The organism is Streptomyces hesseae (assembly GCF_031845785.1).
Taxonomy (GTDB): Bacteria; Actinomycetota; Actinomycetes; order Streptomycetales; family Streptomycetaceae; genus Streptomyces; species Streptomyces hesseae.
Window position 1 is genome coordinate 1 of sequence record NZ_JAVRFI010000029.1, and the last position, 55,535, is coordinate 55,535.

A 55,535-nucleotide genomic window follows, 5' to 3' on the forward strand; every position below is an offset into this window, starting at 1 on the left:
CGTCGAATACAACACGCTCAACGGTGGCGTCGCGCGACAATACGAGCCCATCCAGGAGTCGGTGCTGCACGGCCCCACCACGGCACGGCCCCGCCCCCCACCCGCCGGAATTGGAGCCATGGCCGAACTTCTCGCCGTCGCCCTCATCACCGTCCTGGCCGTCATCAGCCCTGGCGCCGACTTCGCGATGACCGTTCGTAACAGCTATTTGTACGGGCGTACTCCGGGAATTCTCTCCGCCGTGGGCATCTCGCTCGGCGTACTGGTGCACGTGACCTACACGATTCTGGGCGTGGGCCTGCTCATCGCCCATTCGCCCTCGGTGTTCACGGTCATCAAGCTGGTCGGCGCGGGATATCTCGTCTATGTCGGCTGCAAGACCTTCGTCCAGCGCTCACAGCTGGACATCGACCTCACCGACGGGCCCGCCATTTCCGCCGGCCAGGCCCTGCGCACCGGATTCCTGACGAATGCGCTGAACCCGAAGACCACGCTGTTCGTACTCAGCACCTTCACCCAGGTCATCCACCAGGACACGCCCGTCTGGCGTCAGATCGGCTACGGCCTGTTCATGTCCCTGGCCCACCTGGCGTGGTTCGCCCTGGCGGCGCTGTTCTTCTCGAACGACCGGCTGCGGGCGAAGATGCTGCGCAGCCAGGTGGTGCTGAACAGGGTGATCGGCTCGGTCCTCGTCGGCCTCGGCGTGGCGCTGGCGCTCACGCCGACGACGACGTAACTCCTCCGGAGGGGACCCGAGGGGGACCGGAGGGGGGGACTGGAAGGGGGGACTGGAAGGGGAGGGGCTCAGGCGACAGCGATGCTCTCGACCCGAGGCTCCGCGACCTTGAGGTAATCGCTGCTGGAGAGGGCGAGCGAGCGGTCGAGACGGGCGGCGTTGAAGAAGAACTCGGGGTGCTCGAGCAGCGCCGGGTCGACGATCAGCTCCAGCTCAGGGTCGAAGGAGAACGGCAGGATCGTCCCGCTCACGCACTGCGAGAGCCGCTCGGCGACGTCCTGCGAGGCGAACCCGGCGTAACTCCCGCCGAGCAGCCCCTTGATCGCCGCGAGGTCGACGCGCTTGTCGCCGGACACGACGGCGAGCACGTACCGCTTCTCCTTCTTGCCCAGCTTCACCATGACGACGATGCACTTGGCGGCCTCCGCCGGCGAGTGCCCCCGCAACCGGCTCACGGCCTCGGTCCCGCCCTCGGCCTCGTGCTCGATCACCCGGTAGCCGGCGCCGTGCTCGTCGAGCAGGGCGATCAGCTTCTCGTAGGTCTCGTGCTCACTCATGTCCCCACCCGTGTACTCAAGTAGCTTCAGGATGCATGAGTATGCCAGAGGGCGGGGGTGGCTGGACGGGTGTCCGCGCTGGTCGCGTTGGGTGTACGGCGTTGGCCTGTGGGCGACTTCGGGCCGGACGATGCGTCACCGAGCGTTCTGCGGTCGGATGGGACCGGTCTTCAGGCCATGGACGAACGTTGACCATGCGCTGGTCTCGAAGAGCAGGGTGGGTCCGTGGGGGTTCTTGCTGTCACGGACGGGGGTGAGGGCGGGTAACCCATCGGCTATCTCAATGCAGTCGCTCTGGACGCCGCTGTAGCTGCTCTTGCGCCAGCCGGTGTGTTCGAACACCTGGTTGTAGGGCGTGGGATCGGTCATCTGCTGTGTGCCAGCCGCTCAATGGGGACGCTCCGGGACCACAACTCCTCGGCGTGCTCCACGAAGCGGTGGAACATGCCCTGCTCCCCGCGTCGTCGCAGGTGGAGCAGCGGCGAGTCGTGGCCGACCTGTGTGGCCAGGTGCGGTGTCACGAGCGCTTCGTCGTCGAAGCGGAAGACGGACAGCGAGATGTGGTTCGTGGCGTCCGCAGGAGCGGAGAACCGCGCTTCCAGGCCTTCCGTCGGGCCCATTCTGGACAACTGCTCCAAGGTCGTCCTGATGCGTGTGGACACAGCCATGGCGACGTCCTCGATCTCCTCCCGCTGCGTGGTCACGCTTCCTTCGGGGTCGCCGATCAGGAACCGGACGCGGCAGCCCTTCGCGGCCTTCCGCCGCAGGACGTCGGGGAGGGCGGGTACATGGCTCCACAGGAAGTAGGAGGTGTATCCGCCGAAGAACAGGTCGTCGGTCGCGTCGGAGATGAGCTCGCCCCACACGGTGGACGGGCACGCGGACCGGTACGGGTAGCTACGGACGATTTCCTGGTCGCTCCCGGTCTTCAAACGGTCCCTGACCGCCTTGGGCCACAACATCGCTGCTTCCACTCCCAACGCCGCTGAGGCGTCTTCTCGGTTTCTGGCATGCGGGATCAACTCTTCGTCCGCGACCCACCGTTCCACGGTCTTGCCGGAGACACCGACGCGGAGGGCGAGCTGTCGGGGCGACAGCCCGGCCGATGCCATAGCTGATCGTAGAGCTGAGTTCAAGGAACCCCCTGCGGACGTTTGGGCGTTCTCCGACAGTAGCGCTGGAACGGCCCAACTGTCCGTGCATGGCAGTAAATACGCCTTCTGCGTCCCGGCAGGATCTGCGCATGGAAGCCCTACGGCCGCCGACGGTCGCGGGGCGTGGTCAGCGTGGTCAACGCAAAGGATGCGGGGTCGACAGACAGTGGCAACCTTGATGATTCGATGCCTTGAATGGGTGAGAGCGCTGTGTGCTCCCACATGCTCCGGCCGTACTCGCCACCGCTGCGGCGCTGCTGCCGCCCCCGTGGTGGTGACGGCGCACGGTATCGACTTCGTCCCCCGCTGTCCGGAGGGCGGGCGGTGACCGCCCCGGAGGTCGGGGCGATCGTCCTCGACGCGGGGCGGGACCGTGTGGGTGAGGTCATGGCCGTCGTCGGCGGGCGGGTGTTGCTCAGGGCGCCCGGGGGCGGCCGGGAGTGGGAAGCGCTGCCGGGCGATCTCCGCCCGGCCGACACGGGCGACGCGCTCCGCGCGCGCGTCGCGGACGTCAACGAGCGGAGCCGCCGCGAGGCCGCGCTCGGGACGGGCCCGGGGCCCGTGAGCCCGCCCGCGCGGTGCCGGGTCTGCTGGGAGATCAAGCAGGGCCGTTACCGGGCCGTCGACGTCGGCGACCGTGACGAGGCCGCCCGGCTGGCGACCGCCATGGGGCGGCACCAGCGGGCGGCGCACCCGGACTGATCGAGGGGCTCAGCCGCCGAGGGCGCTGAGGTGCTGATGGAGCGCCTCGTGCCCCTCGGCGCCGGGGTGGAGGCCGTCGACGAGCAGATGGGTCCGCTCGCGCAGCGGCTCCCACATGTCGAGGAAGTCGACGTGGTTCTCGTCGCACCAGGCCCGCAGGGACTCGCGCAGTTCCAGCGCCCGGGCCCGGGTGAAGCACAGGCCCTCGTAGACAGGCGCGCGTTCCTCGTCGAGCCACGTCGGACCCGCGACGACGAGCCGCGCGTTGTGGCTCAAGGCCGTGGCGGCGAGCGAGCCGAGACTGTCCGCGAGGTGCGTCAGCCCGTTCGGCAGCGCGGAGTCGTTGATGCCGGCGGCGACGAGGAGGGTGTCGGGCAGGCGAGGGGCCAGCAGTGCGGGTGTCTGCTCGCTGACGTCGACCAGCGTGCTGCCGGGGATGGCCAGGTTGAAGACCCGGTGCGCGAGCTCGTTCGCCGCGATGTGGGCGGTCGCAAGCCGGGCCGCCCATCCGCCCTGCGGATCGCAGCGCCCGTAGGCGATGCTGTCGCCCACGATCACGATGCGCTGTGCCGGGCGGAGCGGGTTCGCGTCCAGGTAGGCCCAGGCGGTCTCCCCGGAGGAGAGACGTACGCGCCGACGGGCGTAGTCGTCGACCTCGTACTCGTCGGCGGCGGCGAGGTCCGCGTCGGTGAGGTGCAGGACGGCCCCCTCGACCTCGGCGCCGATCCTGCGCTCCAGGGTCAGGTGGACGTCGAGGCCGCTGGTGGCGATCACGGACTCGTCGGTGATCTGGATCGGTCGGGTCGTATATCCGGCCAGCGACGCCGGAGAAGTGGGCACGGACCGGCCGAAAAGCTCTTTCTGGACCCGTTCGTCCAGCAACGTGCCGAAGGAAAACAGGGTGTGGGGGCGTGACTCGATCACAGTGGGCTGCTCGGCCTTTCTGCAAGAACTGATCGAGCCACCCTAACCATCGGCCCGAACGGCCTTGAGGTGGGCGGACAGCCGATGGAGCACCGTCCACGCCTGGGCGTCGGTGCCGTCGCCGAGGGGGTAGTGGACGACGGCGGGCCCCAGCCGCAGGGGGGTGAGGTCGAGCGGCGGGCGGAGCGCGTGGTCGAGGCCGGTCCGGCGGACGTCGGCGGCGCCCAGCGTGAAGGAGACGGGGATCGGCGGGGCCTCGAAGCGCGGCGGCACGGCGAGGTCGCGGCGGCCCCGGCGCAGGGAGACGAGGAGCGATACGAGACCGTGCTCGTCGGCGAGCGTACGGGCGAGGGGCTCGACGGCGTCGAGGGGCGGGGTCTCGTCCCGGCCGTAGCCGAGGGTGAGGGTGACGTCCTCGGCCACGCCGCCCTCGGTGCGGCTGACGCGGAGGGTCGCGAGGGCCGGGCGGTCGGGGTGGCCGACGGCGAGGAGGTGGGTGGGCTCGGGGGAGCGCTCGCGGGCGAGGGCGGTCAACTGCCCATTCGACCAGGGGAGATTGACGGGCTCGGCGGTGCCCCAGCCCGCGGGGCCCGCGCCGGTGAGCGCGGTCCAGGCGGCGCGGAGGGCGCTGCCGAGGACGAGGTCGTCGGTGACGTGCTCGTGCAGGACGCGGAAGGAGGCGATCAGCTGCCGGTCGGTGGTGGGCGTGGTGTCCGAGAACGGCTTGGCCACGGGGGTCTCGCCAGCTTCCGTTCGGGCGGGGGTGAAGGTGCCGTTCTCCCAGCGGAGTTCCGCACCGGAGAGCCCGTCGTAGTAGTGGTTTCCGCTGTCTTGGACGACCCAGCGATTGGGCGCACCGGCGAGGGCGGTACGCAGGGGGAGGCTGAGGCGTACGTGGGACGGTGTGACGATCTGGAGGGCGAGCCCGGCGGCGCCGACGGTTCGCAGGACCTCGGACATCCAGGCGTTGAGGGGGACGACGGGCCGGTCGGCGAGGACGACGGCGGTGGAGCCGGTGAGCACGTCGACGGCGAGCCCGGCCTCGTCGGTGGTGGCGGTGACCTCACCGGCACCATTACCCACGGGAACGACGTCGAGCGACGCGGCCTCGGCGGGCCACACCGCCCCGCCGAGCAGCATGCTCAACCGCCCCGCCACGGACCCGGCGAGCGGCGCGGCCTCGGGCAACGCGGTCGAGGCCCGCACCTCGGTCCACCAATAGGGCACCGGAGGCGCCCCGACCCCATCCCCGAGCAGCCGCTCCGCCTCACCGGGCACATGCACGAGCAACGGCGCCTCGACGGACACGAGCGGCTGCCCATCCACCGCCCGCAGCTGAACGACGGCCCCGTCGTTGACCCCGCTGGCCTCGGCATCGGGCCCACCCGCGTAGAGCCCGGCCACGACGGCCCAGGAGTCGGGCATCTTGGGGGTGAGGGCTATGACGTCTTTCATGTGCCTTCCTGGTGGATCAGGGGCGACAGGCCCGGGTTCGTCTCCATGGCGCGGCTTTTAGGCTGGCGCGCATGAGTGATCTGTACGAGCTCCAGCTCGCCTGGGAGCTGGGTGACACCCTGCCGGGCGAGGTCCTTGACGACCTTCGATGGCACATGGGCCTCCAGGGGGAGGATCCCTTGGACGGCGATCTCGAGTGCGAGCCCCTGCTTGCGGCCCGTGGCTCCGCGTCGCGTATCGGCGGAGCCTTGTTCGGCGAGCTGGTGCGGGGACGACGGGGCTGGTCCGTGACGGTCAGACAGGAGATGCATGTCGAAGAACTCCCTGAACTGCACGATTTGTTGAGGCGCCTGGCTGCCCATTCGCCCTCTATCGATCCCGTGGGTCAGCTCCGGCATTACGAGGACCATGTTCCTGAATTGCTGGTGATCCAAGCCGGCGTGGTGGCCCGGCAGCCCCTTGAAGTTGCCGAGTCGGAACCCGTCGCGTTTCCTTACGACCTTTTCTGACGATGGCGCCAGTCATGCAAAGTGAACTTGCCGGGCAAGTCATGTAACAAGGTCGGTTCTTGCGTTTCTGTCCTTGAGGGCATCGAAGGGGTGGTTCACTTCGACGCCCTCAAGGCTCTTCTTTGGGTCGTTACGCTCCGGTCAGTCGTTCAGGAGACGCGTGACGTGGAGCGCCACTTCCGCATTTGCGATCATTCGAGTGATCTCGATCGGAGGGTGCCGGAACTCTTCCATCACCACTGCGTAAGGCTCCACTTGATGATGTTCCCCATCGAGGCCGGTGGCTTCGATCACGTAACGGAAGCCCTGCGGAGCGGTGGAGTCGTGAGTGACACGCCAGGCTCCCCCGCATCGATGGATCAGGACATCTGCCAGGTAGGAGGTCAGATCTGTGTGGAGTGTGATCCAGTCGGACTGCTCGAACTCGCTCAGGGGGAGGCGGTCGACGTAGTTCTGGAGTGCAACCAGTAGGATCAGCGGATCCGTCGAATAGGCGTCAGGTGTAGTCCCGAGCATCTCTGCCAATGCGACTGCGTTCTGGCGAGCTCCCTCGCTCCAGCGGATGGGATCCGCCTGGTGGGCCCTGGGTGTGTCGTTCTCCACTGAATTCCCCTATCGCTTCTTCGGGGTTATTGTCTCATACTCCAAGAAAATTATCTTCGCCTTTTGTAGGTACTCGCGCAGCTCTGTTGACGGGGGTGCGTGAGTAAACGACCAGCGAGGGTCAAATTTCGGGTCGAGTTTGCGGAGCGCCACGTCCTTGTTGATTTGTTCCTTGAGTCCCTTGCTCAGTGGAACTTCGACGCGCTCGGCCCTGCTGGTGCCGTCCGCGAACTTGATCGTACGGAACTCCTGATAAGTCTTGACCTCGACGGCGAGGGTGCGGCCGTCCGGCAGGTCCACCGGGACGTCGACCTTTCTTCCGCCCTTGGCGGTGACGGGGAATTCAGGATCCGTGTTCGTGGCGACCGGATAATGGCGTTCGGCGCCGCCGCCATACATGCTGCGGTGGAATTCTTCTCCCGCCGACCAGCGGGTCTTCTTGTCCCGCATTTTTCGGACTTCTTCGAGCGTGAGCCCGCCCCTGCCCGGGGGAAGCGCCGGGCGTGACAGATCGGGCTCATGCCCAGGGCTGTCGACATGTGGTTGATGGGTCGCGTCTTGAGGGTGTGCTTCTGCTGCGTGCTCAGCCGGCTCATGTGAGGCTGCGTCAAGAGGGTGATCGCCATGATGATCCGAGTGCCCCGGTGTGGCGTTGTGCGAGTTACCGCCCTCGTGGGCATTGCTCGGGCGGGCGTCACCTCCGCCGCTATGTCCGCTTGTGCCGGAAGAAGGGGCGCCGTGACCGGACTGGGAGGGCGTGCCGTGGCCCGAGCCGGGTACCTCGTGGCTGCCTCCGCCAGGAGGGTGTGTCGACGCGTGGCCGCCACCGCTTCTACCAGTCGCGCCCGGAACCTCGTGGCTCGCGGACGGCCCCCGGCCGAGGTCGTGGGCAGCGCCCCCCGGCACGTGGCCGCCGGCGCTGCCGTCCGGTACGTGCTGCGCGGACCCGCCCGGCGTGTGGCCGGCCGGTCCTCCGGGGACGTGCCCTCCGGCGCCGCCACCCGGTAGGTGCCCGCCAGGCTCGCCCGGTACGTGCCCCGCCGAGCCGCCGCCCGGACCGTGACCGCCCGGCGGCACGTGCTCCCCGCCGCGCGTCGCCGACGACGTCGCCTCGCCGCCCGCGTGGACGCCCGCCGCGACCGGGACCTTTTCGTGCTCCGAAACCGTGGAGTGCGGCTGCGGTTGCGCCTCGCGCGACTTCGCGGCTGCGGCGGCGCGTTCGTCGGCCGAGAGTTCCTTCGTCGCGGCCTGGAGCTCCTTGCCCTGTGCGTCGAAGAAGCGGCTGCTTCCCTTGTCGAGGTAGACGACCTTGTCGCCGTCGGCGAGGAACGGGACCGCGCTCTCCGGCAGGTTCGGCGGGCGCTTGGGAAGGGCCGCACCCTCCGCCGGGAGCTTGAACGTTTCTTCGGCGATATGGACCGTCGAGCCCACCCGGAGGTTCTTCAGGCCCGACATCAGGTCGCCCACCTTCACAAAGGTGAACTTGCCCGCCTTGCCCACGTACGTCATCGGGTCGACGACCTTGGCGACCTTGCTCAGCGCGCCGACCGTCTTCGCGACAGCGCCACCCTTTGCCGCCGCGCCCGATCCGCCCGTGAAAACCGTGGTGAGAACGTTGAAGGTGACCCCGCCGGCCGCGCGGGCCGGGTTCTTGCCCCATTGGTCGTAGGCGACGAGGGCCTTGCCCGTCTCCTTCATCGCCGTGCGCGAGTCGCGCAGCCAGCTGGGGAGTTTGTCGTCGGGGGTCATCCAGTAGGCGGCGCCGAGGGGTGAGGCGGTGATGGCCAGGCCCGTGGCGAGTTTGGCCAGGCCCGTCCAGGCCTGGCCGGCCTTGTCCCAGCCGTCGGTGCCGACGAGGGTGCCCAGGCCCTTGATCGTGCCCCAGACGCCGTCGACGATGAAGCCGTCCCAGACGAAGCTCTTGATCTGGTGGCCCAGCCAGGCGATGCCCGTGTACTCGCGCTCCGCCATCGAGCCCCACGGCGTCGACTCGGCGTGATCGAGGTCGCTCGCCTTGTAGCCGTACATGTTCGGCTTGTGGGAGCCGTCGTCGACGGTGAGCTTCTCCCCGCCGACCAGGGCGACGATCGTGTCGTGACAGGCGCGCTCGGCGTCGGTGAAGGCGGCGACGGTGGCGTTGACGCTGCGCCACAGGTTGTTGTTGTGGTCGACCTTCTTCTTGTCCCGGCGCCAGTGGTCGTCGCCCTCGACGCTCTTGACGAAGGCCGTGGCCTCGTCCTTGAGGTCGCCGAGTTTCTTGGCCAGCGGGCGTATCTCGGTCGCGTACGTGCTCAGCGCGCCGGAGACCTTCTCGAGGTCGCTCGCGAACGCGCCGGCCTTCGTCGCCACCGGTGCTGTCGTCGCGAAGAGCTTCTCCGCCTCCGGTGCCTTGTAGCAGGCCTGGAGGCCCTGGAACGTGGAGTGGACGGACGCGCCCGAGTCGCGGAAGCCCTTGGCGTCCGAGGCCAGTGTCTTCGCGTCGGACACCAGCGTGTCGACGTTACCGGTGAACTGGGGTATGCCCGAGGGGACGATGAGTTCCTCGTCGCTCACTTCTTGCCACCGTCCTGCCCGGGCATGTCTATCTTGGGCTCCTTCAGGGCATCGCTCTGGGCGGTCGCGGCCATCTCCACATCACCCTCGACGTAATGGCGCGTGGCCTCGGACGCGCCGTTCAGCGAGGCGGCCGTGCGCTTGGCGATGTAGGTCAGGTCGCTCGACCACTTGTTGGCGAACTCCGCCAATGCCCCCGCGACAGGGCCGCTCGGCACCGGGCCGCAGACCATGCCGCTGATCGTGCCCGCCGCCGTCGCCGCGCTCGGCAGGGTCTTCTGCACGCTCTCGCCCGCCTTCGACAGGCCCTCGGCCGCCGTCGCCGTCCTGCTCAGTACTCCGCCCACCTCAGCCGGACGGATGTCCCACGCCGTCATGGAGCCCCCCTGTCCCCGATCCCCGCCACACCGTCGATGTCTGTAGCCGATGGCTGTACGTGACACCCTGCCATAACCGACTGACAATCCTGTTTCCCGGCGCCCGGGCGCGTCAGTCGGCGTCGAATGTCCCCTCAGCCCCGCCCGTCCTCCGCGTCCGTCGAGTACGCCACGCCCCGCTGCGCCTCCAGGTCGGCCAGCCGCTGCGTCAGCGCCGTCCGCCCCATCTCGTACGCGTCGCTGCCGAGGACGAGACGGCTCGGTGCCGGGTCCTGGTCCGCGCTGTCGATGACGGCGCGGGCCAGTCTCGCCGGGTCGCCGATGGGGTCGATCGCGGTGCCGGCCAGCATGCTGCGGCGGAACTCGCCCAGGTCGGTGGCCTCGTACGCCTCCAGGGGAGCCGCCTGGTCGAGGCCCCGGTCGATGAACGCGGTACGGATCGCGCCCGGTTCGACGATCGTGGTCTGGATGCCGAAGGGGGCGACCTCCTGGCGCAGCGACTCGAAGAACCCTTCGATGCCCCATTTGGTGGCGTGGTACAGGCTCAGCAACGGGAAGGCGATCTGGCCGCCGATGCTGGAGATCTGGACGATCCGGCCCCCGCCCTGCTCCCGCAGGTGGGGCAGCGCCGCCCGGGCCACCTGGATCGAGCCGGTGAGATTGGTGGCGAGTTGCCGGGCGATCTGCTCGTCCGTCAGCTCCTCGGCCGCGCCGAAGAGCCCGTAGCCCGCGTTGTTCACCACGACATCGATACGGCCGAACGCCGCGAACGCCTCGTCGACGACCCGCCGGACGGCCGGCGTGTCGGTGACGTCCAGGGAGAGGACCCGCAGCCGGTCACCGTGCTCCGCCGCGAGGTCGTCCAGGGTCTCGGTCCGCCGCGCCGTGGCGGCGACGCGGCAGCCCCGGACGAGCAGCAGCTCGGTCAGCTGGCGGCCGATGCCCGAGGAGGTGCCGGTGATGAACCAGGTCTTGTGGGGGTGCGGCGGGTGGGGGGGTTGGGGGGGGTGGGGGGGGGCGGTGGTGGCGGGCATCCCGGGACCTCTCGTGCGCTCTCGTGTGCTCTCGTGCGGTGGAGCCCCCCTGCCGTGCCTCCTATCCCTGCCCCCACCCGGCGGCCATCGTCACTCCCGCATATGGGCGGTTTCTATGACAAACCCCTTGGGAAGAGTCACAACCTGACATCGCATGAGGTGTTATTTGGGGGTGTTCGACCCCATTCGGACCCCGCCCACCCAAGGAGGCACCCATGCGGCCACGCGGTCGAGGCACACGCGCCAGGGCCGCCGCCGGGCTCGCCTGCTGCGCGGCCGTCGCCCTGCTGGCGGGCGCGACGAGTGGCTGCGGCGGGGGCGGGGGCGGCACCGCCGTGGGGGCCGTACGGGCCTCGTGGGGGGATCCGCAGGGGCCGCTGGAGCCCGCCAACACCAATGAGGTGCAGGGCGGCAAGGTCCTCAACATGATCTTCCGCGGGCTGAAGGCCTACGACCCCCGCACCGGCGCCGCCGTCAACATGGTCGCCGAGAAGATCGCGAGCCCCGACCAGCGGCACTTCACCATCACCGTCAAGGACGGCTGGACCTTCAGCGACGGCGAGAAGGTCACCGCGAGATCCTTCGTCGACGCCTGGAACTACGCCGCCCTCGTCGACAACAAACAGAAGAACGCCTCCTTCTTCCAGGACATCGAGGGCTACGACAAGGTCCACCCCGCCGCCGGGTCCCCCACCGCCAGGACCCTCTCCGGCCTCGCCGTCAAGGACGAGCGGACCTTCACCGTCGCCCTGCGCACCACGTTCTCCACCTGGCCCGACACCCTCGGCTACTCCGCCTACGCGCCGCTGCCCAGGGCCTTCTACGACCAGCACGAGAAATGGCTGAAGAAGCCCATCGGCAACGGGCCGTACCTCATCGACTCGTACACCAAGGGTTCCCAGATGAGGCTCACCCGCTGGGACCGCTACGCGGGGCCCGACAAGGCCCGCAACAGCGGAGTGGAGCTACGGGTCTACACCGACAACAACACCGCCTACACCGACCTCCAGGCCGGCAACATCGACCTCGTCGACGACATCCCCAGCGCCCAGCTGAAGAACGTCGCGAAGGACCTCGGCGACCGCTACATCAACCAGCCCGCCGGCATCATCCAGACCCTCGTCTTCCCGATGTACGACCCCGCCTGGAACAAGCCCGGCATGGAGAAGGTCCGCCAGGGCCTGTCCATGGCCATCGACCGCAAGCAGATCACCGAGCAGATCTACCGGCGGACCCGCACCCCCGCCACCGACTGGACCTCACCCGTCCTCGGCGCCAAGGGCGGCTACAAGGAAGGGCTGTGCGGGGAGGCCTGCGGCTACGACCCCACCCGGGCCAGGAAGCTGATCGAGGACGGCGGTGGGCTCCCCGGCGGCCGGGTCACCATCACCTCGAACGTCGACACCGGCTCCCACCGGCTGTGGATGGACGCCGTCTGCAACAGCATCAACAACGCCCTGGGCAAGGACCAGGCCTGCACCGTCGACCCCGTCGGCACCTTCGCCGACTTCCGCAACCAGATCACCGACCACCGGATGACCGGCATGTTCCGCTCCGGCTGGCAGATGGACTACCCGCTCGTCCAGAACTTCCTCCAGCCGCTCTACTACACCGACGCCTCCTCCAACTACGGGAAGTTCAGCGACAAGGGCTTCGACAAGCTCGTCGACGAGGCCAACGCCGAATCCGACACGGCCAAGGCCGTCGCGAAGTTCCAGCAGGCGGAGAAGATCCTCGCCGCCCAGATGCCCGCCATCCCGCTCTGGTACCAGAACGGCAGCGCCGGCTACTCCACCGACATCACCGACGTCGAGCTCAACCCCTTCAGTGTGCCCGTCTACGAGCGGATCACCGTCAAGTAGCCCCTCGGCCGAACGAATCCGGAGTCCTGATGGGACGGTATGTGATCCGGCGGCTGCTCCAGATGATCCCCGTGTTCATCGGCAGCACGTTCCTGATCTTCCTCATGGTGTACGCCCTCGGCGACCCCATCGCCGCGCTCTTCGGCGACAAGGCGCCCGACCCCGCGACCGCCGCGCGCATCCGCCAGGAGCTCTACCTCGACAAGCCCCTGTGGCTCCAATACGCCCACTACATGGGGCAGATCCTCACCGGCGACTTCGGCACCGCCTTCAACGGTCAGGAGGTCCTGGAGCTGATGGCCGACGCTTTCCCCGTGACCGTACGCCTCACGATCGTCGCCATCCTCTTCGAGATCGTCATCGGCGTCACCCTCGGCCTCCTCAGCGGACTGCGCCGCGGCCGCTCCCTGGACACCTCCGTGCTGCTGCTCACCCTGATCGTGGTCTCCGTGCCGACCTTCGTCAGCGGCTATGTGCTCCAGTACCTCATCGGCGTCAAATGGGCGGTGGTCTCACCGTCCGTATCGCCCGAGGCGCCCTTCGACGAACTCCTCCTGCCGGGCGTCGTGCTCGCCCTCACTTCGCTCGCCTACGTCACCCGCCTCACCCGCACCTCCATCGCCGAGAACTCCCGTGCCGACTACCTCCGCACCGCCATCGCCAAGGGCCTGCCCCGGCACCGCGTCATCACCCGGCACCTGCTGCGCAACTCCCTCATCCCCGTCGTCACCTTCATCGGCACCGACATCGGCGCCCTGATGGGCGGCGCCATCGTCACCGAGCGGATCTTCAACATCCACGGCGTCGGCTTCCAGCTCTACCAGGGCATCCTCCGGCAGAACTCGCCCACCGTCGTCGGCTTCGTGACCATCCTCGTCATCGTCTTCCTCATGGCGAACCTGCTCGTCGACCTCCTCTACGCCGTGCTCGACCCGAGGATCCGCTATGCCTGACACGCCGCCCCCACTTTCCCCAGGACCGCCCCAAGGCCCGCCGGTGCCCCCTTACGCCGACCCCTCCGACCCGAACGCCACCATCACACCCGGCGACGGCGGCGCCATGACCCTGGCCACCAGCGACGCGGCGACCCTCGAGAACGGCCCCGTCCCCGGCGGCGCCGGCAGCGGCAAGGCCCGCAGCCTCTGGTCCGACGCCTGGCACGACCTGCGCCGCAACCCCGTCTTCATCGTCTCCGCGCTCGTCATCGCCTTCCTCGCCCTCATCGCCATCTGGCCGGGCGCCGTCGCCGGCGGCAACCCGCTCAGCTGCGACCTCGCCAAGGCCCAGGACGGCCCCGCGCCCGGCCACCCCTTCGGCTTCGACACCCAGGGCTGCGACGTCTACACCCGTACGATCTACGGCGCGCGGGCCTCCATCACCGTCGGCGTCTGCGCCACCGCCGGGGCCGCGCTGCTCGGCAGCGTGCTCGGCGGGCTCGCCGGGTTCTACGGCGGCTGGTGGGACGCGCTGCTCTCCCGGCTCGCCGACATCTTCTTCGGCATCCCGATCATCCTCGGCGGACTCGTCTTCCTCTCCGTCGTCCCCAGCGGCTCCGTCTGGCCGGTCGTCGGCTTCATCGTGCTGCTGGGCTGGCCGCAGATCTCCCGGATCGCCCGCGGCTCGGTCGTCGGCGCCAGACAGCACGACTACGTCCAGGCCGCGCGCGCCCTCGGCGCCGGCAACGCGCGCCTGCTGCTCCGCCACATCGCGCCCAACGCCGTCGCGCCCGTCATCGTCGTCGCGACCATCGCGCTGGGCACCTACATCGCGCTGGAGGCGACCCTGTCCTTCGTCGGCGTCGGCCTCCGGCCGCCCACCGTCTCCTGGGGGATCGACATCTCCAACGCCTCCATCCAGATCCGCAACGCCCCCCACATGCTGCTGTGGCCGGCGGGGGCGCTGAGCATCACGGTGCTCGCGTTCATCATGCTCGGCGACGCGGTGCGCGACGCCCTCGACCCCAAGCTGCGCTGAGGGAATGCGACATGACGACTGCACTGCTCGACGTACGCGACCTGCGCGTGGAGTTCCGCACCCGGGACGGGGTGGCCCAGGCCGTCAACGGCGTCAGCTACTCCGTCGCCGCCGGCGAGACCCTGGCGGTGCTCGGCGAGTCCGGCTCCGGCAAGTCCGTGACCGCCCAGGCCGTCATGGGCATCCTCGACTCGCCGCCCGGCTGGGTCACCGGCGGCGAGGTCCTCTTCCGCGGCCGTGACCTCCTCACCATGGGCGAGGAGCACCGCCGCCGGATCCGCGGCGCCAAGCTGGCCATGATCTTCCAGGACGCGCTCTCCGCGCTGAACCCCGTGATGACCGTCGGCGCCCAGCTCGGCGAGATGTACGAGGTCCACGAGGGCATGACCCGCAAGGACGCCCGCGCCCGGGCCGTCCGGCTGATGGACCGGGTCCGCATCCCGGCGGCGAAGGAGCGCGCCGGGGACTACCCCCACCAGTTCTCCGGTGGAATGCGTCAGCGCATCATGATCGCGATGGCGCTGGCCCTGGAGCCGGACCTGATCATCGCCGACGAGCCGACGACCGCGCTGGACGTCACCGTCCAGGCGCAGGTGATGGACCTGCTGGCGGAGTTGCAGAGCGAGTACGACATGGGGCTCATCCTCATCACCCACGACCTGGGCGTCGTAGCCGACGTCGCCGACCGGATCGCGGTGATGTACGCGGGCCGCATCGTCGAGACCGCCCCCGTGCGCGAGCTCTACGCCGCGCCCGCCCACCCGTACACCAAGGGCCTGCTGGACTCCATCCCCCGCCTGGACCACAAGGGCCGGGAGCTCTACGCGATCAAGGGCATGCCGCCCAGCCTCACGGCCATCCCGCCCGGCTGCCCCTTCAACCCGCGCTGCCCCCTGGCCCAGGACATCTGCCGCACCGACCGGCCACCGCTGTTCGACGTGGCCCCGGGGCGCGGCAGCGCCTGCCACTTCTGGAAGGAGACCCTCGGTGAGTCCGGTGAGAGCTGACGGCGGTGAGTCGATCCTTGAGGTAAGAGACCTGGTCAAGCACTACCCGCTGCACCGGGGCATCCTCTTCAAGAAGCAGGTCGGCGCCGTCCACGCCGTGGACGACCTCTCCTTCGAACTGCGGCGCGGCGAGACGCTCGGCATCGTGGGGGAGTCCGGCTGCGGCAAGTCCACCGTCGCCAAGCTGCTCGTCCACCTGGAGCGGCCGACCGCCGGGCGGATCCTCTACAAGGGCGAGGACATCACCCGGCTGTCCGGGCGTGCGCTGAAGGCCGTCCGCCGCAACATCCAGATGGTCTTCCAGGACCCGTACACCTCGCTCAACCCCCGGATGACGGTCGGCGACATCGTCGGGGAACCCTTCGAGATCCACCCCGAGGCCGCGCCCAAGGGCAGCCGGCGGCAGCGGGTGCGGGAGCTCCTGGACGTGGTCGGGCTCAGCCCGGAGCACATCAACCGCTATCCGCACCAGTTCAGCGGGGGCCAGCGGCAGCGGATCGGCATCGCGCGGGGACTGGCGCTGCGGCCCGAGGTGATCGTGGCCGACGAACCGGTCTCGGCGCTGGACGTCTCGGTGCAGGCACAGGTGGTCAACCTGCTGGCGCGGCTCCAGGAGGAGTTCGAGCTGTCGTACGTCTTCATCGCGCACGACCTGTCGGTGGTGCGGCACATCTCCGACCGGGTCGCGGTGATGTACCTCGGGCGCTTCGCGGAGGTGGGAACGGACCGGGAGATCTACGACCACCCCACGCATCCGTACACGCAGGCGCTGCTTTCCGCTGTGCCGGTACCGGATCCGCTGGCGCGGGAGCGGCGCGAACGGATCTTGCTGAGTGGTGACATCCCGTCCCCGGCGGACCCGCCTTCGGGGTGCCGCTTCCGTACGCGGTGCTGGAAGGCGCGGGAGAAGTGCGCGGAGGTTGTGCCGGGGCTGGAGGTGCCGGAGTGGTTTCGGGGCGGGGGAGCGGTGGCGCACGCGTCGGCTTGTCACTACGCGGAGGAGAGGAGCGTCGTTCCGCGGGAGTGAGGCCCCCGGCTACCACTCCCTCGGGACGACCTCCACCCCCATCGGCTGGAGCGCCAGCGCCGGCCGTGGGTGGATCCGCTCCGGGCGGATGAGCTCCAGGCGGTAGCGGCGCCAGATGTCCGCGACGATGTGCACCGTCTCCGTCGTCGCGACCGCCGCGCCGATGCAGACGCGCGGCCCGAGGCCGAAGGGGAAGTACGAACCGCGGGGCACCGACGGGCCCTTGCCCGTCCAGCGCTCGGGGCGGAACTCCTCGGGGTCCTCCCAGTGGCGGGGGTCGCGGTGGGCGACCCACTGGCTGACGGTCACCGTCGTCCCGGCGGGGATCAGGTGGCCGCTGAACTCCATGTCCTCCATGGCGTCCCGGCTGGTCAGCCAGACCGGCGAGTAGAGCCGCAGGGACTCGCGGACCACCGCGTTGGTGTACGGCAGAGCCTCCATGCGGGCGAGCCCGGCCGGGGTGGCGGCGAAGGCGGCCTCGGCCTCCGCCCGTACCCGTTCGGCGATCTCGGGGTGCTGGGCGAGGAGGACGCTCGTCCAGACGACGGCGTCGTTCGTCGTCTCGAACCCGGCCATGATCAGGGTGGCGAGCTCGTCGCGGAGCTCGTCCGGGGTCGGGGGCGGGTCGCCGTGGACGAGCGCGTGGAGGACGGGCGCCCGGTCGGGGTCGGCGGCCGCGGGGGAGGCGGCGAGGGCGCGCAGGGTGCGGTCGACGCGGGCCATCGAGCGCCGGATGCGCAGCTTGCGCGGGGTGGGCACCCATTCGGGCAGCAGCACGGGGGAGGTGGACAGGTCCATGATGGGGGAGACCAGCCGGGCGATCTCCGCGGTGTCCTCCTCGCCGAACTCGTCGCCGAACATCAGCGACGTCACCAGCCGCAGTGTCAGCACGGAGACGTCGGCCTGGAGGTCACGTGAGGCGCCGGAGTGCCAGCCGGCGAGCATGCGCTCGCCCTGGTCGGCGACGATCTCGGCCGCCTTGGTGGAGAGTCTGCGGCCGAAGGCGGGCTGCATCCGGTGCCGTTTGGCCTGCCAGGTGGCGCCGTCGCTGTTCATGGTCGACAGCGGGAAGCCCTGGCGGCGCGAGCCGCGCCGGGTGTCCGCGCTGGCCTTGGAGAACTTGGCGTTCCGGTCGACCAGCATCCGTTCGACGTCGCCCGGCGAGGTCAGCAGCACATTGTTGGCGCCGAGCCGCACCACGTCCCCGTAGGTGCGGGAGCACTCGGTCAGGAAGCCGAGCGGGTCCGTGCTGAACGCGTGGAGATTTCCCAGGTACTTGTCCCCGCCCGGGCCCGGGATGCCGGTGCCGGCGTCGGCACCGGGGGAAGCGGCAGTGGTCATGGACGCCTCGCAGGTCGGTCGGTGGACGGAAAGGCCGGTGGCCGCGGCATCGCTGCCGCGGCCACCGGTTGAGGTCACCGTGCCGGTTTAGTAGTACGAGTACGGCAGGGTGAGGCGGTCCTTACGAGTGAGCCGGGCGAAAAGGGCCCCGGTGAGGATCATCTTGCGCATGGCGTGCACCTCCTTCTCGAGCTCGTCGATTCCCTGAGGGATCGCTTCCTGGTGTGGCCACCACCGCTCTGCGATGGTGAGACAGTAGGCATGTGCCTCTGGGATAACAAGAGTTGACAGGGATCCCGCGCGCATGGTTCGGCGGGTGGTGTTCCGCTTGCTGTGCGCCGGTTTCGCGCGCTCCTTCACCGTAACCCGGAGCCTCTCATTACGGGCCGGGCCGGAACTCGGGAAAGTGGCACGCGGTCAGATGCCCCTCCCCGTCGCCCTCGGCCGGCACCAGAGGAGGCACCTCCTCCGCGCACGTCTCCCGCGCCTTCCAGCAGCGCGTACGGAAGCGGCAGCCGGACGGCGGCAGGATCGGGGAGGGGACGTCCCCGGTCAGCCGGATCCTTTCCCGGGACGTTCCCTCGGTGTCCGTCGCCTCCGGCACCGCCGACAGCAGCGCGTGGGTGTACGGGTGGCGGGGGCGGCGGTAGATGTCGTCGCGGTCGCCGGATTCCACGATCCTGCCGAGGTACATCACCGCCACGCGCTGGGAGAAGTGCCGTACGACGGCCAGGTCGTGGGCGATGAACAGGAACGCGATGCCCAGCTCCCGCCGGAGCCGGGCCAGCAGATTGACCACCTGCGCCTGGATGGAGACGTCCAGGGCCGACACCGGCTCGTCCGCGATGATCACCTTGGGCTCCAGCGCCAGCGCGCGGGCCACGCCGATGCGCTGCCGCTGGCCGCCGGAGAACTCGTGCGGGAAGCGGTTGAAGTGCTCGGGGCTGAGGCCGACGACCTCCAGCAGCTCGCGCACCCGGGCCTCGCGGCCGCCCGGGGGATCGATGCCGTTGATCTCCATGGGCCCGGAGATGATCTTGCCGACGGTCTGCCGGGGGTTCAGCGAGGAGTAGGGGTCCTGGAAGATCATCTGGATCTCGGAGCGGATCGGGGCCAGCCGTCTGCGGTCGGCGTGGGTGATGTCCTCGCCCCGGTAGTGGATCCGGCCGGCCGTCGGCTCCAGCAACCGGGTCAGCAGCCGGCCCGTCGTGGACTTGCCGCAGCCGGACTCGCCGACGAGGCCGAAGCTCTCCCCGGCCCGTACGGTCAGGTCGATCCCGTCCACCGCCTGGACGGCGCCGACCTTCCGCTTCACCGGGAAACCGCCCATGATCGGGAAGTGTTTGGTCAGGCCCTCGGCGACGAGCAGCGGCTGCCGGCCGTCCTGCGGGGGAATGCTGTGGGTCATAAAGGCGCTCCTCAGCCCAGTCGGGGCCTGATCTGCTCGGTGAAGACGGTCTGCCGCTGTCCGGCCGTGAGATGGCAGGCCGCGCCGCGGCCCGCCGGCGCCTCCGGGCGTTCCGTTTCGCACCGGTCGCCCCCGACGAGGGAGGCGTACGCGCAACGCGGCCGGAACGGACAGCCGGGCGGCGGCGCCAGCAGGCTCGGCGGGGTGCCGGGAATGGGGGTGAGCGGCGCGTCCACGTCCGAGGTGAGACGCGGCATCGAGCCCAACAGGCCCCAGGTGTAGGGGTGATAGGGCTCGCGCAGCACCTCGCGGACCGGGCCGCGCTCGACGACGCGGCCCGCGTACATCACCAGCAGGTCGTCGACGGTGTTGGCGACGACGCCCAGGTCGTGGGTGATGAGGATGATCGACGAACCGGACTGCCGCTGGAGGTCCCCCAGCAGATCGAGGATCTGCGCCTGGACGGTGACGTCGAGGGCCGTGGTGGGCTCGTCGGCGATCAGCAGCTCGGGGTCGCAGACCAGGGCCATGGCGATCATCGCGCGCTGCCGCATCCCGCCGGAGAACTGGTGGGGGTAGTCGTCCACGCGCAGCGCGGCGTTGGGGATGCCGACCTTCTCCAGCATCTCGACCGCGCGCAGGCGCGCGTCGCGGCGGGAGGCGCCGGTGTGCTTGCGGAAGGGCTCGGCGATCTGCCGGCCGACGGTGTAGTAGGGCGAGAGGGCGGTCAGCGAGTCCTGGAAGATCATCGCGACCTTGTCGCCGCGGAGCTTCTCCAGGACGGACTCGGCGGCGGCGGTCATCTCCTGGCCGTCGAGGAGGATCTCGCCCTCGATCGCGGTGCTGCGCGGCTCGTGGAGCCCCAGCACGGCGAGGCCGGTGACGGACTTGCCGGAGCCGGACTCGCCGACGATGCCGAGGGTGCGGCCGCGGTGGAGGTCGAGGGAGAGGTCGTCGACGGCGTGGACGGTGCCGTCTTCCGTGCGGAAGCGGATGCGGAGATTTCTTACGGAGAGGAAGGGGGTTGCCATGGGGCTCCTGACGGCGGGTGGGCTGTGGCTGGTACGGGGCGGCGCCCCCGCCGGACGGGCCGGCAGTCCGTCCGGCGGCGCGGGAAGGAGCGGAAACGGGGAGAGCGGCCCGCAGGGCTCGCCGTCACGCCAGCCGTACCCTCGGGTCGATGAACGCGTACGCCGCGTCGACGACGATGTTGGCGATGACGATCGCCGTGCAGCCGACGAGCATCACGGCCATCAGCGTCGGCAGGTCCGTCTCGCTGACGGAGGAGACCGCGAGCCGCCCCAGCCCGTGGAGGCTGAAGGTGAACTCCGTGATGATCGCCCCGCCGAACAGCGAGCCCAGGTCGATGCCGAAGATGGTGACGATCGGCGCCATCGCCCCGCGCCACGCGTAGCGGAAGAAGACCGCGCGTCTGCCGAGGCCCTTGGCGCGCGCGGTGCGCACATGGTCCTCGGCGAGCTGCTCGATCATCTGGGAGCGGGTCATCCGGCTGTAGTTGGCGATGAAGATGATGGAGAGCACCAGCCAGGGGATGATCATGCCCGTGAACCACTTCACCGGGTTGTCGGTGATCGGGTAGTAGGCGGGGTTGTCCATCCAGTGCAGCCCGCTGACCAGCACGGCCAGCGCGATGACGCCCACGAAGTAGATCTGGAGGGCGTTGCCGAGGAGGGACAGGGAGCTGACGGCCTTGTCGATCCAGGTGCCCCGGAAGGCGGCGGCGAGCATGCCGATGCCCACGCCGACGGTCAGGAAGACGGCCGCGCCGCCGAGGGTGATGGACAGCGTGGTGGGGAAGCGGTCGACGATCGTGCCCCAGACCGGCTGCTGGTTGGAGAAGGAGTAGCCGAAGCAGGGGGCCGGGCAGTGGCCGACGGTGAGGTCGCGGCCGGCGAAGATGCCCACCATGTAGTGCCAGTACTGGACGGGCACGGGCTGGTCGAGGCCCAGGTTCTTGTTGATCACCGCGAGGGAGTCGGCGGTGCAGTTCTTGCCGCAGGACATCAGGGCGGGCTCGGAGGGCAGCGCGAAGAAGAGGAAGAACGTGATCGCGCTGATCAGCAGGATGATGACGATCGCGCCGAGGGTTCGGCGGGCGAGGAATCTCAGCATGGCTCGCGTTCTTCGTCCAGGCGTCCGGGAAGACGGGGAGAGGGGAAGAGGGAGGGCGGGACGGGCGCCGGGCCCGTCCCGCCCCGCGGTCACTGCTTCACGAACACGGCGGTCGGGTCGACGGTCCCGTACACCGGGTGGTACTTGATCCCGCCGAGGTTCGAACCCCACAGCGAGAACTGGTTGTTGTAGAAGGTCGGCACGCCCGGCACGTCCTCGGTGAGGACCTTGTCGGCGAGCTTCTGCCACGCGGGGGCCGCCTGCTTCACATCGGGCAGGGCGCTGATGCGGTCGATCTCCGCGTTCACCTTGGGGTCGTTGAGGTGGCCGTAGTTCTGGGCGCCGTCGGCGATCTGCCGGCCGTCGAAGAGCGGCGGGACGACGGTCGAGGAGACCGGCCAGTCCGCGCCCCAGGAGGTGCGGTAGAGGTCGTAGTCGTTCTTCACCTTCGCGATCTCGGTGCGCCAGACGTTGGAGTCGATCTCTTTGCGCTGCACCTTGAAGCCCGCCCGCTCCAGGGCCTGGACGACCACCACCTGGACCTTCTGCTGGACGTCGGTATTGGCGTAGGCGTAGACGACCTCCTGGCCGAGCTTTCCGGCCTCCTTCAGCAGCTCCTTGGCCTTGTCGGGGTCGCCGGCGGGCTTGGCCTTCTTCCCGAAGGGGTCGGTCGGCTGGTAGCCGTCCATGGCGGGGGAGAGGAAGTTGGTGGCGAGCACCCCGGCGGTCGCCCCGCCGTTCTGCTGGAGGATCTGCCCGTTGGGCATGGCGTAGGCAAGGGCCTTGCGGACCCTTACGTCCTTGAGGCGGTCGGTGTTGAAGCTGATGTAGTCGACGTACGGCTGGATCTCCAGCAGCCGGCGGTTCTTGGTGTCGGCCTGGGCGAGGACCTTCTCCGTCATCTCCGGGGCGACGGCGTTGCTGAACGACATGGTGTTCTTGTCGCCGCCCTGGTCGGCCAGGAAGCGCCGGGTGGAGTCGGCGTACTGGTGGCCGAAGCTGATCTCGAACCTGTCCGCGTACTGGTGGCGGATGGGGTCCGTCTTCGGATCCCATTGATCGTTGCGAACGAGGGTGAGGGATTTGCCGACCTTGTAGTCGCCGACCTTGTACGGGCCGGAGGAGAAGGGCGCGTTGTCGTACTTCTGCTGGGTGTCCTTCTCGGCCTTGACCGGGCCGATGTTGGGCATAGCGGTGGCGAAGGGGGTGTCGGCGTGCGGCGTGCGGAAGTGGAAGATCACCGTCTTGTCGTCCGGGGTGTCCAGGACGGACGCCGGCAGGTGCTGTCCCTTGTAGGGGCCGTCGGGCAGCGCCTTGCGGAAGTCGTTGCCGTCGCCGGAGAGCCACTGGGGGATGTAGAGGGGGCCGTCCGTCTCGAAGGAGGCGTAGAGCCGCTCGACGCCCCAGCGGATGTCCTTGGACGTGATCGGCGAGCCGTCCTCGAACTTCAGCCCGTCCTTGAGGGTGAACTTCCAGGTGCGGCCGCCGTCCGAGGCCGCGCCCGCGTCGGTGGCCAGATCGCCGACGACCTTGACCCGGCCCTTGTCGTCCGTCTTGTAGGAGGTCAGGGTGCGGTTGTAGAGCATCTGGTTGGTGAGGACGTCCGCGTAGTAGATCTGGCCCGGGTCCAGGTGGTTGAAGGCGTCGCGCTGGAGGACGCCGACCGTGCCGCCCTTCTTCGCGCCCTGGACCTCGGGGGCGGGGCCGGTGGAGTCGGCCTTGGTGCCGATGGAGTAGTTGGCGGACCTGGTCTTGTCCTCGCCCGGCCCCTGGCTCTTGTCACCGTCCCCGCCGCCACCGCCTCCGCTGCTGCACGCGGAGAGCACCACGGCGCCCGCTGCCACGGCGACGGCCGAGAGCCGGACTCTTGACCTGAGGGACCTTGACATACGAGTCATGGATCGCTGCACCTGCCTGTTCGCCGGACGGATCGTGACATGTCATGGCAGTGACGCGTGGCCGGTGGGCCGTCAGCGTCGGGTCCGGGGGTCGAAGGCGTCCCGGACCGAGTCCCCGAGCAGATTGAAGGCGACCACGAAGACGATCATCGCGAGCCCGGGGAAGAAGATATAGGTGATGTCGCTTTCGTAATACTTGGCGCCGTTGGCGAACATCCGGCCCCAGTCGGGCGTGGGCTCCAGGATCCCCACGCCGATGAAGGACAGCCCCGCCTCGATCGTCACGGTGGTGGGGAGCATCAGCGTCGCCTGCACCAGGATCGGCGTCCAGAGGTTGGGCAGCAGTTCCTTGGTGATGATCCGCCAGGGCGAGGCGCCGGTGACCTTCGCCGCCTCGATGAACTCCCGCTCCCGCAGGCTGAGCACCTGCCCGCGCAGCAGCCGCGCGAGCCCCATCCAGCCCAGCACCCACAGCACCAGGATCAGGGTGATCACCCGCAGATAGGTGGGGGTCTCCTTGCCGGGGCTGACGAAGAGCGAGTAGACGACGGGCGTGAAGGCGACGAACGACAGCTGGGCCGGGAAGGCCAGCAGCAGGTCGATGAAACGGCCCAGGAAGTAGTCTGTCCGGCCGCCGACGTACCCGGCGGTCACCCCGACCACGATGCCGGTGAGCACGCACAGCACGGTGGCCGCGGCGGCGATCAGCAGCGAGGTGCGGATGCCGTAGACGAGCTGGGTGAGTACGTCGCGGCCCAGGGTCGGCTCGATGCCGAACCAGAACTCCCCGGAGATCCCGCCGTTGGGCCGGACCGGATAACCGTACTGATTGAGCAGCCCGGTCTCGTTGAGCCCGTACGTCGTGGTGGGGTCCTTGCCGTAGAGCAGGGAGATCAGCGGGGCCGCCACCGCGACCACGAAGAAGAACAGCACGATCCAGGCGGATACGACGCCGGTGCGGTCGCGTTTGAAGCGCCGCCACATCAGCTGTCCGGGCGATCGGCCCACGAGACCGGCCGTCCCCGCGACGGCGGCCTCGGGGGGCGGGGGGGTCGGGGGAGGCGCCTCGGAAGGGCTCTGGGAAGGACTCGTCATCGCGCACATCCCCCGCAACTCTCGTCACCACGGCCACTAGTGGCAATCACCAACACGGGTGAGCTGAGCGGACTTTCGCAATGGGCGCGCGGTGCAGTCAAGGGGGCCGGTGCGTGGGATGCGGTCTTCTCCCGCATCTTGAGCGAAGGTTGTGCGTATTGAGGTGGCGGCGTGCTTGACAGCAGGTCAAGCACGCCGCGCCCGTGTCACCCCGAGAGGGTCAGGTGATCTTCAACGACCGCTTGAGGAAGTCCACTTGGAGTAGCAGAAGATTCTCCGCCACCTGCTCCTGCGGGGTCATGTGCGTCACGCCCGACAGCGGCAGCACCTCGTGCGGACGGCCCGCCGCCAGCAGCGCCGAGGACAGCCGCAGGGTGTGCGCGGCGACCACATTGTCGTCCGCGAGACCGTGGACGATCATCAGCGGACGGGTTTGATCCGCCGGCGACGACAGACCGTCGTCGGTGACCAGGGAGTTCCGCGCGTACACCTCCGGCCGCTCCTCGGGCATGCCCAGATAGCGCTCGGTGTAGTGGGTGTCGTACAGCCGCCAGTCGGTGACCGGCGCGCCCGCCACGGCGGCGTGGAAGACGTCGGGACGGCGCAGCACCGCGAGGGCCGCCAGATAGCCGCCGTACGACCAGCCGCGGATACCCACCCGGCCGAGGTCCAGCGGGAACTCCTCCGCCAGCGCGTGCAGCGCCTCCACCTGGTCGTCCAGAGTCGCGCCCGCGAAGTCCTCGTGGACGGCCCTCTCCCAGGCCGGCGAAGTGTGCGGGGTGCCCCGGCCGTCCGCGACGACGACCGCGAAGCCCTGGTCGGCGAACCACTGCGAGGTCAGATGGGCGTTGTGCGTGGCGGCGACGCGCAGCCCGTGCGGCCCACCGTAGGGGTCCATGAGTACCGGCAGCGGGCCGTCGCCCTCCTTGTAGCCGCTCGGCAGCAGCACGGCGGTGGGGATCCGCCGGGCGCCCGCCGAGACGAACCGGGGCCGGGCGGCCAGGACCGGCGTCTCGGCGTGGGAGACCACGGACGAGATCTGCTTGCCGTCGCGCAGCACCCGGACCTCCGTCCCGGGCCGCTCCGGGTCCGCCGACGCCAGGACGGTCACCGCGCCCGTACGGACCGCCGAGTGCCGGCCCCGGCCCTCCGAGACGCGCTCCACGCCCCGCTCGCCGACCCGGTACACATGGGCCTCGCCCAGTTCCGGGTCGGAGGCTTCCGCTCCGGCGGAGGCGGAGATCAGGATGTCGTCCTCCCCGATGTCCAGCACCGCCAGCACGTGAAGATCCGGTCCCGTCAGCGCCCGGTCGCCGGCCATGAGGATCCGGGCCCCGCTCTCGTCGCTGATCCGCAGCAGCTCCCCGGCGGGCGTCCACGCGGGCACACCGTCGAAAAGTTCAAGCCACTTCGGATCCTCGTCCGTGTGCAGGACCCGCGTGGCCCCGGAGGCCGTGTCGACGGTCAGATACACCTGGGTCCGCTGGTCACGGGCCTGGACGAGCAGCAGCGGCGGCCCGTCGGCCGACCAGTGCACCCGCGCGAGATAGGGGAAGCGCTCGCGGTCCCACTCGATGTCCGTCCGCGTGCCGTCCAGGCCCGCCAGGGAGAGCGACACCTCCGCGTTGGGGGTGCCGGCCGCCGGGTAGGCGACCTCGGCGGGCGCCGCCTCCGGGTGGGCCGGGTCGGCGATCCACCAGCGGCGCACGGGCGCGTCGTCCACGCGGGCGACCAGCAGCGCGTCGCTGTCCGGCGACCACCAGAAGCCGCGCGAACGGTCCATCTCCTCGGCCGCGATGAACTCCGCCAGCCCCCAGGAGACGGTCCCGCCGTCCGGCTCGGCCAGGATCCGGTCGTGGTCGCCGCCGCCCACCTCCACCACCCGAAGGGAGTTGTGCGCGACGAACGCCACGTGGCGGCCGTCGGGGGACGGCCGGGGGTCGCTCACCGGGCCCGGAACGTGGTGCTCGCGGACCGTGCCGCTCCGCAGCTCGGCGGAGAACAGCCGTCCGGAGAGCGCGAACGCGGCCACCTCCACCGCGGCGTCAACCGCGTACCCCACGATGCCCGCCGCCCCTTCGCGGCTGCGCTCGCGACGTGCCCGCTCCTCGGCGGACAGCTCCTCGTCCGCGCCTTCCAGCAGCGCGTACGCATCGGCGGCCGGGTACTCCCGGCCCTCCTCCAGATCCAGCACCCACAGGACGTTCTCCCGGTCGGTGCCCGCGCGGGAGCGCAGGAAGACGACACGCGTGCCGTCCGGGGAGACGCTGAAGGAACGCGGCGCGCCCAGGGTGAAGCGCTGAGTACGGGCGTGCTGACGGGGAAACGAGAGCTGTCCGGTCATGCGGGGGAGCCTACGGGCCTTACCACCGGGTTCACCCAAGACGGCGAGAACTCGCCGTGCGCCCCGTGTTTGCTCCTGTGCTCCGAGTCATGCACGCGCACGGAAAGTTATGATCGCTCGCGCATAGTGGGTATGAACCCCCGGGCGTCCGCGTGCCCTCGGGCATTCGTATGCCATCCGCTCGAAGCCGTCCGTCCGACCGCGCGTCCCTGGAGGTGAGCCGCTGTGGCACTCTCGATTTCGGCGGTGGTGCTGCTGGCGATCATCGTCATCCTGCTGGTCCGGAAATCCGGGCTGAAGACGGGCCACGCCGCGATCTGCGTGCTGCTGGGGTTCTACCTCGCCAGCTCCTCCGTGGGCCCGACCATCCACCAGTTCACATCCAGCGTCACGGCCATGGTCAGCAACATCAAGTTCTGACGGGCCGAACGGGCCGGGCAGGCCGGGGCGACCGGCGGGCGGGCACGGGGCGCGGCGGTCACGGGCGACATCCCGGCGGGCCGCCGTGAACCGTAGGCTGTCCCCATGACCGATCTTCCCGGCCGCCGGCTGCTCCTGGTGCACGCGCACCCGGACGACGAGTCGATCAACAATGGCGCGACCATGGCGAAGTACGCCGCCGAGGGTGCCCACGTCACGCTGGTGACCTGCACGCTCGGTGAGGAGGGCGAGGTGATCCCGCCCGCCCTGGCGCACCTCGCCGCCGACCGGGACGACACCCTCGGCTCCTACCGCGAGGGCGAACTGGCCGCCGCCATGGCCGAGCTGGGCGTCACCGACCACCTCCTCCTCGGCGGGGCCGGCCGCTACCGCGACTCCGGCATGATGGGCGCCCCGCAGAACGAGCACCCGGACTGCTTCTGGCGCGCCGATGTGGACGAGGCCGCCGCGTCCCTCGTGGAGGTGATCCGCCGGGTACGCCCCCAGGTCCTGGTCACCTACGACGAGAACGGCGGCTACGGCCACCCCGACCACATCCAGGCCCACCGCGTCGCCATGCGCGCCGCGGACCTCGCCGCCGAGCCGGTCTTCCGCCGCGACCTGGGCGACCCCCACACGATCGCGAAGATCTACTGGAACTGCGTCCCGCGCTCCGTGGTCGAGGCCGGCTTCGCCCGGCTGCGCGAGGCCGGCCGCGAGGGCGACCTCTTCCCCGGCATCGCCTCCGTCGACGACGTCCCCGGCGTGCTGCCCGACGAGGAGGTGACCGCGGCGGTCGACACCTCCGCCCACGCGGAGCGGAAGGCGGCGGCGATGCGCGCGCACGCCACGCAGATCGCCGTGGACGGGCCCTTCTTCGCGCTCTCCAACGACCTGGGCCAGCCGCTCTTCCCCACCGAGTACTACCGGCTCGTCAGGGGCGGGTCCGGGGCGGCCCCGGGCGCCCGCGAGGACGACCTCTTCGCCGGGACGGGTGTGTGACCGGGCCCATGGACAACAGTGGACTCTTCACCGTGCCCGGCCCCGGGCGCCTCGCCGCCTACCTGGGCCTCGCCGTCCTCGGCTTCGTCACGGGCGTCGCGGGCGCCCTCGTCCAGGGCGGCTGGTTCCCCGGCGGACTGCTGCTGGCGCTCCTGGCCGTCGGCGGGCTGTGCTACGGCTCGGTGGTCGCCACCCGCAGCCGCGTGGGCGGCGGGGCGGCCGGCACGGGCTGGCTCGTCTCCGTGCTGATCCTGGCGGCCAGCCGGCCGGAGGGCGACTTCCTCTTCGGGGCCGGCCTGGGCTCGTACGCGTATCTCCTGGGCGGCATGGGTGTCGCTGTGATGTGCGCCACGGTTGCGAAAGTGCCGCAACCGGACGGCGCTTAGGCCCGACTTGGGAAGTGTCGTGATGATTTCTACCCGACTGTCATCCGGCCGGTCGGGGGAGTGATCCAGCAGTCGTCGAATACCGGCCCGTGGTCCCCAGTATGGTGGTGCCGCCGCCGAGCCTCCCCTGGCCTCCGGCATGGGCGACCCCAAGCGAGGTCAAAAGAGGGCGGCGAAGAGTAACCGGGAGATCCTGCTTTGAGCCGTGCATCTGACAGTTCGTCCTCCGGGGCCCAGGGCCGCGGCGGTGCCGCCTACCCCTCGGGCACCACGCCCTACGGGACCCCGCAAGGGGAGGAGCCCGCACCGGGTCCGGCCGCTTCGCCGGCCTCGGCCGCCAGGCCGAACGAGCCGAAGACCGAGACCACGATGACGACGCGGATCCGCATCAACATCCCGGGCTCGCGCCCCATTCCGCCCGTCGTCATGCGTACGACCGTCGACAGCGAGGGCGGCGCCGCGGACGCGGCCGCCGCCGCGCCGCCGTCCGGGCCCGGCGCGACCTCCGGTCCGGCCGCGCCTGCCGCGCCCTCCGCGCCTTCCGCTTCCGCGCCCTCCGGGACCGGTAGGTCCGGCCTGCCGACGCGCCCCAAGCCGACGAAGAAGACCCCCGCCGCGGCGGCCGGCGCGGCCGCCGCCGCGGGCTCCCCTTCGGGTTCCGCTTCCGATTCCGGTTCGGGTTCCGCGCCGAGCGACTGGTTCGCGCCGCGCAAGTCCTCCGGGACGACCCCGCCGCCCGCCGCGGCCCGCCGCCAGCCGCCCGCGGGCGGCGCGGGCGCCGGCTCCGCCGGCAAGCAGGCCCCGCCGCTGCCGCGCCGCGGCGCGGCAGCCCGTGGCGCGTACGGCGGCAACCCCGCCCCGGCCGCCGACTCCGGCGGCTCCTGGCCGCAGGACCCCTCCACCACCGCCGCGATGCCGCAGCCGCCCGTACCGGGCGCCCCCGGCGCCGCGCCGTGGCCGGCTGACGCCTCGACGACCGGTGCGATGCCGCAGCCGCCCGTGCCCGGCGCCGACGCCCCGTGGCAGGGCACCCCCGCGACGACCGGCGGCATGCCCCAGGCCGGCGGCCCCACCGGCAACGGCGGCGCCCCGTGGCCGGGTGACGGCACGCCGACCGGCAGCGCGCAGCAGAACCTCCCCACAGGCAAGAAGGGCGCCGCCCGCCGCCGCGCGGCCGCCGCCGGCGACGACTGGCCCGGCACGTCCACCCCGGCGGGCGCCATGCAGCACCCGAACGACCCCGCACCGACGGGCGGCGCCCCGTGGCAGGGTGACGCCGCGACGGCCGGCGGCGTCCCGCAGCCGGGCGGCAAGGGCCACCCGGGCGGCCCGGGCGCCGGCGCGCAGCAGCCCGGCGGCAACGGTCACCCCGGTGGCCCGGGTGCCGTCGGCGGCGGCGCCCCGTGGCCCGGCGACGCTTCGACGGCCGGTGCCGCTCCGCAGCCGGGTGGCCCCGTCGGCAAGGGCGGTGCCCCGTGGCCGGGTGACGGTATGACGGCCGGTGGCGGACAGCAGCCGGGTGGTCCGGGTGCCGTGGGCGGCGGTGTGCCGTGGCCCGGCGATGCTTCGACGACGGGTGCCGTGCCGCAGCCGGGTGTTCCCGGTGCGACCGGTGGCCTCGGTGCCAACGGTGGCGCCCCGTGGCCGGGTGACGCTTCGACGACGGGCGGCATGCCGCAGTCCGGTGGCAAGGGCCACCCGGGCGGCCCGGGTGCCGTCGGCGGTGGCGCCCCGTGGCCGGGTGACTCCTCCGACTCCTCCGCAACGGGTTCCGTTCCGCAGCCCGGTATGCCGGGCGCGGCCGGTGCCAACGGTGGCGCCCCGTGGCCCGGTGACGCCTCGACGACCGGTGCCGTACCGCCGCCGGGTGGCAAGGGCCGTCACGGTGGTGCGCCTGCAGGCGGCGGCGGTGTGCCGAATGCCGGGACCACCCAGCAGATGTCCATGCCCACCGTCGGCCCCACCATCGGTGGTGTGCCCGCCGGGGGTGCCGCGTTCGCGACCGGGCGTACCGACACGCCGCGCCAGGGCGTTCCCGTGGTCCCGCCGCCGGGCCCGCAGGGCGGCGCCCCGCAGGGCGGCGGCGCGGGCAAGGGCAGGGGCAAGAAGCGTGGACCGAAGGGTTCCGCTTCCCCCTCCGCTTCCGCTCCCGTCGGCATGCCTGCACCGGGCGCACCGGGCGCACCGGCCGGCGAGGCGCTGGTCAGCGGGGTGCCGACCGTGCCCCCGGCCGCCGGCCAGGGGGCGAAGTCCCCGGTGGACGCCGGTGCGCCGCGCATCGCCGTGCCCAAGCCGAAGTCCGCCGTCCCGGCCCCGCCGGCCCCGTCGGCGAAGTCCGGTACCGGCGTGCCCAAGCCGCCGGCCAAGCCGGCCGCCAAGGCAGCGCCCAAGCCCGCGCCCAAGAAGAAGGGCCGCTCCAAGCTCGTCCTCCTGGGCGGCGGGGTCATCGGCCTGGTCGCCGCCGCCTACGCCGCGGGGCTGCTGCTCGACCACGCCGACGTACCGAACGGCACCACCGTCCTGGGCGTCGACATCGGCGGCAAGTCCAAGGACGAGGCCGTCAAGAAGCTCGACTCGGCCCTCGGCGACCGCGCCACCGCCCCGCTGAAGCTCTCCATCGGCGGCAAACCGGCCGCCCTGAAGCCCTCCGTGGCGGGCCTGTCCATCGACACCCAGGCCACCGTGCGCGCCGCGTCCGGCCGGGACTACAACCCCGTCACCGTCCTGGGCTCGCTCATCGGCAACACCCACGCCGCCGAGCCGACCCTGAACGTCGACGAGGAGAAGGTCGCCGCCGCCCTCAAGTCGCTGGCCGGCGAGACCGGCTCGGCGAAGGACGGCACGATCAAGTTCGAGCCGGGCAAGGCCGTCGCCGTCTACGGGCAGCCGTACGAGGGCGTGGACGTGGACAAGTCGGTCAAGGCGATCTCCCAGGCCTACCGCGACCGCGCCGCCACCGGCAAGGACAAGCCCGTCGAGCTGACGACGTCCTCGCAGCAGCCGAAGGTGACCAACGCCGAGGTCGACCGGATGATGACCGAGTTCGCGAAGCCCGCGATGTCCGGTCTGGTCACCGTGCAGGCGGACGCGGCCCACGCCATCCAGTTCGGGCCGGAGCTCTCGCTGCCGAAGATCCTCTCCGTCAAGGAGGTGGGCGGCAAGCTCGTCGAGAGCTACGACCTGGAGGAGCTCAAGAAGCTCTACGGCAAGAAGTTCGACGGCGTCCTCATCCAGCGCGGCGACGGCACCAAGAAGCCCGTCACCCCGCAGGACGTCGCGGGCGCCCTAGGCAAGGCGCTGCGTGGCAAGACGCTCGCCGAGCGCACCGCCACGATCCAGCAGACGGGCTGAGCGAGCCCTCACCCGTCCTCACGAGCCCCCGTGCCCCAGCGGCACGGGGGCTCGTGTGCGTCCGGGCATGGCTCCGGGCACAGCTTGGCGCATGACATCTGTCATCCCCCGTCCACGACGTCCGACACTGCCGACGGCACCCCCTGACCAGCGAAGATGTTTTCCATGACCACTACTGCAAGCGTCAACACGGGGGACGGGCGCCGCACGGGCGCCCCCGTGGTCAGCTTTGAGAACGTCAGCAAGAACTACGGCACCGTGCGTGCCGTCGCCGATCTGAGCCTCGACCTCTACCCGGGCGAGACCGTCGCCCTGCTCGGCCCCAACGGCGCGGGCAAGTCCTCGACCCTGGACCTGCTGCTGGGTCTGCGCAACCCCGACGCCGGGCGCGTCGAGGTCTTCGGCACCACGCCGCAGGAGGCCATCCTCCAGGGCCGCGTCGGAGCCATGCTCCAGAGCGGCGGGCTGATGGAGGAGGTGAAGGTCCGGGAGATCGTGAAGCTCGCCTGCGACCTCCACCCCAAGGCGTTCCCCGTCGACCAGGTGCTGGCGGCGGCAGACCTCACCGGCATCGCCGACCGCATGGTCAACAAGCTCTCCGGCGGCCAGGAGCAGCGCGTGCGCTTCGCCATGGCCACGGCCGGCGCCAATGACCTCATCGTCCTGGACGAGCCGACGACCGGCATGGACGTCTCGGCCCGCCAGGCGTTCTGGGGCGTGATGCGCGAGCAGACGCGCCAGGGCCGTACGGTCCTCTTCGCCACCCACTACCTCGAAGAGGCCGACGCCATCGCCGACCGCGTCATCGTGCTGCGCGGCGGCACGCTGCTCGCCGACGGCTCGGCCGCCGAGATCAAGGCCAAGGCCGGCGCCCGCCGGATCGTCTTCGACCTCGACCAGCCGGTCGGCGAGGGCACGCTCCGCGAGCTGCCGTTCCTCGCCTCGCTGGAGGTGTCCGGCCGTACCGTGCGGATCCAGTCCCACGACGCCGACGCCACCGTCCACGCCCTCTACGGGCTGGGCCTCTACCCGCGCAACCTCGAGGTCGCGGGCCTCGGCCTGGAGCAGGCCTTCCTCGCCATCAACGACGCCGCGACCGCCGAGGAGGCGGCCCGATGAAGACTCTCGTCAAGCTGGAAATAACGCGCACCCTGCGCAACAAGAAGTTCATGTTCTTCTCCGTGATGTACCCGGCGCTGCTCTTCCTGATCATCGCCGGCGGTGCGAGCGAGAAGGAGCTCGTCAAGGGCACGCGGCTGACGCTGCCGCTGATCATGATGGTCTCCATGGCCTCCTTCGGCGCCATCACGGCCGTCCTCGTCGGCAACAGCGAGCGCATCGCCAAGGAGCGCGAGAAGGGCTGGGTGCGCCAGCTGCGCCTCACCGCCCTGCCCGGCCGCGGCTATGTGTCCGCCAAGGTGGCCTCGGCCGCCGTGGTCTCCCTCCCCTCCATCCTCGTCGTCTTCGCCATCGCCGCGGCCGTCAAGCACGTCCGGCTCGACGCCTGGCAGTGGGGCGCGCTGACGGGCTCCATCTGGGCCGGCAGCATCGTCTTCGCCGCGCTCGGCGTGGCCCTGGGCTACCTGGTCTCCGGTGACGCCGTCCGGCCGGTCACGATGATCGTCTACTTCGCGCTGTCCATGCTGGGCGGCCTGTGGATGCCGACCACGACCTTCCCGGACTGGCTCCAGTCCATCGCCAAGTGGACGCCCACCCACGCCTACGCGGCGCTCGGCCAGGCCATCGAGGGCGGCGACGCGCCGCACCTGAGGGACGCCGGCCTGCTGCTGGCTTATCTTGTCGTCTTCGCCGGGTCCGCGGCCTGGCTCTACCGCAAGGACACCCGCAAGGCCTGAGCCGACGCGGGACGGGTCCGAGGGACGGACGGAGGGAGAGAGGGGCCGATGGCCGGACGCGAGCGACGCCGGAACCCTTGGCGCGCCGTCATGGAGATCGAGGACGACCCGTCGGCCGCCGAGACCCACAACGGCATGGGCTCCCAGCCCGAGAACCGCCGCCAGATAGTGATCAAACTGCTGTGGATCTCCATCTGGTTCTTCTACCTCGCCGCCCCGGCGGAGGACGTCCTCGGCGACCACCACGCCCTGGTCGGCGACGTCCTGGGCGGCATGGGCCTGGCGGCCTTCGTGGCCGCCTACCTGACCCTGGTCTTCCGCCACACCTCGCGGGCCCTGGACCGGCCCAAGGTGCTCGGCTGGATCGGGGTGATGCTGGGCCTGGCCCTCGTCCTGTCCCTCACCCTGGGGACCCCCTGGCTGGTGCTCTTCGTCTTCTCGAGCATCGCCTGCGGGGCGGTCTTCCCCACCAAGCTCGCTCGCCTCGCCGTTCCACTGGTCACGGGGGTACTGGTGGCCGTCGGCGCGAGCATGCGGGGCCCGGTTGCGGAGTTCGTGGTGGCGCTCGTCGTCCCCGCGCTGCTCGGCGGCTTCGCGATGGTGGGGGTGCGGCAGATGGCCCTGACGACCCGTGCGCTGCGTGAGGCGCGGGCGACGGTGGCCCATCTCGCCGCCAACGAGGAGAGGTTGCGGCTCGCCCGCGACCTCCACGATCTGCTCGGCCACTCGCTCTCGCTGATCACGCTCAAGAGCGAGCTGGCCGGGCGGATGCTCCCGGACCGGCCGGAGGACGCGGCCCGGCAGGTCGCCGACATCGAGCGGGTGAGCCGGCAGGCCCTGGTGGACGTCCGGGAGGCGGTGAGCGGCTTTCGCCGGCCCACCCTGGAGGCCGAGCTCGCCGGGGCCCGTACCGCCCTGGCCGCCGCCGGCATCACCGCCGATCTGAGCCGGGCCGCGGCCGGCCACCCCGATCTGCCGCCCGACGAGGAGGGCGCCCTGGCGTGGGCGCTGCGCGAGGCGGTGACCAATGCCGTCCGGCACAGCGGTGCCACGCGCTGCGAGGTGACGCTCGCGGAGGCGGGCGACGACATGTGCCTGACCGTCACCGACAACGGCCGCGGTCCGGGGCGCGGTTACGGGAACGGGCTGACCGGGCTGAGCGAGCGGCTCGCCCTCGCCGACGGCAGGCTGGAGACCGGCCCGGGCCCGCGCGGCGGATTCCGGCTGCGGGCGTGCGTACCGCTCTCGCGGCGGGTGGCCGTCTGACCTCTACCCTGTCGCTGTGACTTCAGCACCGCCACCCGGGAATATTCGCGTCCTCCTCGCCGAGGACCAGTCGATGGTCAGGGAGGCGCTGGCCGCGCTCCTCGGCCTGGAGGACGACATCGAGGTCGTCGCGCAGGTGGCCCGGGGCGACGAGGTCCTTACCGCGGCCCGCGCCACGTCCCTCGACGTGGCGCTGCTGGACATCGAGATGCCCGGGATGACCGGGCTCGACGCGGCGGCGCTGCTGCGGCGGGAACTGCCGGGGCTCAAGGTCGTCATCCTGACGACCTTCGGCCGGCCCGGCTATCTGCGCCGGGCCATGGAGTCCGGCGCCGACGCGTTCCTGGTGAAGGACGCCCCGGCGGCCCAGCTGGCGGACGCGCTGCGGCGGGTGCTGCGCGGCGAGCGCGTCATCGACCCGACCCTGGCGGCGGCCGCGCTCGCCGAGGGGGCGAACCCGCTCACCGACCGCGAGCGCGCGGTCCTCACCGCGTCCGCCGACGGCTCGACGAACGCGGAGCTGGCGCGGGCGCTGCACCTCTCGCACGGGACGGTGCGCAACTATCTGTCGACGGCGATCCAGAAGACGGGCGCGCGCAACCGCGCGGAGGCGGTACGGATCGCGCGGGACAAGGGGTGGTTGTGACGCTGCCCCACCGCGCCCTTTAGTTGAGCATCGCCCGCGCGGCGAGCGCCTGGTGGCGGACCGACTCCGCCGCGTCCGGTTCGACCGGTGCGATGACCTCCGCGTACTCCTCCAGCTCCCGCGCCCCCCGCGCGAAGTCGCCGCGCTCTACGAAGAGCTCGGCGCGCTCGTAGCGGAGCCGGGCGGGGTGGCTGGGCAGGAGGAGGGACAGCTCGACGGCCCACAGCTGGACGTCACTGCGCTCGGGCCGTGCCGCCGCCCAGGCGCGGATGTTGTTCAGGACGCGCAGCACGATCTCCTGGGGGACCGCCGGGGAGAACATCGACGGCGTCAGCGGGGTGCCCGTGGCGCCCGCGACCAGCAGCCCCGCGTCCTCCTCGGACAGCACCCGCCCGCCGTCGAAGGGGTCGACGAGTACGTGCTCGCCCTGCGGGTCCCCGATGCCGACGACGAAGTGGCCGGGGAGCGCCACCCCGTACACGGGCGCGCCCGCCCGGCGGGCGACCTCTATCCACACCACGGACAGCAGGATCGGCAGTCCGCGCCGCCGCCGCAGCACCTCGTGGAGGAGCGAGGACTCCAGCCGCCGGTAGTCCGCGGGCGAGCCGTGGAAGCCGCAGTGCTCGCCGAGGAGCGTGGCCAGGGCGTCCGCCCAGCGGGCCGGCGCCGCCCGGCGGCCCAGCGCGGGCAGCGACCCGGCGAGCCGGTCGAGCTCCATCTGCGCGGCGTCGGTCGCGTCCTCGCCCAGCTCCCCGCCCGCCACGGCCTCGGCCTCGGCGGAGATCAGCAGGCACAGCAGCGCCAGGTCGGGCCGGTCGTCCCGGGCGGCCCCGGCGAAGCGGTGCCGCCGGGCGGTCGTGTCGTCAAACATGCGTGCCTCGTACCCCTCGGGGCGGTGGCGCAGCCACCGCCACTGTCCATGGTGCGACCGTGTCAGTGCTCGGGGCCGCGACGGTAGTGGTAGGCGTGGTGGGTGGTGAAACCGAGCTCGTCGTAGAGCCCGGCCGCGGCCGGGTTGTCCGCCAGGGCCTGGAGGTACGCCGCCGAGGCGCCCTCGCGCAGCGCCTCCTGGGCCAGCCGGGCCATGACCAGCGTGCCCAGCCCCTCCCGGCGCCGCTCCGGGGCCACCTCCAGGGCCATGAACCCGGCCCACCGGCCGTCGACGACACAGCGCGCGATGGCCGCCGGGCGCTCCCCGGCGGCTCCCGGCACGGTCGCGAACCACACCGACGGCCCGCCGCACAGCACGGCCCGCGCGTCCACCGGGTCCGCGCCGGTCCGCCCGTAGGCCGTGAGCCAGGCCGCGTCCGGCTCGCGGGCCAGCCGTACGTCACCCGCGCCGGGGGCCACGGCGTCGGCGATCGGCGCCAGCGCGGCCGTCCGGGTCACGGTGGGCCACTGGGCCGTCCAGCCGCGCCGGGCGAGCTCCGCGTCCAGCCGCTCGTCCGCGTCCGGGTGACCCGTGACGACCTGGACGAGCGCCGGCAGGTCACGCTCCGTGTACCAGGCGGCCACCCGGTCCAGGGCCTCCGGCAGGGGCAGCCCGGGGTCGCCGAGGGGCAGGACGGAGTTGGCCCGGGAGCTGAAGCCGCCCGCCGCGCGCAGCGTCCAGCCGCCCAGCCGGGCGGTCTCGCGCGCGGGCCAGCCGCGCGCCGCGACCTCCTGGAGCTCACGCAGCCCGGCGGCGGGCCCCCGCCGCCGGGCGGGTGTCATGGGGACGACCTTGCCCGCGACCAGAGAGGCCTCCGGAACCTCCACGACCTCCCCGGTACGCCGTGTGATTCGCAGCACACCGTCGCCCCAGGAGGTCAGTACGCCCACCGCGTCGGTGAAACGCTCCGGCGAACTCCCGGAGTCGTTCAGCCGCCGTACGGAGACCCTTTTTCCCACATCTGCCGTGGAGATCCGGACCTCCAGTCTTCCGCCCGTGGTGAATTCCACAGCTCCGTCCGCCCCTCTTGTTCGTCATGTGCCCGGGGAGGGAGATACTAGGTGTGGGCATCGACGACGCCGCGCTCCCGCGCGAGATGAGCCCTACCGAGGAGGAACGACAGCGTGACCTACGTCATCGCGCAGCCTTGTGTCGACGTGAAGGACAAGGCGTGCATCGAGGAGTGCCCCGTCGACTGCATCTACGAGGGCTCCCGGTCCTTGTACATCCACCCGGACGAATGCGTCGACTGTGGTGCCTGTGAGCCGGTCTGCCCCGTCGAGGCGATCTTCTACGAGGACGACACGCCGGAGGAGTGGAAGGACTACTACAAGGCGAACGTCGAGTTCTTCGACGAGCTCGGTTCGCCCGGTGGTGCCTCCAAGCTGGGCCTGATCGAGCGCGACCACCCCTTCATCGCGTCTCTGCCCGCGGACATCAACCCGGAGCACTGACCGACAGCGGTCCTCGCCGCGGCCCCGTACGGCCATCGCCGTGCGGGGCCCGCTGGCGTTTCCCCCACCGGCCACCCCTAGCGCACGAGAGCGAGCAGCGAGCACCGTGAGCGCAGTCTCTTCCCGCCTCCCCGTCTTCCCCTGGGACCGGCTCGAGCCCTACAAGGCCACCGCGGCCTCCCACCCCGACGGCATCGTGGACCTGTCGGTGGGCACCCCGGTCGACCCGGTCCCGGCCGTGGTCCAGCGGGCGCTGGCCGACGCGGCCGACAGCCCCGGCTATCCCACGGTGTGGGGCACGGCCGCGCTGCGCGACGCGCTCACCGGCTGGGTGGAGCGCCGCCTGGGCGCCCGGGGCCTGACGCACGCCAATGTGCTGCCGGTCGTCGGCTCCAAGGAGCTGGTGGCCTGGCTGCCGACCCAGCTGGGCCTCGGCCCGGGCGACAAGGTCGCCTACCCCCGCCTCGCCTACCCGACCTACGAGGTCGGCGCGCGCCTGGTGGGCGCCGAGGCCGTCGTCTACGACGACCCGACCGAGCTCGACCCGGCCGGCCTGAAGCTGCTCTGGCTGAACTCGCCGTCCAACCCCACCGGCCGCGTCCTGTCCAAGGACGAGCTGCGCCGCGCGGTGGCCTGGGCGCGAGAGCACGGCGTACTGGTCTTCAGCGACGAGTGCTACCTGGAGCTGGGCTGGGAGGCCGACCCCGTCTCCGTGCTCCACCCGGACGTCTGCGGCGGCTCGTACGAGGGGATCGTCGCCGTCCACTCGCTCTCCAAGCGCTCGAACCTCGCCGGCTACCGCGCCGCGTTCATCGCCGGCGACCCCGCCGTCCTGGGCGAGCTGCTCCAGATCCGCAAGCACGGCGGGATGATGGTCGCCGCCCCGGTCCAGGCCGCCACCGTCGCGGCCCTGGGCGACTCGGCGCACGTCGCCGAGCAGCGGGCCCGCTACGCCCGCCGCCGGGACGCGCTGCGCGCCGCCTTCGAGGCAGCGGGCTTCCGGATCGAGCACAGCGAGGCGTCGCTGTACCTGTGGGCCACGCGCGACGAGTCGTGCTGGGAGACGGTCGACGGGCTCGCCAAGCGCGGCATCCTCGTCGCGCCGGGTGACTTCTACGGTCGGGCGGGCGAGCGGTTCGTACGGATCGCGTTCACCGCCACCGATGAGCGGGTGGAGGCGGCGGTCCGTCGTCTGGCCGAGTAACGCCTACGCACGCGGCACGCATGACGAGGGGCCCGGGAGCGAAAGCTCCCGGGCCCCTCGGTGCTGCTGTGTGACGCCGCCACCTCGGTGCCGTGACGCCGTCGTCTCCGGCGGACGGATCAGCCGCCGACGCCGGGCAGCTGGGGGACGCCGCCCTTGGTCACGCCCTGCGCGGTGCCGCCGACGGCCGAGGCCGCGCCGCCCACGAGGTTGCCCGCGGCCTTGTTGGCGGCCGGAACGGTCTCGTTGCCGGCCTTGTGCACCGCGTGGGAGGCCATCGGTACGGCCGTGCCGACGGCCTGCTGCCCGACGCCCGTCGCCATGCTGCCGGCCGTGTGGGAGGTGGCACCGGCCGCCTTGCTCACGGTGGTGGTGTCCAGCGCGCTCACCGGAGCCAGATCCGTGGCCTTGGTGAGGTCCGCGGCGCTCGCGGAGCCGGCCGCGCCGACGACGGGAGCGGCACCCGCAGCGACGAGCAGGGCCACCCGGGCGATCCGGCGCGTGAGGGGGAGGGACATGTTGCTCCTTTGGCGGAGTGGGAAGTCGGTTGCTGTCCGGCGTGCGGACGCAGTGACTACCGCGTGAGCCCGGCGAAGGTTGCGGTGGACCAAGGTAAAGACTGGGTAATGCGTCGCATTATCGGGACCACTGAAAACCCGCCATACCGGGCAGGTTGTCAATCGATACGGAAGCCTGAAAAGCCTTTATTCACAAGGGAGTTGGGGGTGGGTCGAGAACGCGTGCGGATTGCCGTGGACCCGGCAACTCCCGTATGCGGCGGGTACTCCCGGCGAGGGGACGGTCGTACTACTGAACGGTCGTGATCCGTACCGCCGGCGTGCCGTCGCCGCCCGCTTCTTCCGCCGATTTCCGCCAGCCGTCCGCCGAATTCTCCGCCGACCACACCCGGCCGCCGAAGGAGATCCGCTCGATCCGCAGCTCCGCCGCGTGCGCCACCGCCCAGGACGCCACCGCCCAGCCGCGCTTCGACGGCGTCTCGTCGTCCGGCCCCGGGCGCACCGGCACGGTCACCGTGCGGCCGCCGGCCACCCCGGCCCGGCCGTCCCCGGTCACGGACGGGGTGGCCTCCACCCCGAACTCCCGGCTCAGCTTCGCCCGCACCGCCACCGGATCGCCGGCCTTGCCGTCGCTCGGGCTCTTCGTACAGCTGAACGAGGCCGCCGTGCGGCCCGTGAGCCCCGACGACAGCAACGACGCGTCCGGCTCGTGCTTGGCGTACGCCTGCGGGAAACCGCTGCGCTGCACCTTCTGCGCGGCCACCGTCAGCGGCAGCCGCGAGTAGCCCGGCACGTCCACCAGATGGTCGTAGAACTTCCCCGACGCGTAGACCGGGTCCGTGATCTGCGCCGCCGTGCCCCAGCCCTGGGTCGGCCGCTGCTGGAAGAGCCCCAGCGAATCGCGGTCGCCGTGGTGGATGTTGCGCAGCCCCGACTCCTGCATCGCCGTGGCCAGCGCGATCGTCACGGCTCGCTCCGGCAGCCCGCGCGCCGACCCCACGGCGGAGATCGTCGCCGCGTTGACCGCCTGCTCGGGGGAGAGGGAGTACGTCTGCCCGTTCGCCCGCATCGTGCACCGCGGCGCCCCGGGCCCACCGGTGATCAGCTGCGCCACCAGATAGCCGACCAGCGCCAGCAGCACGGCGCAGGCGGCCACGGTGCGCAGCAGGCGGCCACGACGGGTGACGATGATCCCGGACATGCGGGCCACGTTACTTGAGAGACCGCCCGGCGGCCCCTCCGGACCGTACCCGGCGTCGCGTTAGGCTCGCGGCATGGATCACCCCGCACTGGACCTGTCCCTCGACGCCGCCGCCCTCACCGCCCGGCTCGTCGACTTCCGTTCCGAGAGCGGTGACGAGAAGGCACTCGCCGACGCCATCGAGGCCGAACTGCGCAAGCTGCCGCACCTGACGGTCGACCGGCACGGCAACAACGTCGTGGCCCGTACGAACCTCGGCCGCGCCGAGCGGGTCGTCCTGGCCGGGCACATCGACACCGTGCCCATCGCGGACAACGTGCCCTCCCGCCTCGACGAGAACGGCATCCTGTGGGGCTGCGGCACCAGCGACATGAAGTCCGGCGTCGCCGTGCAGCTGCGCGTCGCCGCGACCGTCCCCGAGCCCAACCGCGACCTCACCTTCGTCTTCTACGACAACGAGGAGGTCGCCGCCCACCTCAACGGCCTCGGCCATGTCGCCGAGGCCCATCCCGACTGGCTGGCGGGCGACTTCGCCATCCTCCTGGAGCCCTCCGAGGGCGAGGTCGAGGGCGGCTGCCAGGGCACCCTGCGCGTCCTGCTGCGCACGACGGGCGAGCGGGCCCACTCGGCGCGGAGCTGGATGGGCTCCAACGCCGTGCACGCCGCCGCCCCCATCCTCGCCCGCCTCGCCGCCTACGAGCCGCGCCGCCCCGTCGTCGACGGGCTCGAGTACCACGAGGGCCTCAACGCCGTACGGATCGAGGGCGGCGTCGCCAACAACGTCATCCCCGACGAGTGCACCGTGACGGTGAACTTCCGCTACGCCCCCGACCGCACGCCGGAGGAAGCGCTCGCGCACGTCCGCGAGATCTTCACGGACTGCGGCGTCACCGAGCTGATCGTCGACGACCAGTCCGGCGGTGCCCGCCCGGGTCTCGACCACCCGGCGGCCGTGGCGTTCATGGCGGCCGTCGGCGGCACGGCACGGCCCAAGTTCGGCTGGACGGACGTGGCCCGCTTCAGCGCCCTCGGCGTGCCCGCCGTCAACTACGGTCCCGGCGACCCCCTCTACGCCCACAAGCGGGACGAGCACGTGGACACCGCGAAGATCACCCACTGCGAGGAGCGGCTGCGGGCCTGGCTGACGGCCTGATCCGGTCGCCCGGGAGGACGGCTCCCCGGCGGCCACCACCTACGCTGAAGCGCAACGAGACCGACGAACCGCGGGTTCTGCGGCCCGCGGCGGAGGGAGCACGGCATGGGCAATCCCGAGGCGTCGCGCGGGCGACGGGAACAGCGCCGGGGGCCGGTCGTCCGCCGGCACGGCCAGATGCAGGCGGGCACCACGGACCAGCATCTGCTGGACACCCGGGGGACGGCGGACTGGGTTCACGAGGACCCCTTCCGGGTCCTGCGCATCCAGTCCGAGTTCGTCGAGGGCTTCGGCGCGCTCGCCGAACTGCCACCGGCGATCAGTGTGTTCGGGTCGGCCCGTACGAAGCCCGGCTCGCCGGACTACGAGGCCGGGGTGGCCATCGGGAACGGCCTCGTCGAGGCGGGCTTCGCCGTCATCACCGGCGGCGGGCCCGGCGCGATGGAGGCCGCCAACAAGGGCGCGATGGAGGCCGGCGGGATCTCGGTGGGCCTCGGCATCGAGCTGCCCTTCGAGCAGGGCCTCAACCCCTATGTGAACCTGGGGGTCGACTTCCGGTACTTCTTCGTCCGGAAGACCATGTTCGTGAAGTACGCGAGCGGCTTCGTGGTCCTGCCCGGCGGACTGGGCACCCTCGACGAGCTCTTCGAGGCCCTCACGCTCGTTCAGACGAAGAAGGTCACCCGCTTCCCCATCGTCCTCTTCGGCACCGCCTACTGGCGGGGCCTGCTCGACTGGCTGGAGAACACGCTCGTCGCCGAGGGCAAGGTGAGCGCCGTGGACCTCCAGCTCTTCCACATCACGGACGACGTGGAGGAGGCGATCGGGGTCGTCACGAAGGAGGCGGGCACCTGATCGCGCCTTTCTTGAGCGCCGGACGGGCCGTGCGTGCGGCCCGTCCGGCGCTCAAGAACGCTAGGCCAGCCCCCGCCGGGCGACGGCCGGCGCGCGATGCCCGGCGATCGACGCCACCATGTCGAGCACCTGCTTCGTCTCGGCCACTTCGTGCACCCGGTACACCTGCGCGCCGAGCCACGCCGAGACGGCCGTCGTCGCCAGCGTCCCGATGACCCGCTCCTTGACCGGCCGGTCCAGCGTCTCGCCCACGAAGTCCTTGTTGGACAGCGAGACGAGCACCGGCCAGCCCGTCTCCGTCATCTCGCCCAGCCGGCGCGTGGCCTCCAGCGAGTGGCGGGTGTTCTTGCCGAAGTCGTGCCCGGGGTCGATCATGATGCCGTCGCGCCGAACGCCCAGCTCCACGGCCCGCTCCGCCAGCCCCAGCGTCACCCGCAGGACGTCCGCCATCACATCGTCGTACTCGACGCGGTGCGGCCGCGTCCGCGGCTCCACGCCGCCCGCGTGGGTGCACACCAGGCCGGCGCCGTAACGGGCGGCCACCTCGGCCAGCTTGGGGTCCACACCGCCCCACGCGTCGTTCAGCACATCAGCCCCGGCCTCGCAGACCGCCTCGCCGACGTCGTGCCGCCAGGTGTCGACGCTGATGATCACGTCCGGGTGGCGCCGCCGGACCTCCGCGACGAACCCGACCGTGCGCCGGGCCTCCTCCTCGGCCGTCACCTCGGCGCCGGGGCCCGCCTTGACCCCGCCGATGTCGATGATGGCGGCGCCCTCGGCCACGGCCTGCTCCACCCGGGCGAGCGCCGGTTCGTCGCTGAACGTGGCGCCCTGGTCGTAGAAGGAGTCCGGGGTCCGGTTGACGATCGCCATGATCACCGGTTCGTGGGTGTCGAACTCGCGTCGTCCAAGCCGCAGCATTTTCCGTTCTTCCTCTCCCTGGTCCGCCAGCGACCTTAACTGTCAGTGCGGCATGGCACGATCGGAGTCGACGGTTTGGCCGACGCCGGCCTGAGGACGCAACGAGGGGACGGCCGTGTTCTGGTTCTTGCTCATCGCGCTGGTCGTGGTGGTCGCCGCGGTCACGCTCGCCGTCGCCGGGGGAGGCGGTGACGGCGGTGGCGGGGACACCCTGCCCGAGGCCGCCCACGACCGGATGGCCTGGCCGCTGCCCGCCGGCCGGCCGCTGGGCCGGGCCGACGTCGAGGCGCTGCGCCTGCCCCTGGCCCTGCGCGGCTACCGCATGGCCGAGACCGACGACGCCCTGGACCGGCTCGGCGCGGAGCTCGCCGAGCGCGACGCCCGCATCGCCGAGCTGGAGGCCGCGCTCGCCGGGGCGCAGGCGGCGGCGATAGGGGTGCAGGGGCTGCTGGAGCGTGAGAGCGGCGCGGCGGAGCGGCGGGAGCAGGAGCCGCGGAAGGAGCAGGAGCCGCAGGAGCAAGAGCTGCAGGAGCCGCAGGACAGCCGGGGGAAGACGTCATGAGCGGTAGTGGAGTCGTCATCGGGGCGGACGGCCTGGCCCGTTGCCCCTGGGGGCTGGAGGCGGAGACCCTCGCGGACTACCGCGTCTACCACGACACCGAATGGGGCCACGCGGTCCACGGCGACGACGCCCTGTTCGAGCGGATATCGCTGGAGGCCTTCCAGTCGGGGTTGTCGTGGCTGACGATCCTGCGGCGCCGCGAGGGGTTCCGGGCCGCGTTCGCGGGCTTCTCCATCGAGAAGGTGGCTGCCTTCACGGAGGAGGACGCCGAACGGCTGCTGGCCGACCCGGGCATCATCCGCAACCGCGCGAAGATCGCGGCGACGCTGGCCAACGCGCGCGCCGCCGCCGAGCTGGCGCCGGGGGAGCTGGACGCCCTGGTGTGGTCCCACGCCCCCGACGCCGCCACCCGGCCCGCGCCCCGTTCGGCGGCCGACGTCCCGGCGGTCACGCCGGAGTCGACGGCGTTGGCCAAGGCCCTCAAGAAGCAGGGCTTCCGCTTCGTGGGGCCCACGACGGCGTACGCGCTGATGCAGGCCTGCGGGCTGGTGAACGACCACTTGGCGGGCTGTCACGCGCGGAAGGGCTGAATCTGCCCTCCCCGCCGGCCCTACCGGCCCACGAAGCGCGGGCGCTCCTTCGCCAGGAACGCCGCCACGGCGATGCCGTGGTCCTCCGTCGTGGCCGCCGCGCGCTGGAGCTCCTCCTCCTTGGCCAGGGTCTCCTCCAGGCCGTGCGCCGCCCCGTGGGCGAGCGACTCCTTGATCGCCGCGTACGCCGCCGTCGGCCCCTCGGCCAGCCGGCGGGCGACCTCGGCCGCCGTGGCGGCCAGCTCGGCCGCCGGGACGACCCGGTTCGCGATGCCCAGCTCGTACGCCTCCTGGGCGCTCACATTGCGGGGGAAGAGCAGCAGGTCGGTGGCGCGGCTGCGGCCGATGAGCCGGGGGAGGGTCCAGGAGACGCCCGAGTCGGCGGTGAGCGCGACCCCGGCGAAGGACGTGTTGAAGGAGGCCGAGTCCGCGACCACGCGGTAGTCCGCCGCGAAGGCGAAGCCCGCGCCGGCGCCCGCCGCCACGCCGTTGACCCCGGCCACGACGGGCTTGGGCATCCGGGTGATGGCGGTGACGATGGGGTTGTAGTGCTCCTCGACGGTGTCCATGGCCGACCGGGTGCCGTTCTCGCGGTCGGCGGCCAGCGAGGTCACATGCTCCTTGAGGTCCTGGCCCACACAGAAGGCCCGGCCGGTGGCGGTCAGCAGCACCGCCCGTACGGCGGGGTCGTCGCCCGCCCGGCGCAGGGCGTCGCGGAGGGCGATCTTCGTCTCGGTGTTCAGCGCGTTCATGGCGTCGGGACGATTCAGTGTGATCGTCGCGAGCCCGTCGGTCACCTCGTGGAGCACGGTGTCCGCCATGATGCGGTCCCTCCCTGGGTCGGCTGCGGTGCGATAAGTGGGGATGCGTGCCCAGGATGCCGGAGATCATCGGGACCGGATATGTGACCTGCGTCAAAGAATCAGCCGCCGAGAGGGCCGTGAGAGCGACGCAGGAATACCTCACGATCCCCGAATTGAGTGGTTTTGCGGCAGCACGTTGCCAAAGGGATGCGGACTGATGTTGGTCATCGGGTCGCGCGATGCGGGATAATGGCCTGGAAGCAATGTGTTCGATGCCGGTGACGCGTGCCCTTCCCGGGGCCGTCGGCTGACGATGAGCTGGTTTCAGGAAGGGGAACGAGCATGGCGGCCATGAAGCCGCGGACGGGCGATGGCCCGCTCGAGGTGACCAAGGAGGGGCGGGGCATCGTCATGCGGGTTCCGCTCGAAGGCGGCGGTCGTCTCGTCGTCGAGCTGACCCCCGACGAGGCCAAGGCCCTCGGCGAGGCCCTGGAGAAGGTCGTCGTCTGACGCCCAGGCCTCATAGGCCACAGGCCCAGAATTCTCCCGCACCGCCCCGGCTGCCCGGCTTCGTCCCGGTCCCGGGGCGGCGGCGTATCCGCTTCCGGGTAGTCGTCCCGCCCGCCGGGTTCCCCCGGCAGGGCGGGCTCGGCGTTTCTGCCCCGTTCCGCCGCCCCGCCGCCCCGTCGCGCGATCAGCCGCGCTTGACGGCGCACAGCAGCCCGTCGCCCACCGGCAGCAGGGACGGTACGAGCGCGGTGGACTCCCGGACGGCCCGCAGCAGTTCGCGCAGCCGCTGCACCTCGGCGGGCGGCACGGCCGAGTCGACCGTCCGGCCGTCCGCGAAGACGCCCTCGAAGCAGACCAGTCCGCCCGGGCGCAGCAGGCGCAACGATTCGGCTAGGTAGTCGAGGAACTCCGTCCGGTCACCGTCGCAGAAGACCAGGTCGTATCCGCCGTCCGCGAGCCGGGGGAGCACCTCCAGGGCCCGGCCGGGGATGAAGCGCGCCCGGTTGCCGGCGAAGCCCGCGGCGCGGAAGGCCTGGCGGGCGAACTGCTGGCACTCCGGGTCGCTGTCCACGGTGGTCAGCACCCCGTCCGGCCGCATGCCGTGCAGCAGGTGGATGCCGGAGACCCCGGTGCCGGTGCCGATCTCGGCGACGGCCTTGGCGTCCACAGCGGCGGCGAGCAGGCGCAGCGCCCCACCGGTGCCGTTCGACACCGAGGTGAGCCCCGCCTCGTAGGCCCGGTCCCGGGCCCAGCGCAGTGCCTCGTCCTCGGCGACGAACACATCGGCGAACGCCCAGCTCGTCTGCTGGTTGCCGGTAATGGCCCTCTCCTGTCCCCGTAGTCGACGCAACCGTGACTGTATCCGCTGCCCACGGGAACCCGCAGATGGGACCGGGCGTTGATGGGTACGGGACGCCGACGGAGGGGGCGGAGTCCGGCGGGAACCACCGGCGCGGGCCGTTCGTCACGGATGACAACGGATCAAGACCAAAATCCGGGTCAAAAATGCTTATCCGGAGCTAACGGGCGAGGTGGATATGGTAGGGGCTCCACTGGACACCACCAGAGCCGACAGGGGAGGTGCGGCTGCGGACGGCGACCGCCGGGGAGTGCTCAGGCGCTTCCGCCGGTCAGCTCCCGAGCCGAAATCCGTGACCTACACCGCTGACCGTTCCAACGCCGCCCGCACCGCGACCACCGCGACTTTCGCCACCGACGCGGATGCGCGGCAGGCGTGGACTCCGCCCAGCTGGGAGGAGATCGTCAGCACGCACAGCGCCCGGGTCTACCGTCTCGCCTACCGGCTCACCGGAAACCAGCACGACGCCGAGGATCTCACACAGGAGGTCTTCGTGCGGGTCTTCCGCTCCCTGTCCACGTACACGCCGGGGACGTTCGAGGGCTGGCTCCACCGCATCACCACGAACCTGTTCCTCGACATGGTCCGGCGCCGTCAGCGCATCCGCTTCGACGCGCTGGGCGACGACGCCGCCGAGCGGCTCCCCAGCCGTGAGCCGTCCCCGCAGCAGCACTTCAACGACACCCACTTCGACGCGGACGTCCAGCAGGCGCTGGACACCCTCGCGCCGGAGTTCCGCGCCGCGGTCGTCCTGTGCGACATCGAGGGGCTCTCCTACGAGGAGATCGCCGCGACCCTCGGCGTCAAGCTCGGCACCGTGCGCAGCCGTATCCACCGCGGCCGCTCCCACCTCCGCAAGGCGCTCCAGCACCGCTCGCCCGCCGCCCGGGCCGAGCAGCGCGCGGTGGCGGGACTGGCCTCCGGCGTTCCTCTCGGTGGGGAGGTCGGGATCGCGTGACCACCTCCGGCGGTCAGTCCCCCGCCGAGCACCATCTCGGCGACCGCCTCGCTGCCCTCGTCGACGGGGAGTTGGGGCACGATTCGCGGGAGCGGGTGCTGGCGCACCTCGCCACCTGCTGGACATGCAAAGCGGAGGCCGACGCGCAGCGCCGGCTCAAAAACGTATTCGCGGAGGCCGATCCGCCGCCGCTCTCCGACTCGCTGCTCGCCCGGCTGCAAGGGCTGCCGGGTGGCGTCGGCGGCGGCCCGCCCGGGTCGCCCGGTGACGGGGGCGAAGGCGGTGCCCCGGCCGTGGGAAGAGCCACCTTCGGCGCCGGGGCGGAGGCCTTCGTCCTGCTTCCGGCGGTCGGCCCCCAGCCGCGTGACCGGGGCTTCCGCACCCATCCGGTGGGGCAGGGCGGCTCGCGCGGCCGCCGGTTCGCCTTCGCGGCGGCCGGGGCGGTCTCGCTGGCCGCGATAGCCCTCGCCGGGGCGCAGCCGCTGGAGACGCCCGTGGCGTCGCGGCAGGCCCGAGGCGACGGCACCAGCGCGGCCACGAGCTCCCTCGGGTCGGCGCAGGGCGTGCCCCTGGACCGGCGCGACCAGCACGACCTGGGCCGGACGCAGCCGACGGCGCAGGAACTGTCGGCGACGTTCGCGGCCCCACTGGTCGCGGGCGTCTCCCTGCTGCGCCCCTCCGGCACGCGGATGCTGCCGCCGCTGGTCCGCAAGCCCGCGACCCTCGCCGCGCAGCCGCAGGCCAATGCGTCGGTGCCCTCGGCACCGGTGGCGCCTCCCCGCTGACCGCGGCGGGCTCCCCTCTCCGCACAGGGCCGGGGACCTGGTGTAATCGTCTGTGGGGCGCGCGTGTTTCGAGCATGCGCGCCTCCGCGACGAACGGTGGGGAGAGGAATGGACGAGGGGAAGGCGCGGGCGTCCGCGCCCAAGCCGCACTGGTGGCACCGCCGGCGCACACCGGAGGGCGTCCCGCCGCAGCCACTCGCGGGCCCGGGCGACACCCCCGCCGCGCCGCTGCACGCCCCGGACCCGTACAGCACCCCGCCCTACGGCCGCCCCGGCCCCTGGGCCCCGGCCCCTCCGGTCCAACGCCCCACCCTGACCCCGCCCCAGGGCACGCCGCTGGTACCGACGCCTGAGACCGGCCCGGCCGGGGCCGCGCCGCCGCAGCCCCCGGCCGGCCCGGCCGCCGAGCACATCCCGTACCCGGCGCCCCCGCCGCAGACGGCTCCCCAGCCGCACCCCGTACCGCAGCCGCCTGCGCACCCCGCCCCGGCGAGGGCCTCGTACCCCGCGCCGGAGGCGCCCGCGCACCCTGTGCCCGAGGCGGCCCAGCCCGCCGCAGCCCCGTACCCCGCGCCGGGGGCCCCGACGCACCCCGCGCCGGAGGCGCCCGCGCACGCCGTGCCCGAGGCGACCCCGTCCGCCGCGTCGGCGGGGGCCACATACCCCGCACCCGAGGCGCCCGCGTCCGGCGTGGCCCCGGATCCGTGGGCCTACGACCCCTGGGCCGTAGGCGGCGCCCTGCCGACGTACGGCGGTGCCGAGCCCGGTAAGCGGGTGACCGTGGCGCGTAGCCGGATCGTGGTGGGGGCCGTGGTCGTGGCGTTGGCCGCCGGGGGGATCGGGGGCGGGATCGGGATGTATCTGGAGCGGGACGGCGGCGTCGCCGGGCGGGTGACGTTGCCGCAGTCCGGGGCCGGGAGCGTCGATCGCGCGCCCGGGAGCGTCGCCGGGATCGCCGCACGGGCGTTGCCCGGCGTCGTCACGATCCACGTGCGCAGTGGCGGCGACCAGAGCACCGGCACCGGCTTCGTGCTCGACAAGCAGGGGCACATCCTCACCAACAACCACGTCGTGCAGTCCGCCGCGTCCGGCGGCGGCTCCATATCCGTGACGTTCAACGGCGGCCAGACCGCCAAGGCCGACCTCGTCGGCCGCGACGGCGGCTACGACCTCGCCGTGATCAAGGTGTCCGGCGTGTCCGGCCTCACCCCCCTCCCCCTCGGCAATTCCGACTCCGTGCGCGTCGGCGACTCCGTCATCGCGATCGGCGCGCCCTTCGACCTCGCCGGCACCGTCACCACCGGGATCATCAGCGCCAAGGGGCGCCCGATCACCGCCGGCGGCAAGAAGCAGGACGGCAGCGACATCAGCTACGTCGACGCCCTCCAGACCGACGCCCCGATCAACCCCGGCAACTCCGGCGGCCCCCTGGTGGACTCCCAGGCCCGGGTCATCGGCATCAACAGCGCCATCCGCTCCGCCGGGGACTCCGAGTCCGGCGGGGCAGGCGGCCAGGGCGGCAGCATCGGCCTGGGCTTCGCGATACCGGTCAACTCCGCGCGGCGGGTCGCCGAGGAGCTGATCAACACCGGGAAGGCCACCCATCCGGTGATCGGCGTGTCACTCGACATGGCCTATGCGGGTGACGGCGCACGGGTGAACGCCGACAGTTCCAAGGCCCCGGCCGTCACTCCCGGCGGTCCCGCCGAGAAGGCGGGCCTCCGGCCCGGCGACGTCATCAAGAAGGTGGACGGCGTCCCCGTGCACGCCGCCCAGGAGCTGATCGTCAAGGTCCGTGGGCACCGTCCGGGCGACAGCCTCTCCCTGACCCTCGAACGGGACGGCCGGGAGCAGATCGCCCGCCTGACGCTGGGCTCCGCGACCAGCGGCTGACCAGCGGCTGAGGCTGCCGGGGCGCGGCCCCGGCAGCCCATCCGCCGCCCACCGCACGCTCACCGATCCCCGAACCTTCGCCCGATTTTGACCGGCGTGTCTCCCGCCGCCCCCTACGGGCCAGGTACCGTGATACCCGGCCTTTCCCGGCCATCGACGCCCCCAAGGAGCTGAGCAACGTGCTCGACATAGGACCCCTCGAGCTGATCACGCTCATCGTCCTTGCCGTGCTCATCTTCGGTCCCGACAAGCTGCCGAAGATGATCCAGGACGTGTCGCGCACGCTGCGCAAGATCCGGCAGTTCTCCGAGAACGCCAAGGAAGACATCCGCACCGAGCTCGGCCCCGAGTTCAAGGACTTCGAGTTCGAGGATCTCAACCCCAAGACGTTTGTGCGCAAGCACGTGCTGGACAAGGACGAGCTCGGCCTGAAGGAGATCCGCAACGGGTTCGACTTCAAGTCCGAGATGGCCGAGATGGCCGAGGTCACCGACTCGGCGCACGGCCGGACGGCCCCCTCGTCCACTGGCTCCTCCGCCGGCTCCGGCACCCCCGACCTGCTCAAGAAGCGCGAGGGCGGCATTCAGCCGGGGGAGCGTCCTCCGTACGACGCCGACGCCACCTGAGCCCGTCGATGCGGGGCCCCATTGACGGGGGTGGCTATCCTCCCTTTGTTTGGGGTGCGGTCGGGAGCCAGAGGCCGGCCCGCCCAGGACGACGGGGCTATGAGGAGGCGCCGCGCAGATGGAGACGACGAGTCGGGCAGGGGCGCGAGGGGCCGGCGAGGCCGACGCGTCCGCCGCCGGTACGCCGGACGGGCAGGGCGGGCCCGGTAGCCGGCGCTCGGTGGACGGCTATCTCCTGGCGTCGTTCCCGTGGTACGGCCTGGACGAGGCCTACACCGGGCCGCGCTGGCTGATGCAGGTCGGCGCCGCCGCCGACGGCACCGTGGAGCACGGCTCCACAGGCCATGGTGCCGAGCCGCAGCTGCGGATGGGCCGGATCGAGCACGACACCGCCACCCAGCGCTTCGCGGTCGTGGTCACCGTCGCCAGCCGCCCGGTGCGGCGCAGCGCCGACGGCACGGGCGTGCTGGAGGCCACCTCGGTCTCCTCGGCCGCCTGGCTGGCCGGTTCGGGGCTGCTGGCCTGTACCTGGCCCTCCCAGATGGAGCGCGCCCTGCGCCAGGACTGGCTGGACCAGCAGACGGCCCTCGCCTGGGAGCTCGCCGACCACCTGGACGACCCGGCCTGGACGACGCTGTCGCTCCCGGTGGACGGGGTGCCCACGGACTTCCGCTACCGGGAATCGGAGTACGGCTGGGTGCTCGCCGGTTCGGCGGAGGGTGTGCTCCTCGGCGCGTACGGGCGGGGCATGAGCGCGTACGGCATGGGCTTCGCGGTGATCCCGGACATCAGGGTCTACACCGCGGACTGACCCGGGCCCGGCAGGGGCACCGATCACCGGTCACCCGATCACCCGTCACCCGTCACCCGGTCATCGGTCACCCGTCGGGCCGTCCCGGGCTGCGCGCCCCGTGGAGCCGGGCTTGAATGCCCGCAGGGGGCTGACTTCCGGGAAGGTGACGCGCCATGACGGGCAAGTTCGAGATGTACGAGGACCGGAGCGGCCACTACCGCTACCGGCTGAAGGCCGGCAACGGCGAGATCATCGCCGTCGGCGAGGCCTACAACAGCAAGTCGGCGTGCGAGAAGGGCATCGAGTCGGTGAAGCAGAACGCCGCGACGGCCCCCGTGAAGGACCTGGGTCACCAGGAGAAGTAGCACCCACGGCGTGCGGAGGGCGCCGGACGGATCCTGCCCGACCGGCGCCCCACCGCGTGACGCGTCAGAACTTGTTGCGCGGCGTGATGCCCAGCGACATGCCCGACAGGCCGCGCTGCCGCCCGCCGAGCTTGCCCGCGATGGCGCGCAGCGCGCTTCCCGCCGGGGAGTCGGGGTCGCTCAGGACGACCGGCTTGCCCTCGTCGCCGCCCTCGCGCAGCCGGACGTCGATCGGGATCGAGCCCAGGACGGGAACGTTCGTGCCCGTGGTGCGGGTGAGGCCCTCGGCGACCTTCTGGCCGCCGCCCGTGCCGAAGACGTCGACCATCTCGTCGCAGTGCGGGCACGGCAGCCCGGACATGTTCTCCACGACGCCGACGATCTTCTGGTGGGTCTGCACGGCGATCGAGCCGGCCCGCTCGGCGACCTCGGCGGCGGCCTGCTGAGGGGTCGTCACCACGAGGATCTCGGCGTTGGGGACCAGCTGGGCCACCGAGATGGCGATGTCGCCCGTGCCCGGCGGCAGGTCGAGGAGGAGCACGTCCAGGTCGCCCCAGAAGACGTCCGCCAGGAACTGCTGGAGGGCGCGGTGGAGCATGGGGCCGCGCCAGACCACCGGGGCGTTGCCCGGGGTGAACATGCCGATGGAGATGACCTTCACACCGTTCGCCGACGGCGGCATGATCATGTTCTCGACCTGGGTGGGACGGCCGTCCGCGCCCAGCATGCGGGGCACCGAGTGGCCGTAGATGTCGGCGTCCACGACACCGACCTTCAGGCCGTCGGCCGCCATGGCGGCGGCCAGGTTGACCGTCACCGAGGACTTGCCGACGCCGCCCTTGCCGGAGGCGACCGCGTAGACGCGGGTCAGCGAGCCGGGCTTGGCGAAGGGCACCTCGCGCTCGGCCTGGCCGCCGCGGAGGGAGGAGGCGAGCTCGCGGCGCTGCTCGTCGCTCATCACGTCCAGCTCGACGGTGACGCCCGTGACGCCCTCGACCCGCGAGACGGCCTCGGTCACCATCGAGGTGATCTTGTCGCGCATGGGGCAGCCGGCGACCGTCAGGTAGACCGCCACCGCGACCGTACCGTCCGCCGCGATCTCCACCGATTTGACCATCCCCAGCTCGGTGATGGGGCGCTGGATCTCGGGGTCGTTGACCGTCGCGAGCTCGGCGCGGATCGCGTCCTCACTCGGCGCGGCGGTGTCGTACGTGTCGGTAGCCATAGCTCCGATGGTACGGCGCGGCACAGGGCCTCGGGAAAGCCTCTCAGCGGTCGCCTTCCTCACTCTCCGCCGGGAATACCCGGCGCTGCTCCAGCTCCCGGACCAGGTCCTGGAACTCCGAGCGGATCCAGTCCCGGGTCGCGACCTCGCCGAGGCCCATCCGCAGCCCCGCGATCTCCCGCGTCAGGTACTCGGTGTCCGCGATGGAGCGCTCGTTCTGCTTGCGGTCCTGCTCCAGATTGACCCGGTCGCGGTCGTCCTGGCGGTTCTGCGCCAGCAGGATCAGGGGCGCGGCGTACGACGCCTGGAGGGACAGCACGAGCGTCAGGAAGATGAACGGATAGTTGTCGAACCGCAGGTCCCCGGGGACCGAGGTGTTCCACACGACCCAGATGATGATGACGACCGTCATCCAGACGATGAAGCGGCCCGTGCCCAGGAAACGGGCGATCCGCTCCGACATCCGCCCAAAGGCCTCCGGGTCGTACTCCGGCAGCCAGCGGGAGCGTTTCACCCGCGGCAGGTCGAGCCGGGCGCGCGGCGGCCCGTGGGGGTGGGGGTGCACCGCCGCCGACTCCGCCTTGACCCGCTCGGCGGACCGGTCCGCGCGCAGCGCCGGCGCGGTCGTGCGGGCCCGGTCGCGGTCCCCGGGCCTCATGGCGCGCCGCCCGGGAGGTCCATGCCGAACGCGCCGTGGTGGAGCTCGGTCTCCCGCCAGTCGTCCGGCAGCAGGTGGTCGAGGACGTCGTCCACGGTGACCGCCCCGAGCAGCGAGCCGCTGTCGTCCACGACGGGCACGGCGACCATGTTGTACGTCGCCAGATAGCTGGTGACGGCGCGCAGCGGGGTGTCCGGCGGCAGCGGCCGCAGCTCGGTGTCGGTGAGCGAGCCGACGAGCGTGAACGGCGGGTCGCGCAGCAGCCGCTGGAAGTGGACGGTGCCCAGGTACTTGCCCGTCGGCGTCTCGTCCGGCGGGCGGCACACATACACCTGGGCGGCGAGCGCGGGGGAGAGGTCGGGGTTGCGCACCCGTGCCAGCGCGTCGGCGACGGTCGCGTCCGGGCGCAGCACGACCGGCTCGGTGGTCATCAGACCGCCCGCCGACAGCTCCTCGTAGGACAACAGCCGCCGGACGTCGGCCGCCTCGTCCGGCCGCATCAGCGTCAGCAGCCGCTCCATCTCCTCCTCCGGCAGCTCGGAGAGCAGGTCGGCCGCGTCGTCGGGGTCCATGGCCTCCAGGACGTCGGCGGCCCGCTCCTCCTTCAGCTTGCCGAGGATCTCGATCTGGTCGTCCTCCGGCAGCTCCTCCAGGACGTCCGCGAGCCGGTCGTCGTCCAGGGCGGCGGCGACCTCGGCGCGCCGCTTGGGGGAGAGGTGGTGGAGCACATTGGCCAGGTCGGCGGGGCGCAGCCGCTCGAAGGTGGCCAGCAGGGTCTCGGCGCCCTGGCCGTGCTCCTCCACCGAGAAGCCCGTGACGGCGGACCACTCCACCGTCAGCGTCTCCCCCTTGCGGCGCAGGGCGCCGCCCTTGCCCCGGCGGACGAAGACCTTGTCGATCTCCCAGTCCCGGCGGGCGGGCAGCTGGGTGATGGACACGTCGAGGACGGTCACCTCCTCGTCCGTGCCGACGAGCTTCACCCGCCGGTCGAAGAGCTCGCCGAAGACCAGCGTCTCCGTGGGCCGCTGCTCGAATCGCCGCATGTTCACCA

General features: G+C 71.5%; 56 protein-coding genes (1 of these 56 running past the window's edge). 29 read left to right on the forward strand and 27 right to left on the reverse strand.

Translation table 11 applies throughout. From position 1 onward, the window contains the following. The first annotated feature begins 118 nt into the window (after positions 1-118). A complete protein-coding gene (locus RM609_RS29975) occupies positions 119-736 on the forward strand; it encodes a LysE family translocator (RefSeq protein WP_311615153.1) in 618 nt (205 codons plus the stop codon). Positions 737-804: 68 nt separating this feature from the next. Here RM609_RS29975 and RM609_RS29980 read toward each other — a convergent pair whose 3' ends face one another. The 3 genes from RM609_RS29980 to RM609_RS29990 all read right to left on the reverse strand — a co-directional run bounded on the left by RM609_RS29980 (position 805) and on the right by RM609_RS29990 (position 2,255). Beyond that, positions 805-1,293: a YbaK/EbsC family protein gene (locus RM609_RS29980; RefSeq protein WP_311615004.1), complete on the reverse strand. Its 489-nt coding sequence runs from the start codon at positions 1,291-1,293 to the stop codon at positions 805-807. Positions 1,294-1,428: 135 nt separating this feature from the next. Then, complete coding sequence (locus RM609_RS29985) at positions 1,429-1,662, reverse strand: DUF397 domain-containing protein (protein WP_311615006.1); 234 nt, start codon at positions 1,660-1,662, stop codon at positions 1,429-1,431. Continuing rightward, positions 1,659-2,255 carry an XRE family transcriptional regulator gene (locus RM609_RS29990; protein WP_311615008.1) on the reverse strand — a complete coding sequence of 199 codons (597 nt, stop codon included), beginning with the start codon at positions 2,253-2,255 and terminating at the stop codon, positions 1,659-1,661. Before RM609_RS29990 ends, RM609_RS29985 begins: the two co-directional genes overlap by 4 nt. A 516-nt stretch (positions 2,256-2,771) precedes the next feature. Here RM609_RS29990 and RM609_RS29995 point away from each other — a divergent pair. Next, positions 2,772-3,149, forward strand: a complete 378-nt coding sequence (locus RM609_RS29995) for a hypothetical protein (RefSeq protein WP_311615010.1) — start codon at positions 2,772-2,774, stop codon at positions 3,147-3,149. 9 nt (positions 3,150-3,158) lie between these two features. On the opposite strand, the gene RM609_RS30000 is transcribed toward RM609_RS29995, so the two are convergent. Further along, on the reverse strand, positions 3,159-4,073 hold the full coding sequence (locus RM609_RS30000; protein ID WP_311615012.1) for a GDSL-type esterase/lipase family protein: 915 nt from the start codon (positions 4,071-4,073) through the stop codon (positions 3,159-3,161). Positions 4,074-4,115: 42 nt separating this feature from the next. Next, positions 4,116-5,528, reverse strand: a complete 1,413-nt coding sequence (locus tag RM609_RS30005; RefSeq protein ID WP_311615014.1) for a DUF6177 family protein — start codon at positions 5,526-5,528, stop codon at positions 4,116-4,118. 71 nt (positions 5,529-5,599) lie between these two features. On the opposite strand from RM609_RS30005, the gene RM609_RS30010 reads away from it, so the two are divergent. Continuing rightward, on the forward strand, positions 5,600-6,037 hold the full coding sequence (locus RM609_RS30010) for a hypothetical protein (protein ID WP_311615016.1): 438 nt from the start codon (positions 5,600-5,602) through the stop codon (positions 6,035-6,037). A gap of 141 nt (positions 6,038-6,178) precedes the next feature. Here RM609_RS30010 and RM609_RS30015 read toward each other — a convergent pair whose 3' ends face one another. The 4 genes from RM609_RS30015 to RM609_RS30030 form a co-directional block, all read right to left on the reverse strand. Continuing rightward, complete coding sequence (locus RM609_RS30015; RefSeq protein ID WP_311615018.1) at positions 6,179-6,640, reverse strand: hypothetical protein; 462 nt, start codon at positions 6,638-6,640, stop codon at positions 6,179-6,181. Between the two features lie 9 nt (positions 6,641-6,649). Beyond that, complete coding sequence (locus RM609_RS30020; protein ID WP_311615020.1) at positions 6,650-9,193, reverse strand: hypothetical protein; 2,544 nt, start codon at positions 9,191-9,193, stop codon at positions 6,650-6,652. Next, the gene (locus RM609_RS30025) at positions 9,190-9,570 is read right to left on the reverse strand and encodes a DUF6507 family protein (protein WP_311615022.1); all 381 of its coding nucleotides are present in this window, start codon (positions 9,568-9,570) and stop codon (positions 9,190-9,192) included. The genes RM609_RS30020 and RM609_RS30025 overlap by 4 nt, the downstream gene beginning before the upstream one ends. Positions 9,571-9,704: 134 nt before the next feature. Next, on the reverse strand, positions 9,705-10,604 hold the full coding sequence (locus tag RM609_RS30030; protein ID WP_311615024.1) for an SDR family oxidoreductase: 900 nt from the start codon (positions 10,602-10,604) through the stop codon (positions 9,705-9,707). 215 nt (positions 10,605-10,819) lie between these two features. On the opposite strand from RM609_RS30030, the gene RM609_RS30035 reads away from it, so the two are divergent. The 5 genes from RM609_RS30035 to RM609_RS30055 all read left to right on the forward strand — a co-directional run bounded on the left by RM609_RS30035 (position 10,820) and on the right by RM609_RS30055 (position 16,474). After that, positions 10,820-12,466 carry a peptide ABC transporter substrate-binding protein gene (locus tag RM609_RS30035; protein ID WP_311615025.1) on the forward strand — a complete coding sequence of 549 codons (1,647 nt, stop codon included), beginning with the start codon at positions 10,820-10,822 and terminating at the stop codon, positions 12,464-12,466. Between the two features lie 29 nt (positions 12,467-12,495). Then, positions 12,496-13,419 (forward strand): ABC transporter permease, encoded by a 924-nt coding sequence (locus RM609_RS30040; protein WP_311615027.1) that lies wholly within the window; start codon positions 12,496-12,498, stop codon positions 13,417-13,419. A 106-nt stretch (positions 13,420-13,525) separates the two neighbouring features. Next, a complete protein-coding gene (locus tag RM609_RS30045) occupies positions 13,526-14,440 on the forward strand; it encodes an ABC transporter permease (protein ID WP_311615155.1) in 915 nt (304 codons plus the stop codon). Positions 14,441-14,451: 11 nt separating this feature from the next. Continuing rightward, the gene (locus RM609_RS30050; protein ID WP_311615029.1) at positions 14,452-15,447 is read left to right on the forward strand and encodes an ABC transporter ATP-binding protein; all 996 of its coding nucleotides are present in this window, start codon (positions 14,452-14,454) and stop codon (positions 15,445-15,447) included. After that, a complete protein-coding gene (locus RM609_RS30055; RefSeq protein WP_311615031.1) occupies positions 15,428-16,474 on the forward strand; it encodes an ABC transporter ATP-binding protein in 1,047 nt (348 codons plus the stop codon). The genes RM609_RS30050 and RM609_RS30055 overlap by 20 nt, the downstream gene beginning before the upstream one ends. A 9-nt stretch (positions 16,475-16,483) precedes the next feature. On the opposite strand, the gene RM609_RS30060 is transcribed toward RM609_RS30055, so the two are convergent. The 8 genes from RM609_RS30060 to RM609_RS30095 all read right to left on the reverse strand — a co-directional run bounded on the left by RM609_RS30060 (position 16,484) and on the right by RM609_RS30095 (position 26,693). Beyond that, on the reverse strand, positions 16,484-17,815 hold the full coding sequence (locus RM609_RS30060; RefSeq protein ID WP_311615032.1) for a cytochrome P450: 1,332 nt from the start codon (positions 17,813-17,815) through the stop codon (positions 16,484-16,486). Positions 17,816-17,902: 87 nt separating this feature from the next. After that, on the reverse strand, positions 17,903-17,986 hold the full coding sequence (locus RM609_RS30065; RefSeq protein ID WP_275126706.1) for a cittilin family RiPP precursor: 84 nt from the start codon (positions 17,984-17,986) through the stop codon (positions 17,903-17,905). Between the two features lie 208 nt (positions 17,987-18,194). Continuing rightward, positions 18,195-19,223, reverse strand: coding sequence for an ABC transporter ATP-binding protein (locus RM609_RS30070; RefSeq protein WP_311615034.1), 1,029 nt, complete (start codon positions 19,221-19,223; stop codon positions 18,195-18,197). 11 nt (positions 19,224-19,234) lie between these two features. Further along, a complete protein-coding gene (locus tag RM609_RS30075; RefSeq protein WP_311615036.1) occupies positions 19,235-20,254 on the reverse strand; it encodes an ABC transporter ATP-binding protein in 1,020 nt (339 codons plus the stop codon). Between the two features lie 124 nt (positions 20,255-20,378). Continuing rightward, a complete protein-coding gene (locus RM609_RS30080; RefSeq protein WP_311615037.1) occupies positions 20,379-21,356 on the reverse strand; it encodes an ABC transporter permease in 978 nt (325 codons plus the stop codon). Between the two features lie 89 nt (positions 21,357-21,445). Beyond that, the gene (locus tag RM609_RS30085) at positions 21,446-23,245 is read right to left on the reverse strand and encodes an ABC transporter substrate-binding protein (protein WP_311615038.1); all 1,800 of its coding nucleotides are present in this window, start codon (positions 23,243-23,245) and stop codon (positions 21,446-21,448) included. 81 nt (positions 23,246-23,326) lie between these two features. Continuing rightward, entirely contained in the window at positions 23,327-24,349 is a 1,023-nt protein-coding gene (locus RM609_RS30090; RefSeq protein ID WP_438828571.1) for an ABC transporter permease, read from the reverse strand. A gap of 220 nt (positions 24,350-24,569) precedes the next feature. Continuing rightward, the gene (locus tag RM609_RS30095) at positions 24,570-26,693 is read right to left on the reverse strand and encodes a S9 family peptidase (RefSeq protein WP_311615040.1); all 2,124 of its coding nucleotides are present in this window, start codon (positions 26,691-26,693) and stop codon (positions 24,570-24,572) included. A gap of 225 nt (positions 26,694-26,918) precedes the next feature. Between RM609_RS30095 and RM609_RS30100 the strand changes: the two genes are divergently transcribed. The 8 genes from RM609_RS30100 (at position 26,919) to RM609_RS30135 (ending at position 35,620) form a co-directional block, all read left to right on the forward strand. Then, positions 26,919-27,113, forward strand: a complete 195-nt coding sequence (locus RM609_RS30100) for a hypothetical protein (protein WP_126915863.1) — start codon at positions 26,919-26,921, stop codon at positions 27,111-27,113. 105 nt (positions 27,114-27,218) lie between these two features. Further along, positions 27,219-28,115, forward strand: coding sequence for an N-acetyl-1-D-myo-inositol-2-amino-2-deoxy-alpha-D-glucopyranoside deacetylase (gene mshB, locus RM609_RS30105; RefSeq protein WP_311615042.1), 897 nt, complete (start codon positions 27,219-27,221; stop codon positions 28,113-28,115). A gap of 8 nt (positions 28,116-28,123) precedes the next feature. Then, a complete protein-coding gene (locus RM609_RS30110; RefSeq protein WP_311615044.1) occupies positions 28,124-28,501 on the forward strand; it encodes a DUF6113 family protein in 378 nt (125 codons plus the stop codon). A gap of 198 nt (positions 28,502-28,699) precedes the next feature. Beyond that, positions 28,700-31,852, forward strand: coding sequence for a peptidoglycan binding domain-containing protein (locus tag RM609_RS30115; protein ID WP_311615046.1), 3,153 nt, complete (start codon positions 28,700-28,702; stop codon positions 31,850-31,852). A 165-nt stretch (positions 31,853-32,017) separates the two neighbouring features. Beyond that, positions 32,018-32,971: an ABC transporter ATP-binding protein gene (locus RM609_RS30120; RefSeq protein ID WP_311615048.1), complete on the forward strand. Its 954-nt coding sequence runs from the start codon at positions 32,018-32,020 to the stop codon at positions 32,969-32,971. Then, complete coding sequence (locus tag RM609_RS30125) at positions 32,968-33,708, forward strand: ABC transporter permease (protein WP_311615050.1); 741 nt, start codon at positions 32,968-32,970, stop codon at positions 33,706-33,708. Before RM609_RS30120 ends, RM609_RS30125 begins: the two co-directional genes overlap by 4 nt. A gap of 48 nt (positions 33,709-33,756) precedes the next feature. Continuing rightward, positions 33,757-34,974 (forward strand): sensor histidine kinase, encoded by a 1,218-nt coding sequence (locus tag RM609_RS30130; protein WP_438828572.1) that lies wholly within the window; start codon positions 33,757-33,759, stop codon positions 34,972-34,974. A 16-nt stretch (positions 34,975-34,990) separates the two neighbouring features. After that, positions 34,991-35,620: a response regulator transcription factor gene (locus RM609_RS30135; protein ID WP_311615053.1), complete on the forward strand. Its 630-nt coding sequence runs from the start codon at positions 34,991-34,993 to the stop codon at positions 35,618-35,620. Between the two features lie 19 nt (positions 35,621-35,639). On the opposite strand, the gene RM609_RS30140 is transcribed toward RM609_RS30135, so the two are convergent. Continuing rightward, positions 35,640-36,491: a transglutaminase family protein gene (locus RM609_RS30140; protein WP_311615055.1), complete on the reverse strand. Its 852-nt coding sequence runs from the start codon at positions 36,489-36,491 to the stop codon at positions 35,640-35,642. A 62-nt stretch (positions 36,492-36,553) separates the two neighbouring features. Then, complete coding sequence (locus RM609_RS30145; protein WP_311615057.1) at positions 36,554-37,561, reverse strand: GNAT family N-acetyltransferase; 1,008 nt, start codon at positions 37,559-37,561, stop codon at positions 36,554-36,556. A gap of 114 nt (positions 37,562-37,675) precedes the next feature. Between RM609_RS30145 and fdxA the strand changes: the two genes are divergently transcribed. Together fdxA and dapC are read left to right on the forward strand one after the other, a co-directional pair. Then, a complete protein-coding gene (gene fdxA, locus RM609_RS30150; protein WP_229351726.1) occupies positions 37,676-38,005 on the forward strand; it encodes a ferredoxin in 330 nt (109 codons plus the stop codon). A gap of 106 nt (positions 38,006-38,111) precedes the next feature. Next, entirely contained in the window at positions 38,112-39,209 is a 1,098-nt protein-coding gene (gene dapC / locus RM609_RS30155; protein WP_311615061.1) for a succinyldiaminopimelate transaminase, read from the forward strand. 119 nt (positions 39,210-39,328) lie between these two features. Here the strand turns inward: dapC and RM609_RS30160 are convergent, their stop codons facing one another. Further along, entirely contained in the window at positions 39,329-39,727 is a 399-nt protein-coding gene (locus RM609_RS30160; RefSeq protein ID WP_311615063.1) for an ATP-binding protein, read from the reverse strand. A gap of 289 nt (positions 39,728-40,016) precedes the next feature. After that, on the reverse strand, positions 40,017-40,928 hold the full coding sequence (locus tag RM609_RS30165; protein WP_311615065.1) for a VldE C-terminal domain-containing protein: 912 nt from the start codon (positions 40,926-40,928) through the stop codon (positions 40,017-40,019). A 73-nt stretch (positions 40,929-41,001) separates the two neighbouring features. On the opposite strand from RM609_RS30165, the gene dapE reads away from it, so the two are divergent. Together dapE and RM609_RS30175 are read left to right on the forward strand one after the other, a co-directional pair. Beyond that, positions 41,002-42,081 (forward strand): succinyl-diaminopimelate desuccinylase, encoded by a 1,080-nt coding sequence (gene dapE / locus RM609_RS30170; RefSeq protein ID WP_311615067.1) that lies wholly within the window; start codon positions 41,002-41,004, stop codon positions 42,079-42,081. A gap of 105 nt (positions 42,082-42,186) precedes the next feature. Then, the gene (locus RM609_RS30175; protein ID WP_311615069.1) at positions 42,187-42,936 is read left to right on the forward strand and encodes an LOG family protein; all 750 of its coding nucleotides are present in this window, start codon (positions 42,187-42,189) and stop codon (positions 42,934-42,936) included. A gap of 60 nt (positions 42,937-42,996) precedes the next feature. On the opposite strand, the gene folP is transcribed toward RM609_RS30175, so the two are convergent. Continuing rightward, positions 42,997-43,857, reverse strand: coding sequence for a dihydropteroate synthase (gene folP, locus RM609_RS30180; RefSeq protein ID WP_311615071.1), 861 nt, complete (start codon positions 43,855-43,857; stop codon positions 42,997-42,999). A gap of 115 nt (positions 43,858-43,972) precedes the next feature. Here folP and RM609_RS30185 point away from each other — a divergent pair, with 115 nt between their 5' ends. Together RM609_RS30185 and RM609_RS30190 are read left to right on the forward strand one after the other, a co-directional pair. Then, entirely contained in the window at positions 43,973-44,419 is a 447-nt protein-coding gene (locus tag RM609_RS30185; RefSeq protein WP_311615073.1) for a DivIVA domain-containing protein, read from the forward strand. Then, positions 44,416-45,009, forward strand: coding sequence for a DNA-3-methyladenine glycosylase I (locus RM609_RS30190; protein WP_311615075.1), 594 nt, complete (start codon positions 44,416-44,418; stop codon positions 45,007-45,009). Before RM609_RS30185 ends, RM609_RS30190 begins: the two co-directional genes overlap by 4 nt. 20 nt (positions 45,010-45,029) lie before the next feature. Here RM609_RS30190 and chcB read toward each other — a convergent pair whose 3' ends face one another. Continuing rightward, the gene (chcB, locus tag RM609_RS30195) at positions 45,030-45,830 is read right to left on the reverse strand and encodes a 2-cyclohexenylcarbonyl CoA isomerase (RefSeq protein WP_311615077.1); all 801 of its coding nucleotides are present in this window, start codon (positions 45,828-45,830) and stop codon (positions 45,030-45,032) included. A 324-nt stretch (positions 45,831-46,154) separates the two neighbouring features. Between chcB and RM609_RS30200 the strand changes: the two genes are divergently transcribed. Continuing rightward, the gene (locus RM609_RS30200; RefSeq protein WP_126915881.1) at positions 46,155-46,322 is read left to right on the forward strand and encodes a DUF3117 domain-containing protein; all 168 of its coding nucleotides are present in this window, start codon (positions 46,155-46,157) and stop codon (positions 46,320-46,322) included. A 184-nt stretch (positions 46,323-46,506) separates the two neighbouring features. Here the strand turns inward: RM609_RS30200 and RM609_RS30205 are convergent, their stop codons facing one another. After that, the gene (locus tag RM609_RS30205; RefSeq protein ID WP_311615079.1) at positions 46,507-47,172 is read right to left on the reverse strand and encodes an O-methyltransferase; all 666 of its coding nucleotides are present in this window, start codon (positions 47,170-47,172) and stop codon (positions 46,507-46,509) included. Between the two features lie 187 nt (positions 47,173-47,359). Between RM609_RS30205 and sigE the strand changes: the two genes are divergently transcribed. The 6 genes from sigE to RM609_RS30235 all read left to right on the forward strand — a co-directional run bounded on the left by sigE (position 47,360) and on the right by RM609_RS30235 (position 52,601). Beyond that, positions 47,360-48,139, forward strand: a complete 780-nt coding sequence (gene sigE, locus RM609_RS30210) for an RNA polymerase sigma factor SigE (protein ID WP_311615081.1) — start codon at positions 47,360-47,362, stop codon at positions 48,137-48,139. Continuing rightward, entirely contained in the window at positions 48,136-48,924 is a 789-nt protein-coding gene (locus RM609_RS30215) for a zf-HC2 domain-containing protein (RefSeq protein ID WP_311615083.1), read from the forward strand. The genes sigE and RM609_RS30215 overlap by 4 nt, the downstream gene beginning before the upstream one ends. A 108-nt stretch (positions 48,925-49,032) precedes the next feature. Beyond that, positions 49,033-50,817 (forward strand): trypsin-like peptidase domain-containing protein, encoded by a 1,785-nt coding sequence (locus tag RM609_RS30220; protein ID WP_311615085.1) that lies wholly within the window; start codon positions 49,033-49,035, stop codon positions 50,815-50,817. 179 nt (positions 50,818-50,996) lie between these two features. Continuing rightward, entirely contained in the window at positions 50,997-51,443 is a 447-nt protein-coding gene (locus RM609_RS30225) for a sec-independent translocase (RefSeq protein WP_311615087.1), read from the forward strand. A gap of 118 nt (positions 51,444-51,561) precedes the next feature. Continuing rightward, positions 51,562-52,254, forward strand: a complete 693-nt coding sequence (locus RM609_RS30230; RefSeq protein ID WP_311615089.1) for a hypothetical protein — start codon at positions 51,562-51,564, stop codon at positions 52,252-52,254. Between the two features lie 155 nt (positions 52,255-52,409). Beyond that, positions 52,410-52,601 (forward strand): YegP family protein, encoded by a 192-nt coding sequence (locus RM609_RS30235; protein WP_311615091.1) that lies wholly within the window; start codon positions 52,410-52,412, stop codon positions 52,599-52,601. 64 nt (positions 52,602-52,665) lie between these two features. Here the strand turns inward: RM609_RS30235 and RM609_RS30240 are convergent, their stop codons facing one another. The 3 genes in view from RM609_RS30240 to RM609_RS30250 are tightly spaced (at most 43 nt apart) and all read right to left on the reverse strand, a layout consistent with a single transcriptional unit that may run on beyond the window. After that, positions 52,666-53,826, reverse strand: a complete 1,161-nt coding sequence (locus RM609_RS30240; RefSeq protein ID WP_311615092.1) for an Mrp/NBP35 family ATP-binding protein — start codon at positions 53,824-53,826, stop codon at positions 52,666-52,668. A 43-nt stretch (positions 53,827-53,869) separates the two neighbouring features. After that, positions 53,870-54,484, reverse strand: coding sequence for a DUF1003 domain-containing protein (locus RM609_RS30245; RefSeq protein WP_311615094.1), 615 nt, complete (start codon positions 54,482-54,484; stop codon positions 53,870-53,872). Then, positions 54,481-55,535: the 3' portion of a magnesium transporter MgtE N-terminal domain-containing protein gene (locus tag RM609_RS30250; protein ID WP_311615096.1), read on the reverse strand. Its footprint extends 232 nt past the window's final position; 1,055 of the gene's 1,287 nt are visible here — the last part of the coding sequence; its start codon lies beyond the right edge, outside the window — the gene reads right to left on this strand; it ends in the stop codon at positions 54,481-54,483. The genes RM609_RS30245 and RM609_RS30250 overlap by 4 nt, the downstream gene beginning before the upstream one ends.

Bases quoted from the DNA above. Each gene is read 5' to 3' on its own strand.
- RM609_RS29975 (WP_311615153.1), top strand. From the start codon at position 119: ATGGCCGAACTTCTCGCCGTCGCCCTCATCACCGTCCTGGCCGTCATC.
- RM609_RS29980 (WP_311615004.1), bottom strand. From the start codon at position 1,293: ATGAGTGAGCACGAGACCTACGAGAAGCTGATCGCCCTGCTCGACGAG.
- RM609_RS29985 (WP_311615006.1), bottom strand. From the start codon at position 1,662: ATGACCGATCCCACGCCCTACAACCAGGTGTTCGAACACACCGGCTGG.
- RM609_RS29990 (WP_311615008.1), bottom strand. From the start codon at position 2,255: ATGTTGTGGCCCAAGGCGGTCAGGGACCGTTTGAAGACCGGGAGCGAC.
- RM609_RS30005 (WP_311615014.1), bottom strand. From the start codon at position 5,528: ATGAAAGACGTCATAGCCCTCACCCCCAAGATGCCCGACTCCTGGGCC.
- RM609_RS30010 (WP_311615016.1), top strand. From the start codon at position 5,600: ATGAGTGATCTGTACGAGCTCCAGCTCGCCTGGGAGCTGGGTGACACC.
- RM609_RS30025 (WP_311615022.1), bottom strand. From the start codon at position 9,570: ATGACGGCGTGGGACATCCGTCCGGCTGAGGTGGGCGGAGTACTGAGC.
- RM609_RS30030 (WP_311615024.1), bottom strand. From the start codon at position 10,604: ATGCCCGCCACCACCGCCCCCCCCCACCCCCCCCAACCCCCCCACCCG.
- RM609_RS30035 (WP_311615025.1), top strand. From the start codon at position 10,820: ATGCGGCCACGCGGTCGAGGCACACGCGCCAGGGCCGCCGCCGGGCTC.
- RM609_RS30040 (WP_311615027.1), top strand. From the start codon at position 12,496: ATGGGACGGTATGTGATCCGGCGGCTGCTCCAGATGATCCCCGTGTTC.
- RM609_RS30045 (WP_311615155.1), top strand. From the start codon at position 13,526: ATGACCCTGGCCACCAGCGACGCGGCGACCCTCGAGAACGGCCCCGTC.
- RM609_RS30050 (WP_311615029.1), top strand. From the start codon at position 14,452: ATGACGACTGCACTGCTCGACGTACGCGACCTGCGCGTGGAGTTCCGC.
- RM609_RS30060 (WP_311615032.1), bottom strand. From the start codon at position 17,815: ATGACCACTGCCGCTTCCCCCGGTGCCGACGCCGGCACCGGCATCCCG.
- RM609_RS30065 (WP_275126706.1), bottom strand. From the start codon at position 17,986: ATGCGCAAGATGATCCTCACCGGGGCCCTTTTCGCCCGGCTCACTCGT.
- RM609_RS30070 (WP_311615034.1), bottom strand. From the start codon at position 19,223: ATGACCCACAGCATTCCCCCGCAGGACGGCCGGCAGCCGCTGCTCGTC.
- RM609_RS30075 (WP_311615036.1), bottom strand. From the start codon at position 20,254: ATGGCAACCCCCTTCCTCTCCGTAAGAAATCTCCGCATCCGCTTCCGC.
- RM609_RS30080 (WP_311615037.1), bottom strand. From the start codon at position 21,356: ATGCTGAGATTCCTCGCCCGCCGAACCCTCGGCGCGATCGTCATCATC.
- RM609_RS30085 (WP_311615038.1), bottom strand. From the start codon at position 23,245: ATGTCAAGGTCCCTCAGGTCAAGAGTCCGGCTCTCGGCCGTCGCCGTG.
- RM609_RS30090 (WP_438828571.1), bottom strand. From the start codon at position 24,349: ATGACGAGTCCTTCCCAGAGCCCTTCCGAGGCGCCTCCCCCGACCCCC.
- RM609_RS30095 (WP_311615040.1), bottom strand. From the start codon at position 26,693: ATGACCGGACAGCTCTCGTTTCCCCGTCAGCACGCCCGTACTCAGCGC.
- mshB (WP_311615042.1), top strand. From the start codon at position 27,219: ATGACCGATCTTCCCGGCCGCCGGCTGCTCCTGGTGCACGCGCACCCG.
- RM609_RS30110 (WP_311615044.1), top strand. From the start codon at position 28,124: ATGGACAACAGTGGACTCTTCACCGTGCCCGGCCCCGGGCGCCTCGCC.
- RM609_RS30120 (WP_311615048.1), top strand. From the start codon at position 32,018: ATGACCACTACTGCAAGCGTCAACACGGGGGACGGGCGCCGCACGGGC.
- RM609_RS30125 (WP_311615050.1), top strand. From the start codon at position 32,968: ATGAAGACTCTCGTCAAGCTGGAAATAACGCGCACCCTGCGCAACAAG.
- RM609_RS30130 (WP_438828572.1), top strand. From the start codon at position 33,757: ATGGCCGGACGCGAGCGACGCCGGAACCCTTGGCGCGCCGTCATGGAG.
- RM609_RS30140 (WP_311615055.1), bottom strand. From the start codon at position 36,491: ATGTTTGACGACACGACCGCCCGGCGGCACCGCTTCGCCGGGGCCGCC.
- RM609_RS30160 (WP_311615063.1), bottom strand. From the start codon at position 39,727: ATGTCCCTCCCCCTCACGCGCCGGATCGCCCGGGTGGCCCTGCTCGTC.
- RM609_RS30165 (WP_311615065.1), bottom strand. From the start codon at position 40,928: ATGTCCGGGATCATCGTCACCCGTCGTGGCCGCCTGCTGCGCACCGTG.
- dapE (WP_311615067.1), top strand. From the start codon at position 41,002: ATGGATCACCCCGCACTGGACCTGTCCCTCGACGCCGCCGCCCTCACC.
- RM609_RS30175 (WP_311615069.1), top strand. From the start codon at position 42,187: ATGGGCAATCCCGAGGCGTCGCGCGGGCGACGGGAACAGCGCCGGGGG.
- folP (WP_311615071.1), bottom strand. From the start codon at position 43,857: ATGCTGCGGCTTGGACGACGCGAGTTCGACACCCACGAACCGGTGATC.
- RM609_RS30190 (WP_311615075.1), top strand. From the start codon at position 44,416: ATGAGCGGTAGTGGAGTCGTCATCGGGGCGGACGGCCTGGCCCGTTGC.
- chcB (WP_311615077.1), bottom strand. From the start codon at position 45,830: ATGGCGGACACCGTGCTCCACGAGGTGACCGACGGGCTCGCGACGATC.
- RM609_RS30200 (WP_126915881.1), top strand. From the start codon at position 46,155: ATGGCGGCCATGAAGCCGCGGACGGGCGATGGCCCGCTCGAGGTGACC.
- sigE (WP_311615081.1), top strand. From the start codon at position 47,360: ATGGTAGGGGCTCCACTGGACACCACCAGAGCCGACAGGGGAGGTGCG.
- RM609_RS30220 (WP_311615085.1), top strand. From the start codon at position 49,033: ATGGACGAGGGGAAGGCGCGGGCGTCCGCGCCCAAGCCGCACTGGTGG.
- RM609_RS30230 (WP_311615089.1), top strand. From the start codon at position 51,562: ATGGAGACGACGAGTCGGGCAGGGGCGCGAGGGGCCGGCGAGGCCGAC.
- RM609_RS30235 (WP_311615091.1), top strand. From the start codon at position 52,410: ATGACGGGCAAGTTCGAGATGTACGAGGACCGGAGCGGCCACTACCGC.
- RM609_RS30240 (WP_311615092.1), bottom strand. From the start codon at position 53,826: ATGGCTACCGACACGTACGACACCGCCGCGCCGAGTGAGGACGCGATC.
- RM609_RS30245 (WP_311615094.1), bottom strand. From the start codon at position 54,484: ATGAGGCCCGGGGACCGCGACCGGGCCCGCACGACCGCGCCGGCGCTG.